The sequence below is a fragment of the Pararhizobium sp. DWP1-1-3 genome (genome assembly GCF_049896125.1).
Taxonomy (GTDB): domain Bacteria; phylum Pseudomonadota; class Alphaproteobacteria; order Rhizobiales; family Rhizobiaceae; genus Pararhizobium.
Map to the genome: position 1 here is coordinate 173,015 of NZ_JAFCTR010000008.1, position 57,671 is coordinate 230,685.

46 protein-coding genes and 7 pseudogenes (2 of these 53 running past the window's edge) are annotated in these 57,671 nt (G+C 57.9%); 30 read left to right on the plus strand and 23 right to left on the minus strand.

The window, feature by feature from the left end; genetic code table 11:
• The 9 genes from ACP7BS_RS17770 to ACP7BS_RS17810 all read right to left on the minus strand — a co-directional run.
• Positions 1-4,745: the 5' portion of an MG2 domain-containing protein gene (locus tag ACP7BS_RS17770; protein WP_426239167.1), read on the minus strand. It extends 706 nt beyond the left edge of the window; 4,745 of the gene's 5,451 nt are visible here — the first part of the coding sequence; its start codon is at positions 4,743-4,745; the stop codon falls past the left edge of the window.
• A gap of 177 nt (positions 4,746-4,922) precedes the next feature.
• Positions 4,923-6,092, minus strand: a complete 1,170-nt coding sequence (gene ssuD, locus ACP7BS_RS17775; protein ID WP_426239168.1) for an FMNH2-dependent alkanesulfonate monooxygenase — start codon at positions 6,090-6,092, stop codon at positions 4,923-4,925.
• 250 nt (positions 6,093-6,342) lie between these two features.
• Positions 6,343-7,740: an FAD/NAD(P)-binding protein gene (locus ACP7BS_RS17780; protein ID WP_426239169.1), complete on the minus strand. Its 1,398-nt coding sequence runs from the start codon at positions 7,738-7,740 to the stop codon at positions 6,343-6,345.
• 239 nt (positions 7,741-7,979) lie between these two features.
• Positions 7,980-8,372 (minus strand): hypothetical protein, encoded by a 393-nt coding sequence (locus ACP7BS_RS17785; RefSeq protein ID WP_426239170.1) that lies wholly within the window; start codon positions 8,370-8,372, stop codon positions 7,980-7,982.
• Positions 8,373-8,516: 144 nt separating this feature from the next.
• Positions 8,517-9,233 (minus strand): ABC transporter ATP-binding protein, encoded by a 717-nt coding sequence (locus tag ACP7BS_RS17790; RefSeq protein WP_426239171.1) that lies wholly within the window; start codon positions 9,231-9,233, stop codon positions 8,517-8,519.
• Positions 9,214-9,978 carry an ABC transporter ATP-binding protein gene (locus tag ACP7BS_RS17795; RefSeq protein WP_426239172.1) on the minus strand — a complete coding sequence of 255 codons (765 nt, stop codon included), beginning with the start codon at positions 9,976-9,978 and terminating at the stop codon, positions 9,214-9,216. Before ACP7BS_RS17795 ends, ACP7BS_RS17790 begins: the two co-directional genes overlap by 20 nt.
• The gene (locus ACP7BS_RS17800; RefSeq protein ID WP_426239173.1) at positions 9,975-10,982 is read right to left on the minus strand and encodes a branched-chain amino acid ABC transporter permease; all 1,008 of its coding nucleotides are present in this window, start codon (positions 10,980-10,982) and stop codon (positions 9,975-9,977) included. The genes ACP7BS_RS17795 and ACP7BS_RS17800 overlap by 4 nt, the downstream gene beginning before the upstream one ends.
• A gap of 1 nt (position 10,983) precedes the next feature.
• A complete protein-coding gene (locus ACP7BS_RS17805) occupies positions 10,984-11,847 on the minus strand; it encodes a branched-chain amino acid ABC transporter permease (protein ID WP_426231542.1) in 864 nt (287 codons plus the stop codon).
• A 129-nt stretch (positions 11,848-11,976) separates the two neighbouring features.
• Positions 11,977-13,149 (minus strand): ABC transporter substrate-binding protein, encoded by a 1,173-nt coding sequence (locus ACP7BS_RS17810; protein WP_426231541.1) that lies wholly within the window; start codon positions 13,147-13,149, stop codon positions 11,977-11,979.
• A gap of 568 nt (positions 13,150-13,717) precedes the next feature.
• On the opposite strand from ACP7BS_RS17810, the gene repA reads away from it, so the two are divergent.
• The 6 genes from repA to ACP7BS_RS17840 all read left to right on the plus strand — a co-directional run bounded on the left by repA (position 13,718) and on the right by ACP7BS_RS17840 (position 22,580).
• The gene (gene repA, locus ACP7BS_RS17815) at positions 13,718-14,944 is read left to right on the plus strand and encodes a plasmid partitioning protein RepA (RefSeq protein ID WP_426231540.1); all 1,227 of its coding nucleotides are present in this window, start codon (positions 13,718-13,720) and stop codon (positions 14,942-14,944) included.
• Between the two features lie 166 nt (positions 14,945-15,110).
• Positions 15,111-16,115: a plasmid partitioning protein RepB gene (repB, locus tag ACP7BS_RS17820; RefSeq protein WP_426239174.1), complete on the plus strand. Its 1,005-nt coding sequence runs from the start codon at positions 15,111-15,113 to the stop codon at positions 16,113-16,115.
• 232 nt (positions 16,116-16,347) lie between these two features.
• Positions 16,348-17,658, plus strand: a complete 1,311-nt coding sequence (repC, locus tag ACP7BS_RS17825; protein ID WP_426239215.1) for a plasmid replication protein RepC — start codon at positions 16,348-16,350, stop codon at positions 17,656-17,658.
• A gap of 77 nt (positions 17,659-17,735) precedes the next feature.
• Positions 17,736-20,249 carry a DNA translocase FtsK gene (locus ACP7BS_RS17830; RefSeq protein ID WP_426239175.1) on the plus strand — a complete coding sequence of 838 codons (2,514 nt, stop codon included), beginning with the start codon at positions 17,736-17,738 and terminating at the stop codon, positions 20,247-20,249.
• A 438-nt stretch (positions 20,250-20,687) separates the two neighbouring features.
• Positions 20,688-21,605: a DUF6929 family protein gene (locus tag ACP7BS_RS17835; RefSeq protein WP_426239176.1), complete on the plus strand. Its 918-nt coding sequence runs from the start codon at positions 20,688-20,690 to the stop codon at positions 21,603-21,605.
• A 351-nt stretch (positions 21,606-21,956) separates the two neighbouring features.
• Positions 21,957-22,580 (plus strand): response regulator transcription factor, encoded by a 624-nt coding sequence (locus ACP7BS_RS17840; RefSeq protein ID WP_426239177.1) that lies wholly within the window; start codon positions 21,957-21,959, stop codon positions 22,578-22,580.
• Between the two features lie 117 nt (positions 22,581-22,697).
• Here ACP7BS_RS17840 and ACP7BS_RS17845 read toward each other — a convergent pair whose 3' ends face one another.
• On the minus strand, positions 22,698-23,045 hold the full coding sequence (locus ACP7BS_RS17845) for an SDR family NAD(P)-dependent oxidoreductase (protein ID WP_426239216.1): 348 nt from the start codon (positions 23,043-23,045) through the stop codon (positions 22,698-22,700).
• Between the two features lie 91 nt (positions 23,046-23,136).
• Here ACP7BS_RS17845 and ACP7BS_RS17850 point away from each other — a divergent pair, with 91 nt between their 5' ends.
• The 5 genes from ACP7BS_RS17850 to ACP7BS_RS17870 all read left to right on the plus strand — a co-directional run bounded on the left by ACP7BS_RS17850 (position 23,137) and on the right by ACP7BS_RS17870 (position 29,431).
• Positions 23,137-25,554 carry a PAS domain-containing protein gene (locus ACP7BS_RS17850; protein WP_426239178.1) on the plus strand — a complete coding sequence of 806 codons (2,418 nt, stop codon included), beginning with the start codon at positions 23,137-23,139 and terminating at the stop codon, positions 25,552-25,554.
• Entirely contained in the window at positions 25,551-25,922 is a 372-nt protein-coding gene (locus ACP7BS_RS17855) for a response regulator transcription factor (protein WP_426239179.1), read from the plus strand. The genes ACP7BS_RS17850 and ACP7BS_RS17855 overlap by 4 nt, the downstream gene beginning before the upstream one ends.
• 216 nt (positions 25,923-26,138) lie before the next feature.
• Complete coding sequence (locus ACP7BS_RS17860; protein WP_426239180.1) at positions 26,139-27,455, plus strand: epoxide hydrolase family protein; 1,317 nt, start codon at positions 26,139-26,141, stop codon at positions 27,453-27,455.
• A gap of 131 nt (positions 27,456-27,586) precedes the next feature.
• Positions 27,587-28,324, plus strand: a complete 738-nt coding sequence (locus ACP7BS_RS17865; protein WP_426239181.1) for a hypothetical protein — start codon at positions 27,587-27,589, stop codon at positions 28,322-28,324.
• Positions 28,325-28,378: 54 nt separating this feature from the next.
• Entirely contained in the window at positions 28,379-29,431 is a 1,053-nt protein-coding gene (locus ACP7BS_RS17870) for an alpha/beta fold hydrolase (RefSeq protein ID WP_426239182.1), read from the plus strand.
• 102 nt (positions 29,432-29,533) lie between these two features.
• On the opposite strand, the gene ACP7BS_RS17875 is transcribed toward ACP7BS_RS17870, so the two are convergent.
• The gene (locus ACP7BS_RS17875; RefSeq protein ID WP_426239183.1) at positions 29,534-30,088 is read right to left on the minus strand and encodes a TetR/AcrR family transcriptional regulator; all 555 of its coding nucleotides are present in this window, start codon (positions 30,086-30,088) and stop codon (positions 29,534-29,536) included.
• 132 nt (positions 30,089-30,220) lie between these two features.
• On the opposite strand from ACP7BS_RS17875, the gene ACP7BS_RS17880 reads away from it, so the two are divergent.
• From ACP7BS_RS17880 to ACP7BS_RS17890, 3 genes and pseudogenes are all read left to right on the plus strand, one after another.
• Positions 30,221-31,258, plus strand: a complete 1,038-nt coding sequence (locus ACP7BS_RS17880; RefSeq protein ID WP_426239217.1) for an aldo/keto reductase — start codon at positions 30,221-30,223, stop codon at positions 31,256-31,258.
• 503 nt (positions 31,259-31,761) lie between these two features.
• Positions 31,762-33,636 carry an adenylate/guanylate cyclase domain-containing protein gene (locus ACP7BS_RS17885; RefSeq protein ID WP_426239184.1) on the plus strand — a complete coding sequence of 625 codons (1,875 nt, stop codon included), beginning with the start codon at positions 31,762-31,764 and terminating at the stop codon, positions 33,634-33,636.
• A gap of 258 nt (positions 33,637-33,894) precedes the next feature.
• A pseudogene (locus ACP7BS_RS17890) lies at positions 33,895-34,129 on the plus strand (IS21 family transposase); the annotation flags it as partial.
• A 214-nt stretch (positions 34,130-34,343) separates the two neighbouring features.
• Here ACP7BS_RS17890 and ACP7BS_RS17895 read toward each other — a convergent pair.
• From ACP7BS_RS17895 to ACP7BS_RS17910, 4 genes and pseudogenes are all read right to left on the minus strand, one after another.
• Positions 34,344-34,559: a hypothetical protein gene (locus ACP7BS_RS17895; protein WP_426239185.1), complete on the minus strand. Its 216-nt coding sequence runs from the start codon at positions 34,557-34,559 to the stop codon at positions 34,344-34,346.
• Between the two features lie 219 nt (positions 34,560-34,778).
• Positions 34,779-34,904 (minus strand): annotated as a pseudogene (locus tag ACP7BS_RS17900) (tautomerase family protein); the annotation flags it as partial.
• Between the two features lie 257 nt (positions 34,905-35,161).
• Entirely contained in the window at positions 35,162-35,743 is a 582-nt protein-coding gene (locus ACP7BS_RS17905) for a hypothetical protein (RefSeq protein WP_426239186.1), read from the minus strand.
• 122 nt (positions 35,744-35,865) lie between these two features.
• Positions 35,866-36,288, minus strand: a complete 423-nt coding sequence (locus tag ACP7BS_RS17910; RefSeq protein WP_426232401.1) for a hypothetical protein — start codon at positions 36,286-36,288, stop codon at positions 35,866-35,868.
• A gap of 414 nt (positions 36,289-36,702) precedes the next feature.
• Here ACP7BS_RS17910 and ACP7BS_RS17915 point away from each other — a divergent pair.
• Positions 36,703-36,927, plus strand: a pseudogene (locus ACP7BS_RS17915) (tyrosine-type recombinase/integrase); the annotation flags it as partial.
• Between the two features lie 7 nt (positions 36,928-36,934).
• Positions 36,935-37,063, plus strand: a pseudogene (locus ACP7BS_RS17920) (IS110 family transposase); the annotation flags it as partial.
• Between the two features lie 185 nt (positions 37,064-37,248).
• On the opposite strand, the gene ACP7BS_RS17925 reads toward ACP7BS_RS17920, so the two are convergent.
• Both ACP7BS_RS17925 and ACP7BS_RS17930 read right to left on the minus strand, forming a co-directional pair.
• Positions 37,249-37,581, minus strand: a complete 333-nt coding sequence (locus ACP7BS_RS17925) for a hypothetical protein (protein WP_426232373.1) — start codon at positions 37,579-37,581, stop codon at positions 37,249-37,251.
• 288 nt (positions 37,582-37,869) lie between these two features.
• A pseudogene (locus ACP7BS_RS17930) lies at positions 37,870-38,168 on the minus strand (catalase HPII); the annotation flags it as partial.
• A 569-nt stretch (positions 38,169-38,737) separates the two neighbouring features.
• Here ACP7BS_RS17930 and ACP7BS_RS17935 point away from each other — a divergent pair.
• Entirely contained in the window at positions 38,738-39,190 is a 453-nt protein-coding gene (locus ACP7BS_RS17935) for a helix-turn-helix domain-containing protein (RefSeq protein WP_426239218.1), read from the plus strand.
• A gap of 691 nt (positions 39,191-39,881) precedes the next feature.
• On the opposite strand, the gene ACP7BS_RS17940 is transcribed toward ACP7BS_RS17935, so the two are convergent.
• The 6 genes and pseudogenes from ACP7BS_RS17940 to treY all read right to left on the minus strand — a co-directional run bounded on the left by ACP7BS_RS17940 (position 39,882) and on the right by treY (position 45,320).
• On the minus strand, positions 39,882-40,130 hold the full coding sequence (locus ACP7BS_RS17940; protein WP_426232374.1) for a DUF982 domain-containing protein: 249 nt from the start codon (positions 40,128-40,130) through the stop codon (positions 39,882-39,884).
• A gap of 42 nt (positions 40,131-40,172) precedes the next feature.
• Entirely contained in the window at positions 40,173-40,409 is a 237-nt protein-coding gene (locus tag ACP7BS_RS17945) for a DUF982 domain-containing protein (protein WP_426232375.1), read from the minus strand.
• 101 nt (positions 40,410-40,510) lie between these two features.
• A pseudogene (locus ACP7BS_RS17950) lies at positions 40,511-40,870 on the minus strand (glycogen/starch synthase); the annotation flags it as partial.
• A gap of 86 nt (positions 40,871-40,956) precedes the next feature.
• Positions 40,957-41,490, minus strand: coding sequence for a glycogen/starch synthase (locus ACP7BS_RS17955; protein WP_426232376.1), 534 nt, complete (start codon positions 41,488-41,490; stop codon positions 40,957-40,959).
• Positions 41,491-41,560: 70 nt separating this feature from the next.
• Entirely contained in the window at positions 41,561-42,424 is an 864-nt protein-coding gene (locus ACP7BS_RS17960; RefSeq protein WP_426232390.1) for an SDR family oxidoreductase, read from the minus strand.
• A 364-nt stretch (positions 42,425-42,788) separates the two neighbouring features.
• Positions 42,789-45,320 carry a malto-oligosyltrehalose synthase gene (gene treY, locus ACP7BS_RS17965; protein WP_426239187.1) on the minus strand — a complete coding sequence of 844 codons (2,532 nt, stop codon included), beginning with the start codon at positions 45,318-45,320 and terminating at the stop codon, positions 42,789-42,791.
• A gap of 306 nt (positions 45,321-45,626) precedes the next feature.
• On the opposite strand from treY, the gene ACP7BS_RS17970 reads away from it, so the two are divergent.
• From ACP7BS_RS17970 to ACP7BS_RS18030, 13 genes and pseudogenes are all read left to right on the plus strand, one after another.
• Positions 45,627-46,403 carry an SDR family oxidoreductase gene (locus ACP7BS_RS17970; protein ID WP_426239188.1) on the plus strand — a complete coding sequence of 259 codons (777 nt, stop codon included), beginning with the start codon at positions 45,627-45,629 and terminating at the stop codon, positions 46,401-46,403.
• Positions 46,404-46,435: 32 nt separating this feature from the next.
• Positions 46,436-48,217 (plus strand): malto-oligosyltrehalose trehalohydrolase, encoded by a 1,782-nt coding sequence (gene treZ, locus ACP7BS_RS17975; RefSeq protein WP_426239189.1) that lies wholly within the window; start codon positions 46,436-46,438, stop codon positions 48,215-48,217.
• 216 nt (positions 48,218-48,433) lie between these two features.
• Positions 48,434-49,630 (plus strand): annotated as a pseudogene (gene malQ / locus ACP7BS_RS17980) (4-alpha-glucanotransferase); the annotation flags it as partial.
• Positions 49,631-50,125: 495 nt separating this feature from the next.
• Positions 50,126-50,305, plus strand: coding sequence for a DUF3606 domain-containing protein (locus ACP7BS_RS17985; RefSeq protein ID WP_426232380.1), 180 nt, complete (start codon positions 50,126-50,128; stop codon positions 50,303-50,305).
• 235 nt (positions 50,306-50,540) lie between these two features.
• Positions 50,541-51,575 carry an ATP-dependent DNA ligase gene (locus tag ACP7BS_RS17990; protein WP_426239190.1) on the plus strand — a complete coding sequence of 345 codons (1,035 nt, stop codon included), beginning with the start codon at positions 50,541-50,543 and terminating at the stop codon, positions 51,573-51,575.
• Positions 51,576-52,664: 1,089 nt separating this feature from the next.
• Positions 52,665-52,925 (plus strand): DUF982 domain-containing protein, encoded by a 261-nt coding sequence (locus ACP7BS_RS17995; RefSeq protein ID WP_426232381.1) that lies wholly within the window; start codon positions 52,665-52,667, stop codon positions 52,923-52,925.
• On the plus strand, positions 52,922-53,404 hold the full coding sequence (locus ACP7BS_RS18000; RefSeq protein ID WP_426239191.1) for a DUF2243 domain-containing protein: 483 nt from the start codon (positions 52,922-52,924) through the stop codon (positions 53,402-53,404). Before ACP7BS_RS17995 ends, ACP7BS_RS18000 begins: the two co-directional genes overlap by 4 nt.
• Before the next feature lie 170 nt (positions 53,405-53,574).
• Entirely contained in the window at positions 53,575-53,982 is a 408-nt protein-coding gene (locus tag ACP7BS_RS18005) for a CheR family methyltransferase (protein WP_426239192.1), read from the plus strand.
• A gap of 307 nt (positions 53,983-54,289) precedes the next feature.
• The gene (locus tag ACP7BS_RS18010) at positions 54,290-55,180 is read left to right on the plus strand and encodes an HWE histidine kinase domain-containing protein (RefSeq protein WP_426239193.1); all 891 of its coding nucleotides are present in this window, start codon (positions 54,290-54,292) and stop codon (positions 55,178-55,180) included.
• Entirely contained in the window at positions 55,177-55,560 is a 384-nt protein-coding gene (locus ACP7BS_RS18015; protein WP_426239194.1) for a response regulator, read from the plus strand. Before ACP7BS_RS18010 ends, ACP7BS_RS18015 begins: the two co-directional genes overlap by 4 nt.
• A 29-nt stretch (positions 55,561-55,589) precedes the next feature.
• Positions 55,590-56,288, plus strand: a complete 699-nt coding sequence (locus ACP7BS_RS18020) for a chemotaxis protein CheB (RefSeq protein ID WP_426239195.1) — start codon at positions 55,590-55,592, stop codon at positions 56,286-56,288.
• Positions 56,289-56,340: 52 nt separating this feature from the next.
• Positions 56,341-56,706 carry a response regulator gene (locus ACP7BS_RS18025; protein ID WP_426233651.1) on the plus strand — a complete coding sequence of 122 codons (366 nt, stop codon included), beginning with the start codon at positions 56,341-56,343 and terminating at the stop codon, positions 56,704-56,706.
• Between the two features lie 253 nt (positions 56,707-56,959).
• Positions 56,960-57,671, plus strand: partial view of a PAS domain S-box protein gene (locus ACP7BS_RS18030; RefSeq protein WP_426239196.1) — the 5' portion only. It continues 398 nt past the right edge of the window; only the first 712 of its 1,110 coding nucleotides appear in the window; it begins with the start codon at positions 56,960-56,962; its stop codon lies beyond the right edge, outside the window.

Below are 57,671 nucleotides of genomic sequence, written 5' to 3' on the forward strand. Positions count from 1 at the left end.
ATCTTGGAGAGTTGCGGGATGATCGTCGGCACGGGCCGGGCTTCCGCAGCCAATGTCAGGACGGCCGCATCGTCACGCAAGGCGGAGCCGTAATCGGAGCGATCAAGGCTGGCATTGTTTGCCGTTACCGACATCTGCAGCGCATCTGCAAAAATGCTCTGCGACCGCTGCGCATCGCCATAAAGGGCGAGAGCGGCGGCCAGATGCCCCTTCGACAGCGGCGTCGGGAACTCCGAAAGCTTGGTGTCGGCGTAGTAACGCAGATCGCTGATCGCAGCCTTGCGGTTGCGGGCGAGCACGTAGAGAGAATAGGCAATCTCATTGCCCTGGCTCTTCATGTCGACATCGTAGCTCATTGCATTTTGCAGGTTATCGAGCGCCTGCACCATCGCCTGGTCCGGCACCTGGTACTTCTGTTCTCGGGCCCGCGTCAGGAAGTCGGTGACATAGGCGTCGAGCCAGAGATCGCCCGAGCCGGGGCTCCAGAGACCGAAGCTGCCGGTCGAGGATTGATAGGACAGCACCCGGTAGATCGCTTCCTGCACCCGCTTCTGAACATCGCCATCCTCCGGCAGCCCCGATTGCTTGGCGAGTTCGCTGAGGTAGAGCAGAGGCAGCGCCCGGCTGGTCGTCTGCTCGGCGCAGCCATAGGGGTAGCGGTCGAGCGATGTCAGAAGGGCCGGGATATCGAAGGCAGCGGAGCGGGTAACGCTGATGCTGACGGCCGATCCCTGCAGCATGCTTTCGGCCAACAGGTCGCCATCGACCTTGAGGCTGGCATTCGGCTCAATGGTCAGCGGATGCCGTGTCGTCAACGGCAGGGCGGCCGGCCGCACCGGAACGGAGACCGACTGTTGCAGCGACAGGCCATCGGCGCCGGTGACTTCAATCGAGATCGCACCATCGCCCGGATGAACGCCGGAGAACGGCAGCGTCAGGTCGAATTTTCCACCCGGTTTGACGCTGAACGTCTGCTGGGCCTGTGCCGCGTCGATCACCACGGAGGAGGTGCTTGTCACCTTGAGGTTCAGGTCGCCGGAAGGGCCATCGGTGTTGGCGATGTCGAGCCGCAGCTCGGCCTTGTCTCCGGGGGCCAGAAATTGCGGCAGGCTTGCCGTCACCACGACGGGATCGCGGATGACAACGTCGGTCGAAGCGTGGCCAACGCCGGCCTTCGACCAGGCGACAGCCATGACGCGGGCGGTGCCGTTGAACTGCGGGATATCAAAGCTGACGATCGCCTTGCCGTCCGCATCGAGCTGGACCGGGCCGGAGAAGAAAGCCACCAGCTTTTCGGTCGGCGGCTTGCCCTGAAGCGCCATCTGTCCACCATCGCCACCGGTGCGCAGTCGCCCGGTTGCACCGAGCGAGCCATCGATCAGCCGTCCATAGAGGTCGCGGATTTCAAGGCCGAGCTGGCGCTGACCGAAATACCAGCCATCCGGATTGGGCACTTCATAACGCGTCAGGTTGAGAATGCCGACATCGACGGCGGCAACCGTGACATAGGCTTCGTCGCCCACCCCTGCCCCGGTCACTTCCACCGGAATGTTCAGTGTCTGGCGTGGCAGCGTCTTTTCAGGCAGATCGAGTTTAACCGATAGCTTGCGGTCTGCGGGATCGACGGCGAGCCACTTGATGCCGATGGAACGCATCGGCATACGGCTTTCCTGCGCGTCGCCCGGACGATAGAGCGTTGCGGTGACGTAGGCACCGGCGCCGAAATCCGCAGTGATCGGAATATCGACTTCACCACCTTCGGCGGCAATGCTCGCGGTTTGCGTGGCAATCAGCTTTTCCGAGCCGATCGTGACCAGAACCTCTCCGGCAAAGCGGGGCGACACGCGCAGCTTTGCGGTGTCGCCGATCGCGTAGTTCTGCTTGTCGAGGGCGACTTCCAGCCCGTCCGGTGTCTCCGTCGAGCTGGCCGTAACATACCAACCAGAATCGAACTCGACGCTCGATGTGGGGCCTTCGATATCGGCCGTCTCCACTTCAAGCCGGTAGCGGCCCCATCCGGCCGATATGGCAATCTCGCCGCCGTCCGTGGTGACGTCCAGCTTGCCGGTCGAAACCTGCTTGGTCGAGGTGACCGGTTCATATTTCCAGGCGGTGCCGTCGCGGTACCACTGATAGTCCTGCTCGACGCGCAGCAGCTTCCAGGAGAGGCCGGTCTTAGCCTGTTTGGCGCCGCTCTGGTCGATGGCGATGACGTGGAATTTTCCGACGGCGTTTTCCGCAAGGTCGCCGGAGAATTCCGGCTTGATGCCGATCATCGCACCGGCCGGCTTGACCGGCATTGTCAGGGAGCGCTCGACGGCACGGCCGCCAGCTTCCTGAACGCGGACGGTGATATTGGCGTTGAGTAGCTGCGTGGTGGAGGGAACGTCCGTCAGAGTGACGTCGAACGTCGCCTTGCCGTCCTCGTCGAGTGGCTCCAGCCCTTCGAGCGTGGTGCGGCTGTCTTCCGTGGCCTCCTCATCGGCGAGGCCGAAGAAATAGCCCTTGAAATCGGGGCTTTCGCGGGTCGGCTTCAGTCCGACTTCGCCTTCGAGTTCGAGCCCTGCTGCCGGGGCGCCATAAAGGAAGCGGCCGTCGATGGTGATCGGTGCCGGTGTATCGATCTCGATCTGTTTGACCGTGCTTGCCATGTCGAATTCGACGCGGTCGGGAACGAAGTCATCGACCTGGAACTGCTTCTCGCTAATCGCCGTGCCCTTGGGGTCGGTAAAGATCTGCACCGTCCAGGTACCGCGCATGGCATTTGGCTGCAACGGGAGATCAAGCGCATAGCCGCCTGCCAGACCACCGTCGCTGACAACGCGGCGATCTTCGACGCCATCCGGGCGCATGAAGATGAAGGTCAGCGGCAATTTCTCGATGGCGACCGAGGCGCTGTCGCGGGCGAGTGCTGAGACATGCACGGTTTCACCAGCACGGTAGATACCGCGCTCCGTCCAGGTCAGCACGTCGATGGCGCCGGGGGCTGCACGTCCTGTGACGCCACGATCAGACAGGTCAAAGCCGGCACGGGTCAGGTCGAGGAAAACGAAATCCTCCGCGCCGTTCTTGGCGGTGATGACGGCCGGGGTCATGGCGGCAGTGCCGCGCAGCAGGCCAGCGTCAAAGGTCGCGCGGCCGTCGTCGTCGGTGGTCGTTGTGCCGAGGATTTCATTGTTCTTGGCAAGCAGGGTCAGTTCGATACCGGCCAGTTGCTTGGCCGATGCAAGCGACCGGGCAAAAACGGAGAGCCCATCGGTGCCGGAATAGGTGGAGAGGCCGATATCCGAAATGACGAACCATTGCGTCGCCTGGCTGTCCCATTCGTTGGAGGCGCCTGTCTCGGAGACGGCGGTCAACACATAGACGCCCGGCTTGCGTTGCGGCAGCGCTTCATCAACCGGGAAGCTGGTGACGACCTCCTTGTTGAGATCGGTGGCAATGTCGATCGATCCCTGCCAGACCATTTCGCCGTTTTCGTCCTGGATCCGCTGGGCACTATAGCCATCGAGCTGCGTCAGGAATTGCGAGGCGGTCAGCAGCGAGGCAATGTTGCGGTCGCCGATGCGGTAGAGTTTCAGTTTGGCGCTGGCGGTGTTGACCGAAACGATCGGAATGCCGCGACGGGCCGTTCCGGGCAGCACGAAGCTGTCGCCGGTAAAGCGGACCATCGCTGCGCGGTCGGGGATATAGACGTCGAGATTGACGTTGGCTTCCAGCGGCTCATCGACCGAGGATGGCAGTCCCGAGCGGAAAGCCACCTTGTATCGCTGACCGTGGCTGAGGCCCTCGACGCAGATTTCGCTGCCCTTGGCTTCGACAGCCTTGGGTGTGGCGCCATCCAAAAGAACGAACGGCGTATAATCGACGCCGGCCTTGACCAACGGCTCGGAAAACTGGACGCAGACCCGCGGCGTGGCGCTGTCGGAATCGATCTTGTGTTCGGTGACGCGAAAACCCTGGCGCGAGCGCAGGTCGGTGTAATCGGCGCGAACGGATTTGGCTTCGACCAGTTCGAGACTGGCCTTGTAGGCGCTGAGCGCGCTCCGGAAATTCTCGGCGTTCTTCAATGCGGTGGCCAGAACCGCCAGTGCCTCTGCCCGTGCCTGGGTGGAGCGCGACAATTGATAGGCGTTGAGGGCTGCAAGCGAAGCCTGCGTGGCGAAATCGGAATTGCCGTAAACGCGGTTTGCTGCACGCGCGGCTTCGATCCACAATGCGCCGTCATCGGGCGTAATGGACAGCGCGCCCTGAAACGCCTTCAGCGCCGGGCCGACATTACCGGCTGTCAATTCGCGATAGGCGGCGGCCTTGCGGCCATTCAGCCCCAGCGCATCCTGGTCTGCCAGCACCGAGAGATTTTCCTTGGTGGCGCGCGCGTCGTTCAGGAGTTGTTCTGTGACGAACGGCAATGCTGGTGGCGCACCGATATCCGGTTCGGCGGCTGAAGCATCCACGACCTTGCCGGCAATGGCGCCGGCGAACGTGTTCAACGTGTTATAATCGGACTTGAGAAAACACCATTTCACCTTGGGGTTATAGGTGAAGGCGCGGCAGGAGGAATCCGCAACGCAGACCTTCTCGCAATCGGCAAGCGAGACGTTCTGTTCCGTTCGCAGGTCAAAGCCGAAATAATCGCCGTCCTGGGTGGTGACGATATGCCTGCCCGTTTCCGCCGCCTGGACAACAGGTGAAAACGCAAGGACACTGAGAATAATCGCTGAAAACCGGATAAACGCGCGCATAGACAAAAGTCCTCCCCAACGCTGCCGTTTTGACCGGTTTACTCTTTAGGCTCGCCTTGAGCTTGTCAACCGGACATGGACAGCGGCCGTTCTGTAGCCACTGCCCTGGTTAACGGTTGAACGTTACGATTTAATCGCGGCGTCACGAATAAAAACGCCGATCCAGGTTTTATCCTGTCAGGACTGCGACACCTTCAACGGCGGACGGTGATCGCCAGCGATCGTCTCGCCGAACGGACCGGTATTGGCGCTTGCCTTGTGGGTCTTGACCGGGTGGTTGAGCGGCAGGTTCGGCAGCACCAGCTCGCCGAACCTGTAGGCCTCTTCCAGATGCGGGTAGCCCGAGAAGATGAACGTATCGATGCCGATCTGGCGGTATTCGTCTATGCGCGCCTTGACCTGATCGGGATCGCCAACCAGCGCGGTCCCTGCCCCGCCGCGCACGAGACCAACACCGGCCCACAGGTTCGGGCTGATCTCCAGCTTGTCCTTGCTGCCGCCATGCAGCTTGCTCATCCGGCTCTGACCGACGGAATCCATCCGTTGGAAAACCTTCTGGGCTGCGGCAATCGTATCCTCATCGACATATTTGATCAGCTCGTCGGCAGCGGTCCATGCTTCCTTGGCCGTCTCGCGGACGATGACGTGAAGGCGGATACCAAAAGTCACCTCGCGGCCTTCGGCTTCTGCGAGCGCCCGCACTTCCGCAACCTTCTTCTCGACATCCTCGGGCGGTTCGCCCCAGGTCAGGTATTTGTCGATGGTGCGAGCCGCAACCTGCTGGCCGACGCCGGAAGAGCCGCCGAAATAAAGCGGCGGATGTGGCTCCTGAACCGGCTTGAACAGGAGTTTGGCATCCTCGATGTCGAAATGCTTGGTCTTCGTGGTCACATCTTCGCCGCGCAGCACGGCCTTGTAGATGTTGATGAACTCTTCGGTCACCTCGTAGCGTTCCTCATGGGAATAGTGGATGCCGTCGCCCTTGTTTTCGATCGGATCGCCGCCGGTGACGACATTGATTAACAGACGGCCGTTTGAAATACGGTCAAGTGTGGCAGTCATGCGGGCGGCAAGTGTCGGGCTGAGCAGGCCGGGCCGTACGGCGACGAGATAGCGCAGTCTCTCGGTCAAAGGTGCGAGCGCAGAGGCAACGATCCAGCTGTCTTCGCAACTGCGGCCGGTCGGGATCAGTACGCCGAAATAGCCAAGCGTATCGGCAGCCTGAGCGACTTGTTTCAGGTAATTGAGATCGACATTGCGGCCGCCGATCGATGTGCCGAGATAACGGCTATCGCCATGGGTCGGCAGAAACCAGAGAACGTCGATCTTTTCGGGAACGGTGCTCATAAGCGATTGTCTCCAGCATGTACGGATAGGAAATAGGTCATCGCCTAGTTTTTCCGGGATCGGCTTGGATCGCAAAATTATAATATCTATAAAGTTTGTCGTGTATGGAAAATCCGTTCGCGTTTGCAGCCTTCCTGAGGCGTTACGCCCAGCAGGCGAACAGCGCCCCAGTTAATGACAGGAAATGGCGAGGCGCAGGCCGGGAAATACCGCGCGGGGTGTCGGCTTGCCGGCGAGCAATTGCCCGATGTCAGCTCGCCTGCAGTTGCGGTAGCGATCGTGCGCCGATCAGCGTGGCCGCCGCATAGGTTTGCGTGACGATCTCCGGAACGAGATCGATATCGGGCAGTGAGCCGAGGCCAAGAGGTCCGACGGCAAAGAGGCCGGCTGGCCGGCCCTTCGGCGTCAACAATTCCCCGGCTGGATTGACTGCGAGTCCGAGGTCGAGCTCGTCGGTCGCCGCAAGGCCCGCCTCGAGGAGGTCGGCCACAACAGGATCCTTGAGGTCCGGCGACAGGCAGCGGCAGTCGATCACTTCGTCGGCGGCGAAATGGCTTTCCGCTGACTGGCCGGCCCAGCGGACCAGAAGGCCATCCGAATTGCGTTTGAGGGTTGTTCCGCGCCTGAGCTCGGTCAGGCCGCTGGCAAACTCTCGTTCCAGTCTTGCATGCACATCGGCGGGGAGCCGGTTTCTATGGCTGTCGTAGATGGCGCGCAGGTGCCGATTGAACTGCCGTTTTTCGCTCGGTGGCAGCGATGCCCACAGGGTGCGGGCGCGTTTGCGCAGGCCGTTCATCGCTGCCTGCCAACTCCAGCCATTTTCTTCGGCCTCGGCGCAGGCGTCGCGCACGAAACGGACGATGTTGCGCAGCTGCGACGGCATCGGCTGTGTCGGAAAGACCGCATCGGCCGGCATGCGCGTGTGCGGCTGCGGCAGGAAACCGCGGCGCGACAGGATGGTGATATGGCCGGTAAAGCCGCCATCACGCAATTGCAGAACCTGATCGACGGCGCGCAGTCCATTGCCCATGACGATCACATGCCGGCGCATCTCGGGGCGGTCAAGCAGAAGGGAGTCCATATCCTGCTCGGCCGTCTCCAACGGCGGCTTCAAACCGTAGCCGGTAGCAAGAACAACCGTGTCATAAATCCCCTTGCCGCCATCGGCCAGACTAAGCGTAAACTGGCCATTCTCGTTACGGCGGACATGGGTGATGCCCTCGTTGGACATTTGCACGGTCACGTCCGTCCGCTGCGCCAGCGCTTCGGAAAAACGCTGATAGACATAATCGCTGAACGTCGCCTTGGGCACGAAGATTTGACCAAATCCCGGAATTGCCGCCGAAACGGCTTCACGAAATGGGGCGTTCGCCTGCAGCCAGCGGGTAAAGTCCTTCGGCTCACCGGTCGAAACAGAGAGGTCCCGGGCGCGGCTATTGAGAATTTCGGTGGAGCGCGCCGTGGCCAGAGCCTGGCCGCCACTGATGATCGGGCGGGGATCGAACATGCGCAACCGGAATGGCTGGTTGACCGACTTCAACAGCGCTATGGCCATCATCAGGCCGGAAAAGCCGCGGCCGACGATGGCGATCTGCAACGGTTGATCGCTCCGCGGGCTGAAAGGCGACGAAAGACCATGAACCGTCATATCATTTCCTCTCCGCGTCATGCGGCTGGATGGTTGAACCTCGGCACCCCTACTCAAACGCCAGTTCATCAATATGCGGCATATTCTATGTATTTCATCATTTTAAACACGGAGACCCTATCGTTACAAGCCGTTTTCACGACCTATAAAAACGCAATATATTTCCGTTACTTAGTTACCAGACGTTGGAAGCGCGCTTCTTTCGCGAGAACTCGAAACAGCGTCGTAGGCGAGAAACGTCAGGGATCGGCGCGGCCTGCACGAAGCTTCTCAAACCGGCGCAGGAAGACGCCGATATCACTGCCGCTGCGTTGCAGCTGTCTCTTGCGGATGACCACACACATCACCCGGGCCGCCGTCGAAAACGTCATCTCGTCTAGCGCGCTATTGCTGCTCATGGGCTTGGTCAGCCGTTCGGTAATGGCGCTGACCATGTTGTTCGGCAGGATATCTGTGCAACCTCGCATATGATCGAATACCAGCCCGATCGGTACTGGCATGCCGAGATGGAAAACAAGGGGAACATCTGTCTCATCCCCCCAGTCGTCATAGGCTTCCAGTGCATCGCGAAAGAGCAGATGCAGCGTGATTGGGGCATGGCCTTCATGCAGTTCAGGTAAAAGGTTGCTCATCTGCACATCCTCATCGTCTTGAACGGTGGTTGGTGCCGACAGAAATCGACCTGACGTAAAAATGCAAGAGAAGACGGATTGTTCCCTCGTCCTTAAAACAATTTGCAGATTTTTGAAAAAAGGCCTTTCTCACTGGCGTCTGCATCAATGCAGTCCGCCGACACCAAGCAGCCGGTCTACCGCATCATGATCGGCGGCCAGTGCCTGTGGCGTGCCGCTCCAGGCCACTCTGCCCCGTTCGAGAACGATGACCTGATCGGCAAAATCAAGCGCGCTCTGGATGCGCTGCTCGACAAGCACGATAGTCATGTTGCCGGTGCTTGCCAGTTCGGAAAACGCCGTCATCAGTTCTTCGCAGATCACCGGCGCCAGCCCCTCCAGCGGTTCATCGAGCAACAGGACCGTGGGGCGGCCAAGGATGGTTCGCGCTGTCGATAGCATCTGTTGCTCGCCGCCGGAAAGCTGCGAGCCAAGGTTCCCCTTGCGCTCGAAAAGACGGGGGAACATCGCGTAGGCATCCTGAAGGTCACCTTTCGGCCGGTCCTTGAGGCCAACGAACAGGTTTTCCTCGACCGTCAATGTCGGAAATATGCACCGCGTCTGCGGGACATATCCGAGCCCGGTGCGGGCGCGCAGTGCACTTGAGATTGCGGTGACGTCGGTTGCGCCGATGCGGATGCGTCCGTCATAGCGTTTTGTCTGCCCGGCCAGGGTTGCCAGCAGCGTCGTCTTGCCCATGCCGTTGCGCCCCAGCACCGCCAGGCGCTGTCCGGCGGAAACCGAGAAGGAGACGTTTTCCAGAACCCGTGTCGGACCATAACCGGCAGACAGGTTTTCGACGTCAAGCGGCGTGGCTGGCATTGGCATAGCTCCCCAGATAGGCTTCCCGCACGGCGGCGTCCTTGGTGACGTCGGCGGGCGAACCGTCGAAGATGATGGTGCCGGCAGCCAGCACGATGACCCGCTTGGCAAAGCGGAAAACCAGATCCATGTCATGCTCGATCATCAGAACCGCAAGATCGGCGGGCAGATCGGCAAGTGCCTGTTCGATGCGGCCAGTTTCGCTCTGGGGCACACCGGCGGCCGGTTCGTCGAGCAACAGAACTTTCGGCTTGAGGGCCAGCGCCATGGCGATTTCGAGCAGGCGCTGCTGTCCATAGGCGATCTCGCTCACCTTGCGGTGCATCAGATCGGCCAAGCCGAGCTTTGCCAGCAGCACGCATGCTTCGTCCATGACGTCCGGCATCGACAGGAAGTTGCCGAACATCTTTCCAGCGCGTCCGTCCCGCTGCAGGATGGCCAGGGCGACATGTTCGGCCGGTGTCATCTGCTGAAACAGCCGTGTCACCTGAAAAGAGCGGACCAGCCCGCGGCGGACGCGGCCGATCGCGTCGATTTTGGTGACGGTTTCACCGTTGAGACGAACCTCGCCGGAATCTGGCCGAAGATTGCCGGTGACGAGATTGACGAAGGTGGTTTTCCCGGCGCCGTTCGGGCCGATCAGCGCCACCCGGTCGCCAGGCACCATCGACAGGGAGACGTCATTGGTGACCGTCAGGCCGCTGAAGGCTTTTTTCAGATTACGAACGTCGAAGACCGCGCTCATGCGCGTTTCTCCAGGCGGCGGGCAATGATGTCGGCCGCAGTGCCATAAAGCCCTTTCGGTGCGAACAGGACGACCGCGATCAAAAGAGCGCCGACCATTGTCAGCCAGTGGAAGGGATTGGCCGCAGAAACATAATCCTCAAACAACATGAAGACGACCGTACCTATCAGCGCGCCAAACAGCGATCCGGTGCCACCGAGAACCAGCATGACCAGCGCCTCGGCCGATTGGGTGAAGGACAGGCTGTCGAGACCGACGACCTGCGTAGAGATCGCATTCAGGGCGCCGCCGACGCCGGCGACGGCGCCGGAAATTACGTACATTTTCATCAGCATGGCCTTGGGCGAGGCGCCCAAGGCCATGATGCGCAGCGGATCTTCCTTGATACCACGGCAGAGCATGCCAAATGGCGAGCGCACCAGAAAACGCAACAGAACGAAAACTGCAAGCAGCAGAAAGACGCCGAAGATATAGGCTGTCTGGCCCCAGAGATCGAACTCGAAGCTGCCGAATAGCGGGTCGGGTGAAATTCCGGACAAGCCATCGCTTCCGCCCGTCCAGGACGAGGCCTTGTTGGCAAACTCATGGAAGAGATAGATCAACGAAATCGACAGGACGAGTTGCGGCAATCCGTGTGCCCGCAGGATGATGACGCCGCAGACCAGTCCGGCGATCGCGCCGCCAAGAGTGCCGGCAAGCGTCATCAGCAAAGGGTTTGTAACGCCGTAATGGGCGGCGGCGATCCCGGCAGCATAGGCGCCGGAGCCGAACAGGGCGGCGTGACCAAGCGTCGCGACGCCGCAATAGCCGGTGACCAGATCGAGCGACAGAACCAGCAGCGCGATGGCGATGATCCGTGTCAAAAGCGCCAGATTATCGGGAAACAGGAGATAGCCGACCGCAGATGCAGCGATGATCGCACCGATGCCGATCAGGTCTCGGCCGATGCCGCGACTTTGGGCGCGCGTCTTCGTGGCAGGTTGATGATTCATGATCAGTGTCATCCTAGCGTGCCCGTCCGGCAAGGCCACGCGGAAAAATGCAGATGATGGCGATGACCGCAAGGTAGAAGAAAAATTCGCCGAATTCCGGCATGAGGTAGCGGCCTGTCGTATCGATGCCGCCGAGCACGAGACACGCGAGAAGAGCTCCGGGGATGGAGCCGGCGCCGCCGACGGAAACGACGACCAGAAAGGTTACCATGTAGCGCAGGGCATAATATGGCTCGACCGGGAGCAACTCGGCACCCAGCACGCCGCCGAAGGCCGCGAGACCAACCGCAACAGCGAAACTGATCGCATAGATGATTTCCGTACGCACACCAAGGGCGGCAGCCATGGAGGCATTGTCGACGGAGGCGCGCAGCTTGACGCCGAACGCCGTTTTTTCGATCGCGTACCAAAGTCCGCCGGCGACGGCCAGACCACAGACAATGGCAAAAAGGCGGTGGACGGCGATAGAACGGAAGCCGAGGTCGGCTGAACCCTGCAGAGCGGGCGGCAACGGGATCGTCTTCAACGTCGGGCCGAAGACATAGTTGGCGATGCCGATAATGCAGAAGGTGATGCCGATGGTCATCAGCACCTGCGTCAGCTCAGGCGCACCATAAATTCGCCGGTAGAGCAGCCGTTCTATCGGGATTGAAATAATCACCGTGCCGACGACAGCAAGCAGCACGGCTGCGGCGTAACCGAGCCCAAGGTCTTGCGCTGCGTAGGAGGCAATGTAGCCGCCGATCATGGCAAAGGCGCCATGGGCCAAATTAACGACGCGCATGAGACCCATGGTGACCGAAAGGCCGATCGAAATGACGAAGAGCACCATTCCATAGGCAAATGCGTCGATGGCTATGCTGAAGACTGTCTGCATCGCGCGAATTCCATTTGGTTATTTGCGCGAGACGAGAGCCCTCCCCTCCCCCGCAATCGTAAAATCAGGGCGAGGTATCGGCATCACGGTCTGTTCCGCTATATGCCGATACGCTTTGCCGCCGGACGTTTACTTGACGGCCGCGAGCCCGGGATCGCCCTGCTTTTCGAACGTCTGGATTTCCTTGTTGTAATAGGAACCGTCATCCGCCTTCGTCACTTCGCGCAGGTAGATGTTCTGCGTAATATGACGTGATTCCGGATCGATCGAAACCGGGCCGCGCGGACTGATCCAGGACAGGCCCTTTACGGCATCGACGGCTTTCTGCGCATCCTGTTCTCCGCCCGTCGCTTCGATCATCTTATAGATGACGTTCATGCCATCAAAGGCTCCGACCGAAGGAAAGGAAAGCTCAGCAGGATTGCCGATCGCCTTGGAGGCGGCTTCGACGAATGCCTTGTTTTCAGGAGAATCGTGGGAAACCGCATAGTGGAACGTCGTCTGGATGCCCAGGGCAGCATCGCCAAGAGCCGGCAGATCAGATTCCTGTGTCAGGTCCCCCGGTGCGAAGAACTTGATGCCCGCAGCTTTGAGACCGTTTTCGTTGTAAGCCTTGACGAAACCGAGTGTCGTCGGACCGGATGGCAGGAAGGCGAAAACGCCCTGTGCGCCGGAATCCTTGATGCGCTGCATGATCGGGCTGAAGTCATTGGTGGAAAGCGGCATGCGGATCGCCTCGACGACCGCCCCGCCCTCTTTCTCGAAGCCGGCCTTGAAGGCGTTCTCGGCGTCGATGCCCGGGCCGTAGTCGCTGACTATGGAGATCACCTTGGCAACGCCGGCGTCGTGCGCGACCTTTGCGATAGGTGTAGAGGTTTGCCATGTAGTGAACGAAGTGCGCACGACAAGCGGGCTCTTGGTGACGATTGCCGATGTTGCGGCATTCATGACGATCAGGGGAACGTTGGCTTGCTTAAGGATCGGTGTGACAGCCATCGCATCGGGGGTGAAATAGAACCCGGCGAGATATTGCACCTTTTCCTTGACCACCAATTCCTGCGCCAGCGCCTTGGATTGGGCCGGATCAGCTGCCGGCAGATCACGGTAGATGATCTCGACAGTGTCGTCGCCGATCGTCGCGCCGTGCATCGCGATATAGGCGTCGATACCGGCCTTGAAGTTTTTGCCTTGCAGCGCGAATGGTCCGGAGAATGGACCGACGACACCGATCTTGATCGTGTCGGCATAGGCACCGCTACCCATGATGATGGCCGCAAACGCGGCGATGATGGCCCGTTTCATGATTCTCCTCCCTGAATGGCCGGCATGCTCCCAAAGAACCGGCACAAAATGACTGACAAAGCAGCTGCTTTCAGTTTGTCATGCCGAATGGTAATGTAAAATGAAATATCAAAGGGGATTCCATATGCATTTGATTATGGATCGGGGGCTTTGACCGCAGTGACCTGGACCTTAGCCGTTTACCGTTGCCTTCATTTTCTGAAGCAGGTTTGGGATAGTGAAGGGGTTAAAAATACGCGACAAAACGGTCGTTGTGACGGAGACTGAGAGGTGGACAGCAGTGAGTCGCCTTTGGCTCCCCTCCCGCTCATCGGTCAGGACGTCGCCGAAATCAAAATTACACACATGAATCATTTCCCTGCGTGTTTTTCACTCTGGCACATTTGCAAGAACAGGAACGCTTTGGATTCATAGGCGAAACGTGTCGGCAAGCGCTGCAGATTCAGTTTCTGACCTGCCCGGTGTAAGCAACTGTTAACCAATAACTTCTTGCACGAATCGTTGCGTTGCGTATCGTCACGGTTAAATCTCCCATCGGGCCATTTTACCGTGACGAAAGTTTTTCAACGTGAGCAATGCCATTCGAGCCACCAAGATTGAGCGGAAGACCGTCGATGAGACGATCGGAGATCATGCGGCAATCATCAGCTCGCAGCTCCAGGCGATCAGCGAAGCGCTTTTTCCGCCAACAGCAAACAAAACCTTGCGTAGGTTCACCTCCGGGGAGGCGGCGAAGCTGATGGGCGTTTCGGATTCGACGCTGCGCAAGATGACGCTCGCCGGCGAAGGGCCGCAACCCGATCTGACCAGCAACGGCCGCCGTCTCTACACCTTGCGCCAGATTAATGAATTACGCGAAAAGATGGCGCAAACGGCCCGTGGCAGGGAAGCTTATAATTTTGTGCCGCGCCGTGGTCACGATGATCATCTGCAGGTGATTGCCGTTACCAATTTCAAGGGCGGCTCCGGGAAGACGACCACCTCTGTTCATCTCGCCCAGTATCTTGCGCTGCAAGGCTATCGCGTCCTGGCTGTCGATCTCGATCCGCAGGCGAGCCTTTCGGCCCTGCTTGGCGTATTGCCGGAAACGGACGTGAAGTCCAACGAAACGCTCTACGCAGCAATCCGTTACGACGAAGAGAAGCGTCCCTTGGCCGACGTCATCCGCAATACGTATTTTGATGGGCTTGATCTGGTTCCGGGCAATCTTGAACTGATGGAGTTCGAGCACACGACGCCCCGCGCCCTGACGACAGGCGCCCGGGATGCTGATGGAATTTTCTTCACGCGCGTTGCGCGCGCCCTCGATGAAGTTGCCGACAATTACGATGTCGTCGTGATCGATTGCCCGCCACAATTGGGTTACCTCACGCTTAGCGGGCTTTGTGCCGCAACGTCGATGGTCGTAACTATTCATCCGCAGATGCTAGACGTTGCGTCAATGAGCCAGTTTCTTCTGATGACGCACGATCTGCTTGCGGTCGTTCGTGAAGCCGGCGGCGAGCTGAAGTACGATTTCATCCGTTATCTGCTCACCCGCTACGAGCCGCAGGATGCGCCGCAGACGAAAGTCGCCGCCCTCCTCCGCAATCTGTTCGATGACCACGTCATGACCAATCCGATGGTGAAGTCGGCTGCTGTCTCCGACGCCGGACTGACGAAGCAGACGCTCTACGAAATCGGCCGCGAAAATCTGACGCGCTCGACATACGACCGGGCCATGGAAGCGCTCGATTCCGTCAATGGCGAGATTGAATCGTTGATTCGCCAAGCATGGGGGCGTTCGCCAAAATGAGCTTGCTTCAAACATTGCGGGCGATGTGTTGGGAACTCCCAACGACAGGCTCTTATCATGCCAAGGCCTGTGATTGCGTGATGCCAAAGACGTTGCCTGCCGCCCAAACATCATCGTTGGGAACTCCCAACGGGCGCTCGTTACAATACAATGAAGGTGGCCCGCTGTGAGCCGAAAAGATACCGTCAACACGCTGTTCATGCGAAAGCCCGAAGGATCTGCGCCCGTTGCTGGCGTTGAAAAGAACACCGATCGCGTTCGTAGCGGTGCCATATCGGCAATGGGTGCATCGCTGCAGGAAATGACGGAAGGCGCACGTAGCGCTGCAAGATTGCAGGAGCAACTGGCGTCTGGTTCGTCGGTAGTCGACCTCGACCCCGCGCTGATCGACCACTCGTCGGTCAGCGATCGCATTTCCATCACCGTTGACCCGGGTTTCGAGTCTCTGGTCGACAGCATGCGCGAAAACGGCCAGCAGGTTCCCATCCTGGTGCGGCCGCAGCCGGCATCGCCCGGCCGTTTCCAGGTGGCATACGGCCGCAGGCGGCTTCGTGCAGCGGCCCTGCTTGGCCGCACGGTGCGCGCGATCGTCCAAACCTTGACCGATAACGAGCTTGTCATCGCGCAAGGAAAGGAGAACCTCGACCGGCAGGACCTTTCCTATATCGAGAAGGCCCAATTTGCCCGCCGTCTAGAAGATGGTGGTTACGATCGCGCCACGATCATGGCCGCACTTTCGACCGACAAGGCAGACCTCAGCCGCTACATCAGCATTGCCAGAAGCATCCCCGAATACCTTGTCCAGGCGATCGGACCGGCGCCAAAAGCCGGGCGCGCGCGCTGGGCGGCATTGGTGGATCGCGCCGAGCGCAAGCAGCATATGCTTGAAGCGCTGATCACCGGGCCGGATTTTCTTGCAGGCGATAGCGATGCACGCTTTAGCAGAGTTTTTGAAATGCTTGGAGCCGAGCCTGCAAAACGGAAGCCGAAGGCGCAGGAATGGAAAAGCCCGCAGGGGCGCAAGGCAGCACGCATAGAGCGCGACGATGTCCAGACGCGAATCGTGTTCGATGAACGTCAGGTGCCCGAGTTCGGCGGATATCTCGCCGATCGACTGGACGAACTTTATGCAGAATTTACGGCAAGCCTGAAACAGGGCGGCCGGCAATAGTTTATGCCGGGTCCCTGCAGGGCAGGGACCTTTAGATCAACCGCTATCGAAGGATAGTCACAAGGGAAAATTAGGCAAAGAAAAAGGCCCCCGAAATCTATTCCGGAAGCCCTTCTCGACTGTTTGGCGACTGAGAGAATCACACTTCCTGGAATCGTAGTCAAGTCTCTTCATCGAGATAGACGTCATTTCGACGTGCCGGATAGCTTTGTCCTTGCGAAAGGCAGAGGCGATGGAAAGTGGAAGTGTGACGACGCCCTTTGGGCGGCGGCCGATGACGCTTGGCATGTTGGCAAGCCAACTTGTGTCTCGGGATATTGAAGACGGTAAAAGCATCGATAAGTGGAAACTCTATCGGGCGCTATGCGAAGCCAGGCCGCTGATTGGCGTAACCGATCGCGCATTGGCGGTGATGAGTGCATTGCTCAGTTTCTACCCGAAAGACGAACTGTCCGAGACCAATGGTCTGGTCGTGTTCCCATCAAACGCGCAGTTATCTCTGCGATCCCACGGCATGACCGAACAGACGATCAGGCGTCACCTGGCGATTTTGGTCCAGGCCGGATTGATCGTCCGAAAAGACAGTCCGAATGGCAAGCGCTACGTGCGCCGGGGCAGTACGGGCGCTATCGACGATGCCTTCGGGTTTTCTCTTGCGCCATTGCTTGCGCGTGCCGACGAACTGGAGGAGTTGGCGGCCCAGGTGGTCGCCGAGCGGCTGCAGCTGCGGCGGTTGCGTGAACGGCTGACATTGTGCCGCCGCGATGTCACCAAGTTGATCGAGGCTGCGCTTGAGGAAGGCGCTAGCGGCAACTGGGAGATGGTCACGACCCATTTCCGGGCTCTAGTAACGGCAATTCCCCGCACACCGACGGTACTCGAAGTGACGACGGCGCTGGGTGAAATTGAAATGTTGCGCCAAGAGATCGTCAACCAATTGGAAATGCAGCTTAAAAGCAAAGATATAAGCGGCAATCCCTTCCAAAATGATCGGCACATACAGAATTCAAAACCAGAATCTATCTCTGAATTTGAACCTGCCAACGAACAACGGCAGGGCGAAAATTCAGAACCCGGACAACTGGTGCCAAAAACGGCGATGACGCGGCAAAAGCGTGATGGCTACGGCAAACCAAATAGCGGAGCTACAACGACCGGCGAGGGCGGACAAAATTCTTCGTCGGCAACTGGTAAGATGAAGGCCTTCCCGCTGGCCTTGGTACTCCAGGCTTGCCCGGAAATCATCCCCTACGGCTCCGGAGGAGCGATTTCAAACTGGCGAGACCTGATGGCGGCCGCAGTTGTCGTTCGGTCGATGCTTGGGGTGAGCCCGGATGCCTATCAGCAGGCTTGCGAAATACTCGGGGCGGAAAATGCAGCGACCGTGATTGCCTGCATTCTGGAGCGGGCAGGGCATATCAATTCGGCCGGCGGCTACCTGCGGGACCTGACAAGACGGGCGGAAAAGGGCGAATTCGCCATCGGCCCGATGATTATGTCGCTGGCGAGGGCGAATGGAAATTCTGTGAGAAGGGCCGGCTAGAAAGGGGTGATTAACCTTTATTTTCTATTGAAAAGGGGTGTGCCCATTGCGCGTGAATTATGAGTGAGCAGGTCCCTATGCGTCTTTCCCGAACCAACTTTTCGAACGGCTTCGATATCACTGGGGATCAGCCCGCAGATCCGGACAATCATTTGGGAAAAGCGGAGCCGCAACGCCGTATCTACGGTGCTCCTGCCGATGTGAAAAGCGCCGAAGGTCCCTTTGAGGCGGACACCGATGCGATGGCAGAAATCGAGGGGCGAGGGGAGGCACCCGTTTGGCAAAGCGCTTTTGTGCTTGGCCCGAACGTACGGTTCACCCGAACCCCGGAGAGTGTCTATTCGAAGCGGCCGGCCGGCGAGGCTGGGAAGGAAGCGGAAAAGATTGGCCCGGCTGAGCAACCGGTTACCGAAGTCGCGGAAACTGTCGCCGTAATCGAAGACCATTTGCCTGTTATCGAGCCTGTTCTTGACGAAACGCCGGTTGTTTCCGTAATTCAACTGCTTTCGCTGCGGCTCAGGCAGGAACTCGAAACATCGCTGAATGAAGCTCCTGCGGTGGAATATGCAGGTCTTGCGGGTATCGATCTGGCTTGTTTTCCGGCCGGAGAAGAGCCTGTGGTCGGAGATCTGTCAGAAACGACGGTCAAACGGGGCGGATCCTTCCTGTACGTGTCCGACGAAGTGTTCTGGGACACCCTGGACTTGGAAGCCGATATCAACGCTCTGGCGCCGGTCATGCATTGGCAGCCTCCACAGGTTGTTTCCCTCGCAGGTTCGGTAACGGAACTCTACCGCGAAATCGGTGTTAAGGCGGTCGACCGTCACGTTGCTGCAACGGTCAGCAGCAGGCCTGCATCCATCGACACGCCTTTACCGATTGTCGAAGTAGAAATCCGGCCGGTTGTTGCCGAGGTCGCGAGCCCTGTCGAACCCGTGCGTATCGTTAAGCCGCCGGTGGCGATTTCCAGACCGATCCGGGCAGTTCGGCCAGATACCTTTGTGGCCATACCGGAAATGACGACGGAGCCTGGTGCAGCCGAATATGTCTTTCCCCCGGTAGACCTCCTGCAGGAGCCGTCGGTTCAGGAAACTGCGGTAATCACCCAGGAAGCCCTGGAACAGAGTGCCGGCCTGCTCGAAAGCGTGCTCGAGGATTTTGGCGTCCGCGGCGAGATCATCGACGTCCGCCCAGGCCCCGTCGTTACGCTTTACGAATTCGAACCGGCGCCCGGTGTGAAATCCTCGCGTGTCATCGGTCTTTCTGACGATATCGCCCGCTCGATGTCGGCTCTGTCGGCGCGTGTTGCCGTTGTCCCAGGCCGCAATGTCATCGGTATCGAGTTGCCGAACCCGGTGCGTGAAACGGTGTATTTCCGCGAACTGATCGAGTCGGAGAACTACCAGGAGACGCGTTTCAAGCTCGCGCTTTGCCTTGGCAAGACCATCGGCGGTGAACCGGTCATCGCCGAACTTGCAAAAATGCCGCATCTTCTCGTCGCCGGCACGACGGGCTCCGGTAAATCCGTCGCCATCAACACGATGATCCTGTCCTTGCTCTACCGGCTGAAGCCGGAGGAATGCCGGCTGATCATGGTTGACCCGAAAATGCTGGAATTGTCTGTCTATGACGGCATCCCGCATCTCCTGACGCCTGTCGTGACAGACCCGAAAAAGGCGGTGATGGCGTTGAAATGGGCCGTGCGGGAAATGGAAGACCGCTATCGCAAGATGTCGCGGCTCGGTGTGCGCAATATCGATGGCTATAACACGCGCGCCGCTTTGGCGCGCTCAAAGGGCGAAACGATCCTGTGCAGCGTCCAGACGGGCTTTGATCGCTCGACCGGCGAACCAATCTTCGAACAAGAGGAAATGGATCTCGCGCCGATGCCCTATATCGTCGTCATCGTCGATGAGATGGCCGATCTGATGATGGTTGCCGGCAAGGAGATCGAAGGCGCCATCCAGCGTCTGGCCCAGATGGCGCGAGCTGCCGGTATCCACCTGATCATGGCAACCCAACGCCCCTCGGTCGATGTCATCACCGGCACGATCAAGGCCAATTTCCCGACCCGGATTTCGTTCCAGGTCACGTCGAAGATCGACAGCCGTACCATTTTGGGCGAGCAGGGGGCCGAGCATCTGCTGGGGCAGGGGGACATGCTGCACATGGTGGGTGGCGGCCGGATCGCCCGTGTGCACGGGCCGTTCGTCTCCGACGAGGAGGTCGAAAAGGTTGTCGCACATCTGAAGACGCAGGGGCGACCGGAATATCTCGGTACGGTGACAGAGGATGCCGAGGAAATCGATGGGCCGGCGGACGAAGACGCTGCGGTTTTCGACAAGGGCGCAATGGCGGAGGAAGACGGCAACGACCTCTACGACAAAGCCGTAAAGGTCGTACTGCGCGACAAGAAATGCTCGACATCCTATATCCAGCGGCGCCTTCAGATCGGTTACAACAGAGCCGCGTCGCTGGTAGAACGGATGGAGCGGGAGGGGCTGGTCGGATCGGCAAACCATGTTGGCAAGCGTTCGATCCTGTCAGCCGGCCGCGAAGTCGCAGAAATGCCCACTGGTGACGAGGAATAGATCGAGACGGGCCCGTGAGATGACGGCGGGGGAGGGGCATCGTGAATCCCGGTTCCGGACCGGTCTGCAGGATACGTTTTGTTCATTGGGATTAAATTGCCGGTGGACAGGTGGTACTTTCATTAGGAATGAGGAAAGATAGAGTTTCATCCGGCTATGCCATGGTGGAGTTGATTCCTAAAGCGATGAAGGCAATTGCCCCCAGCGACTGCACAGAGGTTTAACAACTGATAATGCAACATTATCGGTCATTATGGGGCGGAGACATAGGGTGCGGTTCTATCGCCCCTGTTGGTCGTAAAGCGCTCAACGCAACTTTGGTTTGATTACGGTTTCGCCAAGCCGACAGCCGGTCGCGCATCCGGGATGTTGATGAGTGCACGGTCTTTCGGGGCAGGGGAGGTGGAGCTGCACGATTCAGCCTGCTAAGACACGCCGATGATCAGCCTGACCAAAATGCGCGAACTCACTATCAAGGCGCCCTCCGCCAGGAGGCGGCCCTTGCATGTCAGCGCGGCAAGCGGGCTCGTGTCTGTCGGTTCGACCCTCTACGTCATCGCCGACGACGAGCTTCACCTGGGTGTGTTTTCGACAACCGAGCCTGAACCCGGTGATCTGATCCGCCTCTTTGAGGGCGCTCTGCCGGACACTAAGGCCGAGCGGAAGCGCCGAAAGCCTGACCTGGAGGCGCTTGTCCTCATTCCGGCCTTCCGGAATTTTCCGCATGGCGCCATCCTGGCCATGGGCTCGGGTTCGAGGCCAAACCGTCGTCGCGGCGCTCTGCTCGGGCTCGACGTCAACGGCGCAGTCTGTGGTGCGCCTCGTGAACTGGATCTGTCTCCCATTCTCGGTCCACTCAAAGATGCGTTCCCTGAACTCAACATCGAGGGCGCCGTTGTTTTTGGCGATGAGTTGCGCCTGTTCCAGCGCGGCAACAAGCAGCAGGCCGACAACGCCATCATCCGCTATCCGCTTTCGCGCGTTCTCGCTGCTTTGCAAAGATTAGGCGCCGATACCATCGTACCTTCGGCGATCCATCGGCTGGACCTCGGTTCGATCGGGGGCGTTCCCTTCAGCTTTACCGACGCAGCCGCTCTGCCCAACGGGGACATGGTGTTCTGCGCTGTCGCGGAAGATACCGAAGATGCCTATCGCGATGGACCCTGCATCGCAGCTGGCATCGGCATTGCCGACAACAATGGGCACATTGTCTCCTTCCAGCACCTTGACCGGCCGTACAAGGTAGAGGGCATTAACGCCCGGCAGGACGGCGATCGACTGAATCTACTGCTTGTCACCGATGCCGACGACCCCGGAATGCCGGCGGCATTGTTTTCCACTTCTATCCCGAAGTAGCTGCGGTCCCTTGAACTGCGCCAGCGGTTTCGCCGAGACCAATGCGGGGCTGGCTTACTCCGAAGCCGCGCCGGCTACACCTGCTAGGGTTAAACGGCCAGCGGCGACTGTCTGACAGGTTAATGTCCTATGGGCTGGAGCGGAAATCATTTCCGCTTCGCGCCTTCATTTCGGTCACAGACACCATGATCGCGTCTGCCCAAAGGCGTACATTTTCTTGGCGCCGCTTCGCATTTTAGTAGTTCAGACCTTCGGTCAGTACTTGGTGCCGCCGACTACATTAGCAGTTTGTCGCCCAGCCAGCACAGTGCTAACGTAGTTCTGTTCGTCTCAGCGAAATGAGAAATCGCCATGCCTGAGAATTCGGCAGTCCCCCCAGACGCACTGGTTTTTATCGTTGACGACGATATCTCGGTCCGCGAGTCGGTAGAAGAGTTGATCCAATTTCAGGGTTGGCACGCATTGACGTGCGCTTCAGCAGAGGAATTTCTCTCCCAAGCGATACCTGACGTTCCTAGTTGCTTAGTCCTCGATATCTCCCTCCCTGATCTCACCGGTCTTGATCTTCAAGACCGCATTTCGGCGGACCGGTCAGAGATGCCGATCATCTTCATCACCGGATATGGTGACGTGCCAACCTCGGTTAGGGCGATGAAGGCTGGAGCGGTGGAATTTTTGACGAAGCCGTTTTCGGATGATGTATTAATAAGCGCTGTTCGCCAGGCGATCGGCCATAGTGCCGCTGCCCTTGCAGATCGTGCCTCACTTCAGGATATCAAGGATTGTTTTAACTCCTTGAGCCGGCGTGAGCGGGAAGTCATGGCTCTCGTCGTTGTCGGCTTCTTGAACAAGCAGATTGGTTTCAAGCTGGGTATTAGCGAAATCACCGTTAAGGCTCATCGCGGCCAGGTGATGCGGAAGATGAAGGCAAAATCGTTGCCGGATCTTGTCAACATGAGCGGACGCTTGCGATAAACTCAAGCGCGCCTTAGGGCGCTAACTAACGGTACCGCGGGGCGACCTCCTTTCGCGATAAATAGGGAGCCATGGCCAAACGGGCTTCATTGCACGTGAGCCAAAGCCGTTCTTCCGCTAGAGGTGGGATAGTCGCCACCTCACGCTTGTCAAATCCAACAAGGGCAGCATCGACCAGATCGCCCGTATCCATGACTGCCTCTGGACGATGGCGTCGACGTCTTTGCCTGAGCGCTCCCAGATTTCGGTGCGGGTTGCTCCTGGCAGGACGACCTGGATTTGAACATTTCCTGATGTCATCTTCCGCGCCATCGACAGGCTGAGATTGAGCAGATAGGCCTTCGATCCGCTATAGACGCCGTCCAGAAACTCCGGGGCGAATGCCAGCACTGAAGCTATGTTAATGATAGCGCCGGCCTTAGGTTCACAAAAGCTCTGCCTGCGGCGGCGCTGCGATCTGCGGATGGTTCAATGGATCTATACCGATACCTTAGGACAATGGACTTTTGCACGCACTGGCTGCATGGTGTTCGTTAGAAGTCCTGAAAGGACTGCCATGAACAACCCGCTTAGCCATGTCGTTGACGCGCTCCCCGGACTGGTTTGGACTGCTCATGCCAATGGTCAAGCCGACTTTTTGAACAAACGCTGGCTTGAATACACCGGCCTGGTGCGTGAGGAGGCACTAGGCACCGGTTGGCATTCGTGTGTCCATCCCGAGGATCTGGCTGAATTCCTGGCAAGCTGGGAGCGTATGGTCGTATCAGGCGAAGCGGGAGAATTCGAAGCGCGTATGCGGCGCTTCGACGGCGTGTATCGGTGGTTCAACATTCGCGCCAATCCACTCCTCGACCCGAACGACAAGATAATACAATGGTGTGGAATAAACTCGGATATCGACAACCGAAAACGGACCGAGACGATCGGACGCGAACTCCAGGACCGCTATCGCTCGATCGTCGACGGGTTGCCGTCAATAGTCACCCTTTTATCCCCCGACGGTCACGTCGAACATGCCAATAGGCACATGCTTGAATATCTCGGCACCACCAGCGAGGAGATGCGCGGGCGTGCGGTTGGCCAGGCTTTTCACCCCGAAGATCGACCCGAGGTATTAAAGCGGTGGGAACGCTCTGCGGCATCAGGACAGCCATATGATTTCGAGGCTCGTCTCCGGCGCGCAGACGGAGCTTATCGGTGGTTTCACACGCAAGGATGCCCGTTGCGAAACTCAGATGGCGAGATCTCCGTTTGGTACTTTCTGCAGACCGATATCGAGGACCGCAAACGCGCGGAAGCACTGCTGTTCGGCGAGAAGCAACTGCTCGAAATGGTCGCAAGAGGTGACTCTTCACCCGCTGTGCTAGATGCGCTTTGCCGACTGGTCGAAAGCACTGCTGATGGCTGCTACTGTAGCGTTATCCTAGCGGACCAGAGCGGACAGCGCGTTGAACAGGGTGCAGCTCCCAGTATCCCTGCCGCATTTATTGATGCCCTAATCGGCAGACCGATCAACGCCGAGTCTGGACCTTGCGGGATGGCGACGTTTTTGAAAGAGCAAGTCACTTCGGAGGATATCAGCACCGAAACGCGCTGGCCGACCTGGTGCCCTGTCGCTATGGAACACGGCCTTATGGCCTGTTGGTCAACCCCGATTTCATCATCGACCGGCAGGGCGTTAGGCGCCTTCGCAATCTATCACAGGGAGCCAAGCACGCCCACCTCAGTCCTTCGAGAACTGATTGAGCAGTTTGCTCATATTGCCAGCATTGCGGTCGAAGGCTTGCAGAGCGGAGCTGCCCTCAAGCGAAGCGAGGCATGGTTGCGCGAAGCGCAACACTTGAGCTCGACCGGAAGCTGGTACTGGCGAGTAGCGACAGACACGTTGGAATTTTCCGAGCAGACCTGCGTCATCTATGAACTTGATCCGCTTCAGACCATTACGCTCGACGTCATCGCATCGCGCATACACCCCGAGGATCTTCCCATTCTTCAGGAGATGATCGATATCGCGCGAGGCCCGGCCGATGACCTGGACTACCTTTACCGCGCGCAGATGCCGGATCTCTCCGTAAAACACCTTCATCTCGTTGCTCACGGCTCATATGATAAAAACGGTCAGCTTGAGTATATCGGCGCCATTCAGGATGTGACGCAGCGCCATTTGGCTGAGGAAGCTCTTGGACGAGCCCGGTCCGAGTTGGCTCATGTCGCCCGCGTTACGACACTTGGCGTTTTGACTGCATCGATTGCCCATGAGGTCAATCAGCCCCTGCTGGGGATCGTTACCAACGCGAGCACTTGCCTTCGCATGCTGGCTGCAGACCCACCGAACATCGAGGGTGCGCGCAGGACTGCCGAACGGTCCATCCGCGACGGCCATCGTGCAGCCGATGTTATAACTCGATTGCGCTCGCTTTTTGGCACTAAGGAAACGACGACAGAACCCGTCGACCTCAACGAAGCGGCAAGGGAAGTCATAGCGCTCACTTCGAGTGAACTGCAGCGCGCTCGCGTGAACTTGCAAGCCGATCTCGCGGGCAAGCTGCCACTCGTTTCTGGGGATCGTGTGCAGTTGCAGCAGGTCATCCTCAATCTATTACTCAACGCTTGCGACGCAATGAGCGAGGTTCATGACCGACCTAGAAAACTCATAATTCAGACCCAGCATCAAGCAGACGACAGGGTTAACCTCTCCGTTCAGGATGTCGGAATTGGCCTGGAATGGCAGGATCTTGAAAAGCTGTTCGAGGCGTTCTACACCACCAAAGAGACAGGAATGGGCATGGGGTTGTCCGTTAGCCGTTCAATCATCGAAAGTCACTCCGGGGTTTTGTCTGCGGTGCCAAATAACGGCCCTGGAGCGACTTTCTCGTTCTCGCTACCAGTCTCGGAGAACAATGCATCCGTCGGTAAGACCTTCGTTCGTGTCCCGCCATTAAAATTCGTAGACGTTTCAAGGCATCCGCAATGAATGAATATCCGCTTGTTTCCATTGTCGATGACGATGAGTCTGTCAGGGATTCCCTGCCTGACTTGGTTATTGAGCTTGGCTTTGCAGCGCGAGCTTTCTCGTCCGCAGAAGAGTTTCTCGGCTCAGAGGATCAGGGTAGGACTGGTTGCCTCGTGCTTGATATCGCAATGCCGGGAATGTCGGGTCCGGAGCTCCAGGAAGAGTTGAAGCGAAACAAGATTGACATTCCGATTATATTTATCACCGCTCATGGCGACGACAACGTTCGGCCTTTGATGATGGCGCGCGGGGCGGTAGAATGCCTATTCAAGCCGTTCACCGACCTCGCCCTGCTTGACGCCCTCAACGCGGCATTTCATAGATCCTAATTGTTCCTTGCTGGGACGAACGCTCTGCACGACACGCCCAATGTCACGCAAATCCGCCCGGTCGTCGCAAGCTAGACGTCCTTCAAACAATGGTAAAAGCAATGCTTTAGTATCGCCGACACCATCGTTCAATATATCTTGCTCCGTCGCCATGATCTGAATAGCTCAGCGTTTGCATGATGCAAACAGCATTCACATAAGGTGAGGAGCATCGGCATGACTGCGACAACATTTCCACAAACAAGACGGGATTTTCTTTCGGCCTCGGCAGCCACGTCTGTCGCACTCTTGGCGAGCACAACTGCATTCAGCATGTTGTCGCCGCAAGTAGCCATCGCTGCAACGAGTGGCGCGATACGTCCGTTTCATATCGACGTTCCGGAAGCTTCGCTCGCCGACTTGCGCCGTCGCGTCCAGGCCACACGATGGCCGGACCGTGAAACAGTTAACGATCGATCACAAGGCGTGCAACTGGCGAAGCTCAAGCCGCTGGTCGAATATTGGGGAACTGGCTACGACTGGCGAAAAGTTGAGGCGAAGCTCAACGCTCTGCCGCAGTTCATCACGGAGATCGACGGGCTGGATATCCAGTTCGCACATATCCGCTCGCCGCACGAACAGGCTATGCCGATGCTCATGACGCACGGTTGGCCGGGCTCAATCATCGAACTGCTGAAGGTCATCGAGCCGCTGACCAACCCAACCGCTCACGGCGGCCGCGCCGAGGACGCCTTCCATCTCATTCTTCCTACGATGCCGGGATACGGCTTTTCCGGCAATCCGACGACCACGGGATGGAGCCCGGCCCGGATGGCAACCGCTTTCCACGAACTCATGCTGCGACTTGGCTATCCGAAGTATGTTTCTCAAGGTGGCGACTGGGGTGCAATTATCTCGGAAATTCTTGCGGTCCAGGCTCCCGAAGGGCTGCTCGGCATCCACATCAACATGCCAGGTACCTTGCCGCCGGACGTGCTGCGACACCTGCTTAACTTCGACCCAGCGCCGACGGAACTCTCTGATCGGGAGAAGATCGCTTATGACCGACTGCTGCATTTCTACCGCGACGGCTTCGGATACGCCGCGATGATGAACCAGAGCCCGCAAACAATTGGTTATGCCTTGGCTGACTCGCCAGTGGCGATGGCGGCATACTACTACGACAAGTTCGCTGAGTGGACCGACACGGGCGGCGAACCTGAAAAGGTCCTCACCAATGACGAGATGCTCGACGCGATCTCCCTTTATTGGCTGACGAACACGGGGACATCCTCATCACGGTCATATTGGGAGGGCGCCCAAGCCGGCGGTGGTCCATTCAATGCGTTTGACATCCCAACGTTGCCAGTCGCGGTCACAGTTTTCCCTGCGGAAATATACCGTGCGCCAAAAAGCTGGGGCGAAAAAAGCTTCGGCAATATCATCCACTGGAACGAAGTCGAGAAGGGCGGCCATTTCGCCGCATGGGAACAGCCACAACTTTTCTCAGCCGAGCTGAGGACCGCCTTCAAGTCCCTCCGCTCATCGATCTGAGCACCTGACGGCGCCGACCTTGGTGGGCGCCGTCGAACAAATAAGGGTCGCCGCTCCGTCGCCGCGAGCATTTCAACGCAGATCTGGCGCGTCGACGAGCATGGATCATATGAGATTCCAGAGGAAGTAAAATGGACAGGTTGTTGACGAGTGTGCTTGACGCGCATGGCGGATTGCAGAATTGGGCGAAGGTCACAAAGCTAACTGCTGACATGACGCTCGGGGGTCCTTTTTGGGGAGCCCGCGGATGGCAAGGCATTTTCGACAGGCAAACAGTCATCGCAGATCCACATCGCGAGCACATTACCTTTTCGCCGTTCACTGCGGAGAGGTACACGTCCGTGCTGGACGTGGCGCCTGAGCGTGTTGCACTGACGACCTCGGATGGCCGCACGATTCAGGAGCGCCTCAATCCGCGCGAATCCTTTCCAACGGCCTTCGACCCTTTCACCACGCCGTGGGACGCGATCCAGGTCGCCTACTTCGCCAGTGCGGCGGTATGGAATTACCTCACAGCGCCGTTTGTGTTTGTGCAGTCTGGTGTCATAGCCACAGAGATCGATCCTTGGACCGAGGACGGCCAGATCTGGCGACGACTGGCTGTCAGTTTCCCGACGTCTATCGCCAATCATAATGCCGATCAGACATTCTATTATGACCAGTCCTATCTTCTTCGGCGGATGGACTATTCACCGGATGTGACCGGCAAGCCGCCTGTGGCGCACTACGCCTTCGATCACAAAACGTTCGACGGCTTCGTTTTTCCAACCCGTCGACGAGTGTTCCTTCACGATGCGGATGGAATAGCCGACAAGGGATTCGCGCCGATCACGATTGACCTCGCTTACGTCAAAGTCGAGCGGCGGTAGCGCGCAGCGACCGTCGCCACGAAACGTCAATCGCAGAGAGTTGGAGAAGTTTCGATGTTCACCGGTTTCAATGCCCAACGCCGTCAATTTCTCGCAATCGCAACTGGGGCGTTCGCTCTAGCACCAGCCGTGACGATCAGTCCTGCGCGCGCCAATTCCAAGGAGGTGAATTTGACTGCTGATACCGCGTCTACATTGCGAATTAATGCCACGTTTGCCGCGCTCAAGCAGATCGAAGCTGGCGTCCTCGATATTGGATATGCCGAAGCTGGTCCCGTCGATGGTCCCGTAGCCATTCTGTTGCATGGGTGGCCCTACGATATTCACACCTATGTCGACGTTGCTCCTTTGCTGGCATCGAAAGGTTTTCGAGTGATCGTCCCCTATCTGCGTGGCTACGGTACAACGACATTCTTGTCGGCGGATACGCTGCGCAACGGTCAGCAGGCAGCGCTTGCAATCGACATCATTGCATTGATGGACGCCCTCCAAGTTGACCGGGCCATTATTGCTGGATGCGACTGGGGCGCAAGGACCGCATGTATCCTTGCCGCGCTATGGCCGGAACGCGTTAAAGCATTGGTGTCGGTGAGCGGGTATCTGATCGGCAGCCGAGAAGCAAACAAGATGCCTCTGCCCCCTAACGCCGAACAGAAGTGGTGGTATCAGTTCTATTTCGCGACCGAGCGCGGGCGTGCTGGATATTCTTTGAACCGGCAGGACTTTGCCAGACTTATCTGGCAGACCGCATCGCCAAGCTGGAAGTTCGATGATGCAACGTTCGAGCGGACCGGCCGATCACTCAACAATCCAGATCACGTGGACATCGTGGTGCATAATTATCGCTGGCGCCTGGGGTTGGCAGACGGGGAATCGAAATACGATGACCTGGAAAAGCGGCTCGCACAAAGCCCGGCTATTACCGTCCCGACGATTAGTCTTGAGGGGGATAACAATGGTGCCCCACATCCGCTTGCGACTGTCTATGCAAAGAAATTCTCAGGTAGATATGAGCATCGGGTTATCAGTGGCGGCGTAGGGCACAATCTGCCACAGGAAGCGCCGCAGGCTTTCGCTCAGGCAGTCACCGATGTTGGGGCTTTCTGAATGTGGTATAGGGCGCACTCCAGGACGGAAAGTTCTCGGTCCGCGGCGAAGGGCTGCAACGATGGACGTTCAGCTCTTGTAAGGTCTGAAATAGGGTTGATCCTAGGCCTTTCCAGTCACCCGGTTGCGCACGCTCTCCAGAATCTCGTCGGACAGGGCGAGATCGTTCACCGCCCGGGACATGACGAGAGCGCCGATGAAGCTTGCGACATCGGTGATCGCCTGACCGCGGTCAGGATTGGAACCATTCTCCGTCTTCAGGTTCTCCATATAGGAAATCAATCCCTGGATATGATCTGTCACCGGGCCTCGCTCCGTCTCCGGCAATCTTGCGAGTTCGGGCCCAAGAGCGGCCACTGTGCATCCTGCTCCGGCGGCGGCACGATGCTCTGGTGAAAGATAGGATTTTGCGAAGTCGTCCAACGAACCACTGAGGGCATCGGCCCCTAGCATGTTCTGCATTGCATGTGCCAGCGCTTGCTCTGCAAGAACGCTCTTGGATTTGAAGTGGCCGTAGAAACCACCATGGGTGAGGCCAGCCCCTTTCATGACAGCATCGACACCGACAGCATGGATGCCATTCTCGCGAAACAGCTTTGCCGCCGTATCGAGAATGCGCTGCCGGTTATTGTTTGCCTGTTCCTTGGTCGGACGCATCCGCAGTTCCTTTCTGAAAAATGCCCTTGACAAAACATATGACGATCGTAATTTAAATTCAAGACATGACGATCGTCATTCAAATCAAACAAACCGGGCGGAGACGCCCTTAGAAGGATGAAGCACATGAGCATGCGTTATAGAGTTTTCGGCCGCACCGGCCTTCGCGTTTCGTCGTTTGCGCTGGGCACCGGCAATTTCGGAACCGGCTGGGGCTACGGTGCAGACCGAGAGACTGCAAAGCAGATCTTCGACGTTTATCGCACCGCCGGCGGTAACTTCATCGATACGGCCGACCAGTATCAGTTCGGCCAGTCGGAAACGTTGACCGGTGAGTTCATCGCCAGCGACCGTGACGATATCGTGCTTGCCACCAAGTTCTCCTTGGGCAGCGCGCCGAACAGCGGCCTACAGCACACCGGTAACAGCCGTAAGGCGATGATCCAATCTGTCGAAGCCAGTTTGAAGCGCCTGAACACCGATCGCATCGACCTGCTCTGGGTGCATATGCCGGATGCTGTCACCCCAATCGATGAGATCGTCCGAGGCCTCGACGATCTCGCTCGTTCCGGCAAAATACTCTATTCCGGTCTTTCGGACTTCCCAGCCTGGCGCGTCGCAACCGCGGCCACGCTCGCAGACTTGCGGGGCTGGTCGCCTATCTCTGCGTTGCAGATTGAGTACAGCCTCGTGGAACGCACGGTCGAGCGTGAGCTGCTCCCCATGGCCAACGCCTTCGGTCTCGGCACCGTTAGCTGGTCGCCGCTTGGCGGTGGCCTGCTCACCGGAAAATATCGCAAGGGCGAGACGGGCAGGGCGCAAGGGCTCGGCGCGGTCATCCATGGCGAAAGCGACGATCGCAAGACGGCGACCGTTGACGCGGTCCTGGCGATTGCCGAGGAAACCGGACTTCCTGCTGGTCAGATCGCCATCGCCTGGGTACTTGCCAAAGGCACGACGCTTCCGATCATCGGTCCGCGCACCAAGGAGCAGCTCGATGACAATCTGTCAGCACTTAATGTTCGCCTGACCGATGAGCAAATCGCCCGCCTCGAGACCGCCAGTGCCATCCCGCTCGGCTTCCCTTACGACATTGTTACGGGCAGCCGCGATCGTCTGGCGGGCGGCAAGGCGGATGTGATGGACTGGCCCGCCGCAGCGGTGAAGTGAGTTCGTCAGAAGGCCGAGTTTGCCTTCCCTCAGGCTCGGCCTTGAGCGCAGTGCGGGACGCTGTCGTGGCAGCTCCGCGGACGCGGTAGACAAGCAGTAAGAGCCGGCTGGTCGTGCCCCGGATAAACGATCAGAATTGCCATTTTAAAGCTAAACCAGGCTCGCAGATGACTACTTAAAATCCTTGTCTTCCGATCGATGCGTGGCGACGAGCGAGGCGGTGTGCACTGCCTTAGGAGTTTTTGCGAGCGCCGCTGAAGCTGGGCCTGTAGTGAAAACCTCATTCAGCCGGCTTGACACCTTCAGCTGCGCTATGCGTTCGCCGAGGAGCTACAGGGCGGGACCTCACCTGGCGGTCGGCGCAGAACGGTACGGGGGCCGCCTGCAGCTGATTGTCAGCCCAGCCCGCGGGAGTTAAGCATGTCGCGCTGCTGGTCTGCTTGTTGCACCGACGGGTGTGCCCACGTCGACGTTTCGTAAATGGAGAGGGAGTAACCGAATTCGTGCGTATAAATGCCAAGGTCTTCCCACGCGTGAAAATACCGCATGCGTTCATCGTACTATTGCTGCTCACCATTCTGTCTACCGCAGCCCTTGTCCATTTGATTTGGTATCGGACCGCTAGCCGGAATGTCGAGAAAGTGGTGGCGATGCTTGACGTCCAAAGCAGTGCCACAGTCCGCAACGAGCTTGTCTCCAACCTAACCGTGGTTTCGAGCACCGCCGAAATCGTGAGATCAATTTTTGCACTGAGCGCGTTCCGGCCCGACGAGCCTATGAAGTTCGATTCACTATTCCTGTCGCTGATGAAGGAGCAACCGGTAATCGCATGGATCGGCATCGCCTTTCCCGACGGCCATTTCTACGGGTCCCATGTGACACCCGAAGGAAAAATCGAAAGGGTGGAAATCGGCGGCGCAACTCTGGGCAAAACTCGTTCGCTCCGCCGCAAGGTTTACTATTCGATGAGCGGCAATCTCGTCGACGAACATCCTCCGGAGACGGCAAGCAACTACATCGCCGAAACCTCTCAATGGTACCGGCACGGCGAACGGAACGAACAGTTTGCTTGGAGTGTCGTCAACACGCTGCCGCTGGGGTTCGAGCCGGCTATCGTCGTATCAGGCAAGGTCCGCATATCAGAACATGTGAATGGCGTTGTCATGGTCGCTGTCAGTCTTCAACGGCTTTCAGCTACGCTCAGATCACTGATGATCCCAAAGGACAGCAAAATCTTCATGCTCACCCGAGGCAGCATGGTCCTGGCAACTTCCGGCGCTTTGGACGGTGTTATGATTGGGGACCTCAACAATTTTCCAACGTCAGACACCTTGGCCGCATCAGTCGTATCCGCACAAACGCAGGAGAAGAATGACAGCTTTCGCACTCTGATTGGCAGCAAGGATCTCGGACCGGTCTTCGTCTCCTCTAACAAGCTTCCATTTGAAGACTGGCGACTGGTCGCCGCTATCCCGCGTGCGACCCTCGCCGGCGACAACGATGCCAACAGCCAGCGCGTGATCTTTGTGGTCCTCGGCATCGCCATACTTGCGGCAGTCATGGCGATCGCTTTCGCCAGGATTTTGTTTGCCCGGCCCCTATCGCGTCTTGCAGAGCAGTTGCATCTGATCGGAAGATTCGAACTCGACGCAGTCCGGTATCGCCCGACCATGTTGGCAGAGCTCGATGATTTTTCGCTCGTGCTGAAGCGGATGTCGAATGGTCTTTCAGCCTTCGCGCGATACCTTCCGATCGACGTGGTGCGTCCTCTTATCGATGGCAACATCGAGCCCAAGCCCGGTGGCGAGCTGCGGGAAATAACGGTCCTGTTCGCCGACCTGCCGGGCTTCACGGAACTGACAGAGGAGCTTGGTGCCGGAGTTGAGCCAAGTCTCACCGGCTTTTTGACGTTGTCCACCGCAGCCATCCATGCCGAGGGCGGCACGGTGGACAAGTTCATCGGCGATGCCGTCATGGCGATCTGGAATGCACCAGGTGACGAGACCAATCACGCTCTGCGAGCGTGCCGCGCTGCGGCTGCCATCCGCGCCTCTATGCATGCTTTGCCTCCGATGTCACCTAAACATGACGCAGTCCGTGTGCGGATCGGCATCAACACGGGTGTGGCGTTGGTTGGGAATATAGGCTCGACAGAACGCCTGAGCTACACAGCGATCGGCGATGTGGTCAACCTCGCAAGCCGGCTCGTTGGCGTAGCAAAAGACAGCGGGGTGGAGATTGTGCTGACAGATGAGACGCTTGGTAGAACTCATGGTCTTTTCCCTGTGAGGGCTTTGGGGCCAATTAGGATACGCGGAAAGCTTGAGCCAGTGAGCGTCTACACGATTGACTGTCATCCTAAAGCCATGCCGGATTAGTAATTCACAGCGTCGGCGTTTTGTGGAGATTTAGCGAATTGACGGTTTTCCGCCTCGAAGAGTCGCGGATGACCGCTTTCGGCGCTATGCCTGCAAATTCGGAGGCAAGCCGCCCCGTCGTTCGAAAAGATGCTGCCCCCCTGTTCCGAGGCGATGCCGCGCTCCTGATTGGGCTGTTTGTCCGGGTGTCGGTTGGTGAGACGTTCGACCTTTCAGTTGCGCTGAGAGGAAGGGACGCGATGCCCGCAGAGACTAAAGATGCGGCGCGTCCGCGAGATTCTGAGATACAGATTTGCAAAAGGGCTCGGTCACAAGTCGATTGCGCCGTGTCGAGATTGCTGGTCTTTCGTGGCCACTGGGCGACGATGGCAGCGATGCGGTGATGGGAGCGGCGCTCTACAAGTCCACCGGTGCGAAGACGGGGAACCGTCGCTGCGCCGAGCCTGTCGAGGTCAGTATCCGGCAGCGACCTGTTCACATAACCGTACCGCTCGGCAATCTCGCCATTGATGTCGCTACCGCTCAATAGCACTTCGAGCGCTCGACCCCGGCCGGCGAGTCGGAGATGGACAAGGTTGGGCAATTCAAATCTGAGAAGAGAAAGCCCATTGCAGACAGCGAGTTTGCCAACAATCTCAATTCTCCTGGAAAAACAGAACAAAAAGTCTATGGGAAGTGTGCTTCCTGCATCGGACTTTTCGGCCGCCTTACCAGTTCCCAGGGTCTGCGGTGTGGTCGGCAACTGCAAATTCACGCGCATCTGCCTGGTCCAGGGTTATGTCGGTTGTGCGGGCCGTTTGGTCCGTGACTGCATAGGTCAATGGCGGTGGCCCCTTAAATAGCTTCTGATAAAGAAGTAAGGCTGCCTCTTCGGCGCTGTCAGCATCGATCGCCTCCGTGATAGTTACTGAGAATTTCTGCATAGGGTCGACCTCCTCCTGGGCTGGGTTCAAACTTAACACCCAGCAGCTTGAATGCGAAGCAGCTGCGACTTCCCTATCGCAACGCAAAGGTTGTTTCGGGGAATTGTGCTCAAGCAATTTTTGGGAAGGGGACCGGGATACGTCTTTGCGAAATTCGATCCCGGCCCGCTGTATATACCCGCCTCGCCTTTAAGAAAAAGGACGGGTTGCAATGCAAGTTTAGGACTTAGCGGCCTCGGCGCGCTGTCGCCGATACTGGACCGTGGGGAGGCCACCCCAACCCCAATTGTCCAGGTCCACTTCTTCGATCCCGACATAGGTGGACTCAAGAGGCTTATTGAGCAGAGAGGCTGGTCAAAAGCTACGGCGGCCGGCGCACCAGGCGTTTCGTTGGACGTGGACTCACCACCCAAAATGCGCAAGTCGCCCGGGACGGAGCTTGTAATCCAGCGGTTCATCAAAAACGGAGCACGTCAGAGAGGGCTTTCTTTTCAGCGGGTACCCAAGGAAACGGCCCACACCTATTTTTATTCAGGCGCGTCGGTCCGCGTCGGCGGGAAACGCGCCCGTAGAAGATCGCCACTGCACCGGCGGGCTCGGGCTCACTTGTCACCGTAGCGCTCAATCATACGACGTAGCTGGGTGTTCTGCTCAAGCAGTTTCGCAGATAGCTCCAATCTAAGATTTTTGATTTCGAGGTCCAGCTCAGCAGCTTCGTCAACGGCCGTCGTCTTCGTCGCTACTGGCTGTTCCACGGCTGTCTTGACAATCGTCCGCTTGCCGAGGTTTCCTCGCGCGTGGGGCGCCTTCGCCCGTCGCTCGTTTGATCCGGTGGCAAGGGTGCCTGAACCCCCTTTCCCGTCGAGAGGCACCACCGGTGCGAGTCGGTCACGTCCCACGTTTCCTGCCACCTGCAAGGGCAAGGGATCGGTTTGCACCGCTGGTAAGGGTTGCTGGGCGTCTGCATCGATAGAAGGCAGATGCCGGTCAGTTTCGTTCCCGCCGGCGGTCGATTGAGTGTTAGTACCTGGTTGCGCTTCCAGTTCCCTTTGCGGCGCATTGCGCTGCTCGAACACCTCAACCTGCGGGTCAGATGTCGCCACGGCCTCATCAGCCGTTGCACCGCCTTCCTCGGACTTGCTGCGCGATACAAGCCCCTTGATTAGTTGCCATGGTGATCTCATCGACCGTCTCCGACTCGTTTCCTGGCTCCATAGTACCGAGCGGGAGACCGGGCTTGCAATGCGAGCCGGCCTTAAGTCGTGAAGCGGCACTACAATCAGCCGCTGTCGGCGATCGTCTACGATCAAGCCGTTCCGAGCTTTTTGCGGAGATCAGCGTTTTCGGCGCGGAGTTTGTCGAAAAGCTCCTTACGAAGCTTCTGGTTTTCTTCTTCGAGCTTCAGAAGATCGGCAAAACCGTCCGTATCAACCGGCGCGGCCTCGATTTTCTGCGCGCGCTTGGCGGGCAGAGCCTTCGCAACTGTGCCCTTCTTTGCGGGAGCCGATGCCTTAGCGGCCGGCTCGGCTGCAACAGGCGCGATGGTAGCCGCTGCTTTCTTTGCCGGACCGCGGGTCTTCTTCACCGGAGCGCTTACCGAAGTTTCAGCAACAGCGTCCGCAGCGGCCTTCGGCTTGCGCGGTGCGCGCGTCTTCTTTTCTTTTGTCTTCGAGGACGCCTCAGCGGACGCAGTCTCGACTGCAGGAGTTAAGTTCGTATCATCAGCCATTGGTAGATCCTTGCGTAGTGAAAATCGTTCACGACCGTTCTAAGTCGCTGTCAATATGCACAGAATATTATTTCGAGTTTATTGACGACGAATTTCAGCGTTTTTCGCCCTACACGGTGATCTCTTGGTAACCGCCTACCGCTACCTGCCAGACGCCTCTCCTCCGTTATGAAGAATAGGCGTCTAACCAGTTTTTGCGAAATGGGAAGGGACACTACCTACATGGCGTTCTCATCGATCTCCTGAGGCTAAACTCACCGGGTCCAACGATATATTCATGATCGGACTGGCTGTCGTAGAATACTTCGCCGAAGAACTCGTGCTCGCGGTTGAGTGCATCGGTGTCGGCATTGAGGAAAAATCCGCCCATCCTTGAGCCTGAAGCCAGCTTGTCTTTTCACGACGGCCGCGCCTGTGACGAAATCCGGAAATAGCCGGTCAGTCCCTCTTACGTCGCGTGCTGTCGCAGCGGTTGCCCGCCAAGCAGGACGGAACGGACCTTTCGTTACCATCAATCAGCAACAATTCCGCGCGGTGTGGAACCAGGCCAAGCAAGAGGTGGGGCTATCGACCGATAGCGACGTCGTTCCCCACGTGCTCCCTCATACGTGTGCTTCAAGGCTTGTAAGAGGTGGCATCGGATCGCCTGGAAGCAGGCCCATTGTCTCAATGGTTGTATGAAGGTCTGACGAAAGCTGGCTTTGATGTTGTTCTGCCGGAAACCCGTCACGTGAAGACCGTGCTGTCGGCGATGATTATCAAGACCGACATGAAGATGCGCGTGGCAGCATTCGAAGTCTCCCGGCTCGCAGGATGTTCGTGCGTGTAATCGATAGCGTGCTACAGTCCCATAGATCGCCTTACGCTTCAAAATCCAAATTTCACAGCAGCTTAGGACACCGGTAGAATAGGAAGAATGCGAGGGTCGCCGGTTCGATTCGGTTCAAGGCGCCCATGTATTCATTTAAGCTTGAACAATTTCGAAGGCTGCGATTTTGAATCTGAGATAGCACCAATTATGCGGGTGCTTTTCATTCTGATCCCAGCGCTGTTCGCCAGTCGCCCATGCTGATGCAGCACAAGTGCCACGGCACCGAGCACGGTATCTTCGTTGCCAAGGAACTTACCCACAACGAAACGGGGTCTTGGCATGTCGGCAACCTGGTCGGGTGGGGGCAACGTGTGACGCGCGAAACTGCGCTTGAGGGGATTTGTGAATGCCTCACCGATCGTCGCCAGCTTGCCGACGATGATGAAGAGCGGTGGATTGAGGATTGTGGCTGTGACACCCATGCCCCAACCCGCCTTTTCCGCAGCATCCTCGATCAGCCGCCGGTATCCTAACCGTCCTTCGCGGGCGCGCTCGATAAACTGATCGATTGTAACCGGCTGGCCCGCAAATTCTTCCGCATGCCGTATGAGATGGTAGCCACCAACGACCTCTGTGAAATCGAAGCATTGGTTCGCTGAGTGACGCTTGGTCTATTCCCCGATGTCGTTTCTATAACCGGCAATCGATTGAGCGCGGCCCGCCGTGCCCATCCGTTTTCGCAAATATCGCGTGCTGCCGACCCAATAGTTTTAAATGAGTGGGGGCGCGAGAACCGCGCCCCGATCGGCGGGGACCTTGCCAAGCTTCACCGACGGCTCGCGGCCCCAAACACGTAGCTTGCCGAGTTCCGCGACGAAGGCTGACAAGCCTTCTTCCCGGGGCAAGCCCGGACACCTTCGTCGAGATCATTGGAGATTCCGGCTTTTTCGAGCAATGGCAGCGCCGACTGGTCGTAACCGATGAACTTGCAATGCTGGAAAGCGTCGGCGACAAAGTCCCGGGCCGTTGCCTCATTCACCAGATCGTCGATCGCCGCAGTCGAAGTGAGACCACGTCAAAGACAGCGAAGACAAGTTGGCGCCGCGGCCAGTGGTGATAGCCTAGGTCCCATGACGCGACTTGAAGTGGACACTGAGATCGAACATGGTCCTTTCCAACCACGTGTCGTTGGTCGTCCAACTCATGGCGACTTTTGACTGAAAAATCTTGCGGCCCCAAAGTCACCACCTGGTAACCCGCGTCTCGGTCCCGCTCGATCTTATGTGCGTCATGCCCTCGACACTAGCTGCCGCTAGAAGTCCGGGGTCTAAGGCCTCCAGAACCGCCGTTACGAGTTCTCCGCGATTGGGAATGACTGAAAGACCGGGTTAAAGACTGTTCGTTGGTGTTGCGCTAGCAGTAGGTTCTTTCGTGTGTTTGCCCTTGAAAATGGTCGTGGGTGTCAGCATCTATTGGGTACGATTGCGGAGCTTTGGCTTCCTGCGGCTGGATCGTAAACAATCCGAACACGTGACAGGGCTGCTTTGCTCCAGAAGACGTGTGTCGTCGTTATCAACTCTGCGAAATGCCTTCTGCTCTTGGCTGCGGCTCCAAGGAGAGATGGTGTGTGTTGGGATCATGACTCTTCAATTTTCTAAATCTACCCCGTTTCAAGCCGAACTCCAGAAGGCTCACAAGCTCCGCCAGACCAAGTATGCGTCGGCCGCACGAGCACGCGCGGAAAAAGCCAGGCTCATTGAGATAAAGGGGAGACCGCCGCTTTGGAAAACCTCTAGCATCAGGTTCGATGCACATGTTCAGGCATATCAATTCCACCTGGCCAACAGGCTCGTTCGTCCTGAGGTCACTTATATCAAGCGGCGGTGTGCTGAACTGGGGATCCAATATCGGGACGTAGTTGGGCCCTCAATTTTCAAGCGAGTGGCCCTGTCTCGCCGCCTGCTCATGTGGGAGGTCCGACAAAAATTCAACTTAACTTACGCTGATATCGGCCGAGCATTCGGCGGGCGGGATCAATCCTCTGCTGTTAGCGCAATAAGGTCCTTCGATAGCGGTTCTCCGCTCCATTGAGATTAACCTTCGAACAAGCAATGCGTTTTGGCCCGCCGAGCGCGTATTCGCGGGCCGCCACGGTGAGGTTCATGGAATGTCCACTTAGCCGCCTTGTAAGGAAGGCCATCGCGTTGGGCGAGAGGTTTTGAAATCCTTGGCCAGCCTGCGGCATCGCCCAGCCACGCGAATGTTTGTTCGACCACCCAGCGTTTTGGGGGCGAACTTACAAAAGTTGTTCCGGAGTTGGTGGACGGTTAAGTTGGTGACCGGCATGTGTTCTGGAACTGCTCGCCCATCTTTTCATTTCTGCGAAGACCTGGCCGAAGGACAAAAAGGAGGACAGTCACAACAATCGCAACCATCCTTGCCGCTGTCCGCTGTATCGGATGAAGGACGGTTGAATGGCCGATGATCATCCTGACACGCGGCCCGCTACCTCAGCCGCAATCTCCTCATCGTTTACCCGATTGGACATGAACTTGCGTGGCGCTCGGCGACCTCAAGCAACGCCGCCGCCGTTTCTTCTCTTGTCCAACCCGCACGAAACGCTTCTTCAAACAGTTGCTGAACCTTACCATCCAAAGCTGCTATACAGTCAGAGTGGCGCGCTGCGTACTGGCCATCACGATCTGGGGGTTTAACTGGTTGCATTTTCCGGTCCTACGCGATTTGGGATACGTCACAAATTCCGCTTCATGAGGTACGGAACCTAATCGGTTCCTGACGAAGAAATCCCCACCTCCGCCGCGGCGGATTGAAAAATCGTACATGCCTCTTCCACAGGCCTAACCCCTTCTATTGCCTCCATGCAGGCCGCCTTGCACTTCAAGTAGAGCTCGCCCTCTTCGGTTGGCCAGATGGCCAATAAATAATCCAGAGCGTCCTGCGGCCCTCTCACGGATACCTTGCCGCTATCGGCGAACTGCAGCTCAACGGGTTTCTTCCAGGAAATATTCATCGACTCTCCACCACTGCTATGATTACACGCGATCGCTGCGCTTCAATGCAAGAGGTTTGCTTCCTTCGCTGCCACAACGAAAATCTCGCGGGCCTCCTCGGCGTCCTTGCGCCCGGCGATCGCGGCCCGGCAGAGACTGCGCGCTCTGACATAACCCGCTCCACGCAGGTTTGGCCACTCGTCCATCAGTACGACCAGTGCTTCGGAGGGGCCGCCCACCCGGACATCGCCGCTTATGGGTGCATTGATCTTTACTGGTTCCCGCCATTTTGTCGGCATGTTCATCTCCCTGGATTCTGCAATTGCTGATGGGGGATACAACTGAGGCATTCAACTTTTGTTCCGGCGCTTTTTCGTACTCTGGTATGTTGTGGATACAATTAATCTTGCCATTGGGCACTGCAGCCTGAGTTGCAGCTTGCCTGCAGGCTTCTGACGTTCCCGCCGAATTGGCCTTTCTGCCAAGTCAGGCGACTGACCACTGACATGATCGGCCCGCTTCCCTCTTCCACCCCGAAGCGCTCTTCCAGTTTGGTACGATTGGCGGCGCGGCGGCCGATGGTCCGGTTATCGTAGTTGGCCGGAATGTGTGGGTCGGTTGCCGGGTTCCAGACTGCCATATCAATCCCATTGACTATGCCTGTCAGATTGTCGCGCCGCGTCGACAAGACACCCTGGAGGCCCATTCCCAAATCCTCTGTGAGGATTTCCCGCGCGTAGGTGGGGCTTACGGTCGTGACGGCGTCTGCAAGGCGATGCCAGCTTTAAAAAAACTGATGCCCCCATAGTATTCGAGTTTTTCCGTCGAGAAGAACTCACTCGGCAGCTAAAGCTCGCCAAAGATTTCTGGCGAGAACTGACCTTGGAATGCGAGGTTGTGGATTGAAAGCACGACGGGTACCGGTGCGCCGATCGCCTTCAAGTACGCAGCAGCAAGCCCGCTTTGCCAATCATGCAGATGAACGATGTCCGGCCGCCAACTACCAATGCCATTTGCGGCTATGTGCGCCGTCGCAGACGACAGGGCGGCAAACCGTCTCCAGTTGTCACTGTAGTCCTCTCCTTCGCGATCCAAATACGGGCCGCCATCGCGATGGAAGAGGACAGGGCACTCAACGATGATGACATCGATCCCATCATGGCGACCGGAGTAGAACTTTGCGGTCTCGCCGAGCAGCTCCACGTCAGCCTCGTGTCGCACGTCGACCATTTTTTCCAGGGTGCCGGCATAACCGGGCATGATCGTCCGGGTCTCGATCCCATACGGGGTTAACGCTTTGGGAAGCGCACCCGTCACGTCCGCCAGTCCGCCAGTTTTGATGAGCGGATAAACTTCTGATGCGGCGGACAATACTTGCATACGTTGCACTCCAGGATACTAGCGGCATCCGGCCGGTGACAGGCGTTTTTTGGTATACTGTTGGCCAGATCTAAATCATGATCTCGCCCCCGGTCACGGGGATGACGGAGCCCGTCATGTAGCTACCCAGGTCAGATGCGAGGAGAACGTAAGCCCCTGCGAGTTCTGCGGGCTGGCCGGCACGGCCGATCAATGTCTGCTTGCCGAACGATTCAGACTTTTCCGGCGGCATCGTTGAGGGGATGAGAGGCGTCCATATCGGGCCAGGGGCAACCGCATTAACGCGTATTCCGTTGTCGGCAACCATCTCCGCTAGGCCGGCAGTGAAATTTGAAACGGCCCCTTTCGTTGAAGCATAGGCAAGCAAGGATGATGAAGGCTGGCGTGACTGGATTGATGTCGTGTTGATAATCGAGCTGCCAGCCTTCATGTGGCGTACCGCGGCCCTAGAGAGATAGAAGGGGGCGTAGATATTTGTCCGGAAGGTCTCATCCCATTCTTCGGCAGAAATGTCCTCGATGGAATTATAGGTTCGCTGAAAGGCGGCATTGTTAACGAGGATGTCGATGCCTCCCAGTTCCTCGACAGCCCTTTCTACCAAGGCGTTGCAGAAGGCCTCGCTCTTAATGTCCCCAGGTGCGACCAGCGCTTGTCGACCAGCCTTGCGAATCCAGGCTGCCGTGTCTTCAGCATCCTCGTGCTCGCTCAGATACGAAATCAGGATATCGGCACCCTCGCGGGCGAATGCTATGGCCACCGCTCGGCCGATGCCCGAATCTCCGCCCGTGATGAGGGCCACTTTCCCTTCGAGCCGCCCCGACCCCTTGTATGACTCCTCGCCATGATCAGGGACAGGTTGTAAAAGCTTAGTCTCTCCTGGAGGGGCCTGCTCTTGTTTTGGCTGCAGCGGCTTTGGGTGGCTGTCGTGAGGCATGGCGAGCTCCTGAATAATTGGCAACGGAGAACTACCCAGGTCGCAGAGTGTTCCCACGACCAGGGCCACAATCTTGATTATCGCGCTAGCTGCCATGTTTCTTGGGGGCTCGCTGTTCATTATTCATCCAAACCCCTACACAGGTAAGTCCCCGATTGAGGAAAATGCTGTGACTGATCAGGCCCCGTAGTTTGGAGGCCGGCATGTCAACAAGCGCCAAGATCGCGATTGCGGTGGAGGGCGAAGTTGACGCCCTCTCTGTCAGCGTTAGCACCCAGGCGGGCTGCATCTCCGGACAAGATATCGAACCTAGATGCTTTGGACATGTGTCACCTTTAAGTGGAAGCAATGAGCGGAGCAGACTTCATGCACTCCCCAAGACAAGAAATGGTCGGCCAGAGGCAGCAAGCTCTAAATCGAGATCGCCATCGAGATCGACGGTTTGTTTAGTGAGAAGATCTACGAAATGTTGCCTTCGCACGGGGTCTGGCAGCCGGATTTTCCGCCCGTGCCATCGTGCTTCGAAAGACGCCGTATTGCTCCTTAGACTAAGCCTTTGGGCGATAACAATAACCGCATCCGCTTCTTTTACGCGCGCGTAGGCAATGAGAGGTTCTGGTCGTTCACCATCGGCTATGATCGGGATATAAGTGCCTTTTGCAAATAGGGACCACTTTTGCTTGCGGAAGTTTAGCAGGGTTGCGATGAGATTCTGCTTCACCCGTCCGCTTAGCCATTCCTCTTCCCCTTCGAAGAGGCGTTCAGCTTCTACTGAAAGGCGTCTCTGCAGGAGATTGAAATCAGGCTCGCGACGGTTGTCGGGATCGACGAGGCTGAGGTCTAGACCTTCGCTGCCCTGATAGATATCCGGCACACCGGGCGCCGTGAGCTTGATAATCGTCTGAGTGACGCTGTTGACTAGACCGGCGCGGATAAAGGGTCGTAGTGTGTTGGAGAAGTCCGCAACGAAATCTCGGTTATCCGGCGCAAGAAGGCGGCGGGCGTAGCCGAGCACGGCTCGTTCGTAGGCCATGCTAGGATCGCCCCAGTTTGTGCGGAGCTTGGCCTCACGTATTGCCTTCTCCGCATAGGCGAGGAAGCGCTCTTCCAGCGTCTTCAGGCCTTCCGTATCCTCCGGATACAGACCCGTCGGCCAGACGCCGGCGAGCGCCTGATACAGCATCCATTCGACGGCTGGTTCCGGGGCAGGGCCATCTTCAAGGGACTGCACGGCCGGACGGTTCATCTCCCCCCAGCGCTCGACGGCTTCTGCCCAAAGCTTCGGGGCCTCAGTGATGGTATAGAGCCGGGCCCTCGCATCCTCGCCACGTTTCGTATCATGGGTGGAGGTGGCGGACAGCGCATCGGGCTGTCGTCGAAGCCGGGTCTGCATTTCCCGGTGGAAGCGATCGACGGAGAAGGCGCGCGGCATGGGCTGGGCGCCGACTTCGTTCAGGGCGAGCGCCATGTGCTGGCGGAAGAACAGCGTATCCTCCACCGACTTTGCCATCAGCGGCCCGGTCAGTTGCTGGAAGCGGGTGCGAAAGACCGAGGCCTGGCCCCCCGCCTGCTGCTCGACATCGCCGGAGAGAACGCGTTCGAGGAATGCGAGCGCCTGCGGCTCCGGCCCATGAGGGCTTTGGCGGACCTCATCGATGACACCGGCTATCATCTCGCGGCCTTCAGGCGGCAGGCCGTCGCGGGTACCGTAGGTGCGGTAGACCGGGAAAGCGATCAGCAGTTCGCGGATCGCCGGCTTGATCGACGCTTCCGACAAGATACTTTCCTTGTCTTCCGCCTGGCCGATCTGCAGCGCAAGCTGCACAAGAGCGGCAAATTCGCCGGCGAAGTTATTGTCCACCATCAGCAATTTGGCGGCGCGCAGCTCATCACGCATATCGATACGCTGGCCGGCAACTTTTTGAAAGGCCTCCTGCAGTTCATCGAGTTTCTCGCTATCGACCAATGCGTCACTAAGAGCGGCGATGAATTCGTAACCTGTGCTGCCGGATATCGGCCAATCGGCAGGTATATGCTCGCCCCCTCCAAGAATCTTCTCGACGGTGATGTAGCAGTTTTCTCCCGCCTCCTGCCGCAGACGCTTTAGATAGGCTTTCGGATCTGCAAGGCCATCGACGTGATCCACCCGCAGGCCATCCACCGCGCCGGTGCGGACCAGTTCAAGGATAAGCCGATGCGTGTCATCGAAGACCGAGCCGTCTTCCACCCGCACGGCGGCAAGGCCGGTGATCTCAAAGAATCGGCGATAGGAAAGCTGGCGCCGCGCCTCCCGCCAGGACATCAGCCGATAGCGCTGCTGGTCGTGGAGCTCTGCGATGGCCGCCTTGTCGGTCCCCTTCGGTAGCTCCGCCTCCCCGCTGGCGTAGGTAGCTGGGTTCAGCGGATAGAAGCTATTGTAGTAGGCCAACGCTGGCTTGCCCGTCCTCGGGTCAGGCTTCACGGAAATATCGCCCTTTTCCAGCACCTTCTCGAACGTGTCGCCGAGGAAGGGCAGGGTCAGCCTCCGCGTCCAATCGATATCGAAGTGACGGGCGTAGCGGCTCTCCTCGCCGTTCTCCACCACGTCGCGCCACCACGGATTTTCCAGCGAGGCGGCCATGTGGTTCGGCACAATGTCGAGGATGAGGCCAAGACCTTCCATCTTGAGCGCCTTAACCAAGCGGTCAAAGCCTTCGCGGCCACCAATTGTAGTATCGATCTCGTTGGCGTCAGTGACATCGTATCCGTGTGTCGAACCGGACGCTGCGGTGAAGACCGGAGACGCATAAACGTGGCTGATACCAAGGCGTTTCAAATAGGGCACCAACGCCGCAACGCGGTCGAAGGTCATGCCGTTGCGGAACTGGATGCGGTAAGTGGCCGTCGGAATGTTCATGAGCTTTTTCCAGTGGCTTTAGGCGTAAGGCCGTGTGGATGACGATCGTCTATCAAGGCTGTCGCGGAAACATGGGAGAACCCGCTAACAACCATGTTGATCGCTCGTTGTTCCAGACCATGTTTACACTCACGTGCGCGACGTCTCTTAGGGGGGAGTTGCCAATTCTAGCCGCATGGCAGGGACAGGGCGCGATGGCCCTCACACGCTTGCTTGTCGTCCTGCACCGTACAAACACATTGTCGATCGGGAACTTCAGGCGGGTCCAAGGGTTTGACCGCCGCTCAGATCGACTAGGAGTTCCTCATGAAGCCAGCCGTAGCACTTGTCACTGGAGCCGGGTCCGGCATTGGGAAGGCGGCCGCGATGGCTCTTGCGAGAGACGGGTACAAGATTGGGGCGCTTGGACCTACGCAAGAAGAGATCTCATCGACGGTCGCTGAGATCTTAAAAACCGGAGGCGAGGCCGTCTTCCTTTCGGCAGACATATCTAATGAGAGCCAAATGGCTGCAGCCGTGGAGCAGCTGACCCAGCAGTATGGTCGGCTCGACGTTGTCGTCGCCAATGCCGGCATCAATGGCGTCTGGGCTCCAATCGATGATCTAAAACTGGCTGAATGGAACGAGACGATCTCAATCAACCTGACTGGTACGTTCTTGACCATCCGCGCGACCGTGCCGGAACTGAAGCGTTCGGGCGGCGGTTCGATCATTGTCGTCTCTTCGATTAACGGCACCCGAACGTTCACGACCCCAGGCGCAACGGCCTATACCGCAACAAAAGCCGCCCAGGTAGCAATGGTGCAGCAGCTTGCCTTGGAGCTTGCCCGTCATCGCATTCGCATCAACGCTGTGTGCCCTGGTGAGATCGAGACGAATATCGAGGCAAACACCAAGCTGCGAAAAGAAGACGAGACGGCAATACCCGTCGTATGGCCGGAAGGTCAGGTCCCCATTACCGGAGGGCGTCCGGGCCGAAGTGAAGATGTCGCCGACGTTATAGCCTTCCTGGCTTCCGATAAGTCGCGACACATTACTGGTTCTCCAATCTGGGTCGATGGCGGCCAAGGTCTCCTACGCTAGCCAGTTCCTTTCGAGATGGAAAAGGTGATGTTTTGGTCGAATACGCGTTTGGTCCGCTTGTTTTGGAAGACGGCGTCGAGTTTAGGCTCTGGGCTCCCCTGGCAGAAGACGTTTCTCTCGTGATCGAGGGGAGCAGTCCGCGGGAGATGGAACGCTCAGACGACGGATGGCATCGTTGTCACATTCCCGGCATCGGGCCAGGCAGCCGTTATAAGTTTGGTTTGCCGGACGGGTCCGAGGTGCCTGACCCCGCATCACGCCACCAGCCTGAAGACGTCCATGGCGCGAGTGAAGTTATCGATCTTCGGTACTTCGAATGGAAGGCTAGTGACTGGTTGGGACGTCCATGGGAAGAAAGCGTCATCTACGAGCTGCATATCGGCTCGTTTACGCAGCAAGGCACGTTCCGGGCGGCAATTGAACGACTGGACCACTTGGCAGAGCTTGGCGTCACCTCCATTCAGATCATGCCAGTCGGCGATTTTCCTGGCCGCTACAACTGGGGCTATGACAGCGTCCTGCCCTATGCACCGGACAGCAGTTATGGCCGTCCCGAGGATTTGATGGCACTGGTAGACGCAGCCCATGTACGCGGCATCAACGTGTTTCTCGATGTCGTCTACAATCATTTCGGTCCAGATGGAAATTACCTTGCAACCTACGCGCCGCTGTTTACCGAACACCACAAGACCCCATGGGGCAACGGCGTCAATTATGACGGTGAAGGATCGAAGGCCGTTCGGGAGTTTATCATTCAAAACGCAATCTACTGGATCACAGAGTTCAGGCTCGACGGTTTGCGCCTGGATGCGGTGCATGCCATTAACGATGACGCCGAAGAACATCTTCTTCACGAGTTAGCCCGTCGGGCTCGCGAAGCCGCAGGAACCCGGCGGCATGTTCACCTGATCGTCGAGAATGAGAACAACGACAGCGATTTGCTGCGTCGTGACGAGGACGGGAGGGCCACCAGCTTCACCGCCCAGTGGAACGACGATGTGCATCATGTTTTGCACATTGCCGCGACGGGTGAGACGTTCGGGTATTACCAGGATTACGCCGACGACGACGGCAAGGTCGGCCGTGCGCTTGCCGAAGGTTTTGTGTTTCAAGGGGAACACATGCCCTATCGTGGCGACAGCCGCGGAAAGCCTACGACCGGCCTACCCCCCACCGCGTTCATCTCCTTCATCCAGAATCATGACCAGATTGGCAACCGGGCGCTGGGCGATCGGATGATCACCTACCGTCCGCCGGAGCCTATAAAGGCGGTCATAGCCGTCTATCTGCTGTCGCCGCAGATTCCGATGCTGTTCATGGGCGAGGAGTGGGGAGCGCGTGAGCCTTTTCCGTACTTCTGCGGCTTCGATGATGAACTGAACGTGAAGGTCAGGAAAGGACGGCGAGAGGAATTGTCACGGCTTCCAGGCTTTGATGCCGACGACCTCCTTGATCCGACAGCACGGTCCACATTTGAGATGGCTAAGCTCGATTGGTCTCAGTTGGTTGGCACTGGTGCTTCGGACATGCTCGCCTTCTATAGGTCCTTGCTTACCCTGCGAAAGGACCGGATTGTTCCGTTGCTGCAAGGGGCCAGTGGTAGCGGCTCGTTCCGTCATGAGGGACGCCTGACGATAGTCGACTGGACGCTTGCGGGCGGCTCCATGCTTTACTTGCTCGCCAACTTTTCGGACGAACCGGTGACGATCCCGTCTCCGTTCGTGGGCGAACGCATCTTCCTGCATGGCTCGAACAGCGAGGGAACGCTAGCTCCCTGGTCCGTGCTCTCAAGCATTGATCTGGCGAAGACTTGAAGTCCGCACATCTGATCTAGAAAGTGAGACCATGGAATCGCATCTCGACCGCTTGGCCAAAGATCATGGCATCAGCCTTATGCGACCGTCTCCTGACAATGTGGAGGTGCCGATTACCGACGAGACGAAGCGCACGATCCTTGCTGCACTAGGCGTCGATGAAAAATCTGCTCGTGGACCTAAAAAAGTGCAGCAATCGAAGGCCATTCCCAAGTCGTTCGCCGGCACGCGCTGTTCGAAACTCTCTCGGCGTCGATGGGCAAAAGCGGTCATGGTACGGGCTGGAAAACTTGGCCGCCTGAATACCGACGACGTGACAGCGATGAGGTGGTCGAACTTGCGGATGCGCAGGCTGACACGATCCGCTTCCACATGTGGCTGCAATGGCTGGCCCACCAACAATTGACGCAAGCCGCCGCGGTCACACGCCGAGCCGGCCTCCGTATAGGGCTGTATCTTGATCTGGCCGTCGGTGAGGCCATCGATGGGTCAGCCACTTGGAGTGAGATTGAGGCTTATATTTCCGATGCCACGGTTGGAAGTCCTCCCGATCCGTTTGCCACCGATGGCCAGGACTGGCATCTGGCGGCGTTACATCCGATGGCGATAGCGTCCAGGACGGATTCCCCGTTTCGCCGGATGGTGAGCGCTGCCATGCGGTACGCCGGTGCCATCAGGATCGATCACGCCGCAGCACTGCGGCGCCTGTTTCTTGTGCCGCTCGACAGCGCGCCTGATAGCGGCGCCTATGTGAACTATCCGCAGGATAAACTGTTGCAAATTCTGTCGGACGCGTCCGCGGAATTCCAGTGCCTCGTCATCGGTGAGGATCTGGGGATGTTGCCGGAGGGGCTGCAGGAAGATCTGGCCGAAGCCCAAATCCTGTCCTACCGCATCCTCTCTTATGAACGGGAAGACGACGGGTTCAGGCCCGCGGGCGCCTACCCCTCCTTGTCGCTTGCCTGCATTTCGACGCACGATCACCAGACTTTGGCCGGTTGGTGGTGTGCCGCCGATATCAAAGCGCGCAAAGACCATGGAATTGTTCCTCCTGATGTGAGCAGAATGCATTTTGAAGAACGGCAGCATGAGCGCGCGGACCTGAAGCTTGCCCTCGATGAAGCGGGGACGCAGCCGCCGGCTCGTCTGCCACCTGTAAATGCGAACGACGATAAGCTGAAAGACCTGGTGGTCAGTGCCCATCGTTTCATTGCCAAGACGCCCTCTGTTTTAGTGGCAGTCCGGTTGGCAGATATGACAGACGAAAAGTGTCCGACCAACATCCCCGGCACAAGCGAAAGCTATCCGAACTGGAAGCCGAAACTCTCGGCAACGACAGAGGAGCTGGCCGGTCTGCCGCTTCTCAACGAGATCGCCGCGGCCATGCGAGAGGAGCGAGCGCATGCGGGGTAAACGGCACGCTCAAACCCTTGGCTGTCGAACTACTCGGAAAACCGTTCGAGCGAAGGAGAGTCCAGACTCCACAGATCGCTGAATTTAACAGTCTGTTGGCGGGTACTGAACCTCTACCTAACTCCCCCAACTGAACGCAATCGCCCTCCCAAGCAGATGAGAGCGAGGTGTCGCCTTTGAAGGCGACCCCTTATCACCATCTCCATCCAATCCTCGAACCTGAGGCCTTGAGATGGAAAATCCTTTCGGGCGAGTCGAGATCTGAGACCCGGACGACCTTCTAAGTTGTGATAAGGTTTGCCTCTTTGTGGCCAATAGCTACCGTCCTCGACGAGGACGGTAGCTACATTTGCGACAAGTGCCTCGCATCGTAGGTGGCAAACTTCTAAATCGACCTCTGTTTCCGATGACCGGAGACCAAATTGAAGGAGACTGCACCGGCGTGGAACTTCCGGATTCAAACATAGTTTACGTCGATCATCATGGAGACGGAAAATGTCAAGCACCAAAAGAGGCAGAGCGCAAGATCGGGCACGCGTCGCGGGCGGCCGGGTCCACGAGGTTCGCTACGAGGCCAAAAAAGAGGGGGTTACGAAAGACGCCGTCAAGAGCGCAGTCAAGGATGTCGGCAACAGCCGTAAAAAAGTCGAGGCCAATCTGGAGAACAAGCGATGAGCCATCGTGAGGTTGCTGTGCGCGACGGCGCTAGTCCCGCGGGTTTCCTAAATCAACGCCAGCACGCAAAGGTTTCGTTAGCGTTTTCCGAGACGGCCGGTTTGAAGGCGAATGCTAAAATCACCAATGACGGATTGTTATCGATAGCGGCTGTGGTCTCCACCATCCTTCTGTCGACGGCGGTTCTGGTAGAGGTTGCCACACGGGGCGCCCACTCCAAGAGGTTTTGGTAGCAATGGCCATACGCGACGCGGGTGATCAACCGGCCGCAGGAATATATGGCCTGTCCATCGAGACGGAGCCGATGGAAGCCAAATTGGCAAAGGCCCTTCCGTCCGGGGAAGGCTGGCAGTACGAGCCGAAATGGGATGGCTTCAGATGTATCGCTTTCAGGAGCGATTCGTCCGTCGATCTTCGGGCAAAATCCGGAAAACCGCTTGGCCGCTACTTCCCGGAAGTGGTGGCGTTGCTCGCCGATCTTCCGACACCTAACTTCGTTATTGACGGGGAATTGGTGATAGAAGTGGAGGGGAAGCTATCTTTCGACGCTTTGCAGATGCGCTTGCATCCAGCCGAAAGTCGCGTCCGCAAACTTTCGAGAGAAACCCCAAGCAGGTTCATCGCATTCGACATGCTCGTGGATACGGACGGTATGCCAATCCTGGACAAAGAACTCGCCTATCGCCGCGCTCGCCTTGAAGACTTCCGTGAAAGGATTGAGGCCGATCCGGCGTACCTCACCGTATCGCCGGCGACAAAGAACTTGCGCGAGGCGGACGCTTGGCTATCCCGATCGGGTGGAGATACCGATGGTGTGGTGTGCAAGCGGATCGATGAACCTTATAGACCCGGAGAGCGCGCGATGATGAAGGTCAAGCGCCTGCGGACCGCGGACTGTGTCGTCGGTGGGTTTCGGTATGAGAGAGACAGTGAGCTGGTGGGTTCGCTGTTGCTCGGCCTTTACAATGATGATGGACTACTCGACCACGTCGGTTTTACGTCTGCGATTGCCGACATCGAAAAGCCGGAGCTTACGGCGAGACTTGAATCACTGAAGGGTGGCCCGGGGTTCACCGGGAAGGCGCCTGGCGGACCGAGCCGTTGGACGACAGACCGATCTTCCGACTGGAAACCGCTCAGACCCGAACTGGTGGTGGAAGTCAAATTCGATCAGATCACCGGCTGCCGCTTCAGGCACGGAACCAAGCTTCTTCGCTGGCGCCCGGACAAGAAGCCGTCTCAGTGCGACTTCAGGCAGATCGGGCTGTGAAACACGGGGTGACCTTACCTCTCCCTTACATTTTTCAGAACGCTACGGTTGCTTCCATTATGAGCGCAACCGGCGTGACACGGGAAAACGTCCCGCGCCATGAACTCGAGGAACCCCTCCTGAACGAGCAAGACATTATCAATATAGATCTCGTCGAACCCGGAAGCGTCAGATCTACGAGAGCCAGCAGCTCATTGGCGTGGACAACGAGCGCCTTAGACCAAGCGTACGTTTGCGCACGGATCAATGCCTTACGGGAACTCTCACGAGCCGTCGTGTTAGCCGGCCTTCAATGAGGACGCCCCCAGATGTCTAAGAATGACGATGAAAAAACTTTCCGACGCCAGCAGTCGCAACGCGTAAACCGAAATCCAAGTCGCTAGATCTTGAGGACGTGGACATGAGTAAGGGTGGTGTCCAGGGGGACGTGTTCGTGTCCAAAGGAAGCGCTACCACAGTCGTTTCCCTCGTCTGGGAGGACAAAGGTCGGGATGAATGAGCGCCCATTCAAAGGACCGGCCCCCGGGGCTGTGCATCATTCTCAAACACCAAAGCTGGGACCACGACATGGCCTTTTCGCTTGGAAGATATCCGCACCGGACAGGCCTGACGCCGAGAAGATCGGCAGTCTTGCCGAATTAGAACATTATCTTGACAGGTCGGGCCTTGCTGGAGCCGCCCATCCATAGACATCATCGCGCGTACGCTGTTGATGCAGACTGACGGCCAAGGCTATTACAAATCCAGCGCTGATCCGGAGGATCGGTGGACAGATCGGCGGGGCCACCAGGGACGCTTGATGTGATGGACGACGTTTATTCGATAATTACGAGCCTCAAGCCGGTCGTTCTCCGGACGAATACTTTTCGCCCAACAGGACAGAACCTCTAAGGCGGCCCTCGAGCTGAACAGAGGTCGTTGTGGTCTGGGAGCACACTGACCCGGCCAGCTTGAGTGCCGCACGCCAGAATTTGGTGGCCGCATAGATGTTACAGTCAACCCCGGCGGCTCGTCGGCGCACAACGTAGAAGCGAGGGAACTCGTACGTCCGACGGAGGTTAGTGGCGAAGATTGAAATGGAGGCCACCCATGGATAAGGTCATCGACGTCGATTTTCACGTCATTTGGCAATCGCCCGTCTTTGTCAGGATTGGCAACGGCATGCGGGAACGCATCGACGGTCCTGATGCGGCGTTATCGGCGCTTCTCCATCGCTGGCCATCTAGCGGTCAGTCAGAACACGTCGTTGCAAGGCGCCGATGCGTCGATGCGATCGAGACGCAGGGCAGCCCGGAAACTGCTCGTAGCGCATTTCTAGATGCGGCGGCGGCCGCCAAGATACTCGCATGACGAACCTTAAGCAGCCCTCCGCTCGAAGTTTCCCTCTGTCCGCGGGGTTGATACTGGGCCTTGGACTTGGAGGCTTCTTCGACGGAATTGTTCTCCATCAAATGTTGCAATGGCACCATATGCTCAGTTCATGGTACCCAGTCACCACGATCGAGAACCTTGAGCTGAACACGTTCTGGGACGGTGCCTTCCATTCCGGCACATACGTCGCCCTGCTCATTGGGCTGTTCACCCTATGGCGGTCCGGCCGCCTCAGTCATTTCCGCTGGTCGACCCGCGATCTTGTTGCCACGATGCTCATCGGCTTTGGAATGTTCAACCTCGTCGAGGGCATCGTAGACCACCAGGTCCTTGGTCTACACCATGTTAATGAAACCGTTGCTCGGGAGCAGTGGCTCGCGTGGGACCTGGGTTTTCTGGCTTGGGGTGGGGCCATGGTCGCCGTCGGCATGGTGATCATGAGACGGCGCCATGCTTGAGATACTGCGTGAAATCAGAACCGCCGCGATCTGGACGGCCTTCGGCCTCGGTCTTGTCTTCGCAACGCGACCAGTGTGGTCGTTTCTTGTATTTGGACCCAGCCTTACGCTTGAGGACGTGCTTTCACTACGCTGCTTCGGCCTTGCGGGATGACGCGTCGGTAGGAAAGGTGGCACTCGAGAAGCGAACGAAAGGTCTGATGATGAACGTACATAATGACAGAGCTGATCTCGGTTCCGTAAACCGCTCTTCCCGCACGGGGATGTGTGTGTTCTCGGTCCACAACGTGACGAAAGACCCGCCGTTTTCGAGGCTTGACCTCATCTCGTGCCGCAACCTGATGATCTATATGGACAATGATCTGCAGGACCGCATCTTGCGGACATTCCACTACGCGCTCAACCCCGACGGCCTGCTGTTCCTCGGTCTTTCGGAAGGCGTAAGCCGCCATTCAAATCTCTTCGCGGTCGGGATAAGGCCGCCCACATCTTCCAACGGTCGGATGGGGATGCGGCATTCCCAGCCCTTCCGATGCCGCCGCAAACGCCTGCCGCCGGTCGCACCTCCGGAGAGCTGAGCAAGGGAGGCGGTGACCGCGTCGATCGGGCGGTGCGCGCTGCGTTGGCGAAGCATTCGCCGTCATTTATCGTCGTGGACCGCCAAAGCAACATTGTGCGCTATTCCGGCGGGGAGGTGGGCCGCTATCTCGAGCCGTCGGCCGGAGTGGCAAGCCTGGGCATCCACTCCAATCTCAGGAAGACGCTGCGGATCACCGTTGCACGGCACTGCAGTCGGTCTTAAAAACAGGAGAGGCCGTTGTCGCCGATAACGTCTCGGTCTTTCTTGAGGGCCAACAGCGCGCTCTGAGCGTCATCGTCGAGCCGGTGCAGGATACGGGCGGTGAAGGGCTGTATGTTGTCGCGTTTCAGGAGATGCGCGCCTTTGCGACGGAGCCGCTGATGTCGGCGGATGGAAGTCCCCGGAGTCCAGAGGCTGTGGCCGCGGAGCAAGAACTTCGTACCACTCGTGCGCAGTTGCAGGCAACGATCGGCGATCTTGAGACCGCAAACGAGGAGAATAGCGACGGGGCCGCCACCAGCATCATCTCGGTGACACTAGAGATCGAGGAACGTAAACGTGCCGAAGAACATGCGGCATTGCTCTTGGGTGAACTCGACCACCGCGTAAAGAACATTCTGGCAATCGTGTCCTCAATCGTCGGCCAGACCTTGCAGGCGAGTTCATCGCCGGAAGCGTTCGCGGAGACGATTACCGGCCGCATCACGGCAATCACGCGTGCTCATAGTCTCTTGACCAGTCGCCAGGGAGGCGGAAGCGGCACGTTGCGCGAGCTCGTAGAGACCGAACTTAAACCGTATGGGGATTGGGCGCTGCAGATCGAAGGCCCTGACGTCGCGCTGACTCCAAAGGCCGGATTGTCGCTGGCGATGGCCCTTCATGAGCTAGCCAGCAATGCAGCAAAGTATGGCTCGTTGTCCGTACCCAAAGGTCAGCTTTCGGTGTCCTGGGCAGTGACGGACGGTTCCGATCGCCGGCTGCGGTTGCACTGGGCGGAAACCCATGGTCCGGTTGTCAATGGGCCGCCCTCGCGACGCGGGTTCGGCACAACCGTGATCGATCGCTCCCTGAGTTATGAATTCGATGGCGAGGTAACACGCAGCTTCGCAGAGAGCGGCGTCGTTTGCATCATCGAACTTCCTTTCACCGCCGAAGTTGGAGAACTTCGTCCCGTGGCCTTAGGAGGACGCCAATGATTAGTCAGGACAGAGCAGAAGGCCGCCAGGTGCTGGTCGTCGAAGATGAAATGACGATCGTGCTGGTGATAGAAGACGCCCTGCTGGGCATGGGTGCGCAGGTGGTCGGACCTGCATCTCGCCTTGACGCAGCCATCCGGTTGGCGAAGGAGGCGCCGATCGATGCCGCGATCCTCGACGTCAACATCCGGGGCGGCAACTCGTACGAAGTTGCAGACATCCTCGCTAGCCGCGATATCCCGTTTCTCCTCTGCAGTGGCTACAGTGACTGGGCGATTGAAGAACGGCATCGCGATCGGCCGCGTCTGACGAAGCCCTACAGTTCGAACGAACTCAAAGCGCAGTTGCTGCAGTTATTGAATTCGTCGGCCACCGGCTAGAGCATTGAACCGCACGAGGTGAACGGGCCATGGGAAAAATCATTGCAATCGGCGGGTCAGCAGGATCGATCCAGGTGATCCGGCAGATATGCAAGGAGTTGCCACAGAGCCTGCAGGCGTCGGTCTTGATCGCAGTCCATGTCGACGGGGCTTCCGGGTTGGCGGACCTGAAACGTTGTGGCGGATTAACCGTTATTCAAAACCCCCTCGACGCCGTAGAGAGCGAGATGCCACAAACGGCGTTGCTGGCGAGTGACGTTGACTACCGTGCTCCCGCCAAGGATCTGGCTGCCCTTTTGATCCGCCTCGTGCTGGAAGGCGCGGGCCCGACCGTTGCGGCACCGTCCAGCGTTGCGCTTGAGGTGGCGATCGCTATGGGGCGGCCGTCTAACTCTCCAACGATCGCAGAAATCGCGGATCCCGTCCCTTTGAGTTGTCCCGGATGCGGGGGGACATTATCGCAGATCAGGCGCACGCCGCTGCGATTCCGCTGTCAGGTGGGACACGGATATACCGCCGAGGCACTCGCCCACGAACAGGAAGGTTCAGTTGACGAGGCAGTGCGCATCGCTCTTAGGGTGATGGGCGAGCGCATCGTTCTGATGGAAAAGATGATACGAGAGGCGTTGCAAGCCGGCAGAACCGCCGCCGCTGCGACGTTCGAGGAACGCGCACAAGAGTATAAGCGTTCCGCCGACGTCCTTATGGACGCGGCGCTCAAGGGCTAGCCGGGCATGCAGCGATAGCAGTGATAACACGCGGCGGGAGACAGTAACGAGTATGGGTGCTGTAAATCTATACGCAGGAAAGCACATTCTTGTCGTGGAGGACGATTACTTCATTGCCCAGCAGCTTGTAGACTGGCTTGAACAAATTGGTGCGGTCGTCGTCGGCCCGGCGCCAAGCGTAAACCGAGCTTTGACATTGGCCTCTGGTGAAACAATCATCGACGCCGCCGTACTCGACATCAACCTGAACGGTGACATGGCGTTTCCTGTGGCGGACCTGCTGCTCTCGCGAGGCGTTCCGTTCGTCTTCGCAACGGGCTATGACGACAAGGATATTCCAGCCCGTTACGATTCCGTGCCGCGCCTTTCGAAGCCTGTAGAAGCCGGGGATCTGCAGGACGCTTTGTTCCGGCGCTAAGCGGGTCGGAACATGGCTATGCCGACTGCCTGACAGAGTTCTTGCTTGTCCCGATTTTCGTATTCTCCAACCGGTCCGCGGAACTTGATTTGCTTCGATACGTTCAAGCGGAGCAAGAACCTTATTTCTTGTCCAGCCTCATGCTGCCGAGCTTTAGGGCTGACCCCACTTGCCGTTATGAGCTCCGGGCGCATTCTTAGCTATCGGCGGGCGGAAAATTTGCCAAGCCTCAGTTTGTCGAAGGAGGCCATCAATGACTGCCCTACAGAAGCAGACGCTTGACCAGGGTCAGCTCCTCAAGCGCCAGAAAATATTGGCCGATTTCGGGGAGTTCGCGCTGCGATCCGACGATCTTGATTCCGTTTTGACTGAGGCTTGCCGCTTAGTCGGCGAAGCTCTCGATACGAAGAGGTCAAAGGTCCTTGAGATCAAGCGCGGTGAGAAAAAGCTCTGGGTGCGTGCAGCTGTCGGCTGGACGCCGAATATCGTTGGCCTCCAACTCAACATGGATCAACATTCCTCTGAGACCTACGCGATCAAACTTGGCCAGCCAATGGTGACCAAGGACATCGCGAAAGAGGAACGCTTTGGTGTACCCGCTTTTATGAAGCGTGCGGGCGTCGTTGCGTTGGTTAATGTTCCGATCTTCGTGCCTGGCAGGAAGCCGTATGGTCTCCTTCAGGTCGACGACGTGGTGCCGAGACAATTTGAAGACTCCGACATCCAGTTTCTAAGAACCTACGCCACAATCCTTGGCCCGGTCATCGACCGGCTTCACCAAGTGGATGCGTTGAAAGTGAGCGAGGAGCGCTTCCGCCTAGTAGTCGAAAACGCCCGTGACTACGCCATTTTTGTCACTGACGCTGAAGACCGTATCGTCGATTGGCACGAAGGTGCCCAAGCCGTGTTCGGATGGACAGCGTCGGAAGCTGCAGGCATGTCAGCTAGCAAGCTATTCACCGAAG

Excerpts from the sequence above, each read along its gene's own strand:
- ssuD (WP_426239168.1), bottom strand. The coding sequence starts at position 6,092 with ATGAGCACCGTTCCCGAAAAGATCGACGTTCTCTGGTTTCTGCCGACC.
- ACP7BS_RS17780 (WP_426239169.1), bottom strand. The coding sequence starts at position 7,740 with ATGACGGTTCATGGTCTTTCGTCGCCTTTCAGCCCGCGGAGCGATCAA.
- ACP7BS_RS17785 (WP_426239170.1), bottom strand. The coding sequence starts at position 8,372 with ATGAGCAACCTTTTACCTGAACTGCATGAAGGCCATGCCCCAATCACG.
- ACP7BS_RS17790 (WP_426239171.1), bottom strand. The coding sequence starts at position 9,233 with ATGCCAGCCACGCCGCTTGACGTCGAAAACCTGTCTGCCGGTTATGGT.
- ACP7BS_RS17795 (WP_426239172.1), bottom strand. The coding sequence starts at position 9,978 with ATGAGCGCGGTCTTCGACGTTCGTAATCTGAAAAAAGCCTTCAGCGGC.
- ACP7BS_RS17800 (WP_426239173.1), bottom strand. The coding sequence starts at position 10,982 with ATGACACTGATCATGAATCATCAACCTGCCACGAAGACGCGCGCCCAA.
- ACP7BS_RS17805 (WP_426231542.1), bottom strand. The coding sequence starts at position 11,847 with ATGCAGACAGTCTTCAGCATAGCCATCGACGCATTTGCCTATGGAATG.
- ACP7BS_RS17810 (WP_426231541.1), bottom strand. The coding sequence starts at position 13,149 with ATGAAACGGGCCATCATCGCCGCGTTTGCGGCCATCATCATGGGTAGC.
- repC (WP_426239215.1), top strand. The coding sequence starts at position 16,348 with ATGGAAAGTGGAAGTGTGACGACGCCCTTTGGGCGGCGGCCGATGACG.
- ACP7BS_RS17830 (WP_426239175.1), top strand. The coding sequence starts at position 17,736 with ATGCGTCTTTCCCGAACCAACTTTTCGAACGGCTTCGATATCACTGGG.
- ACP7BS_RS17835 (WP_426239176.1), top strand. The coding sequence starts at position 20,688 with ATGATCAGCCTGACCAAAATGCGCGAACTCACTATCAAGGCGCCCTCC.
- ACP7BS_RS17840 (WP_426239177.1), top strand. The coding sequence starts at position 21,957 with ATGCCTGAGAATTCGGCAGTCCCCCCAGACGCACTGGTTTTTATCGTT.
- ACP7BS_RS17850 (WP_426239178.1), top strand. The coding sequence starts at position 23,137 with ATGAACAACCCGCTTAGCCATGTCGTTGACGCGCTCCCCGGACTGGTT.
- ACP7BS_RS17855 (WP_426239179.1), top strand. The coding sequence starts at position 25,551 with ATGAATGAATATCCGCTTGTTTCCATTGTCGATGACGATGAGTCTGTC.
- ACP7BS_RS17860 (WP_426239180.1), top strand. The coding sequence starts at position 26,139 with ATGACTGCGACAACATTTCCACAAACAAGACGGGATTTTCTTTCGGCC.
- ACP7BS_RS17865 (WP_426239181.1), top strand. The coding sequence starts at position 27,587 with ATGGACAGGTTGTTGACGAGTGTGCTTGACGCGCATGGCGGATTGCAG.
- ACP7BS_RS17870 (WP_426239182.1), top strand. The coding sequence starts at position 28,379 with ATGTTCACCGGTTTCAATGCCCAACGCCGTCAATTTCTCGCAATCGCA.
- ACP7BS_RS17875 (WP_426239183.1), bottom strand. The coding sequence starts at position 30,088 with ATGCGTCCGACCAAGGAACAGGCAAACAATAACCGGCAGCGCATTCTC.
- ACP7BS_RS17880 (WP_426239217.1), top strand. The coding sequence starts at position 30,221 with ATGCGTTATAGAGTTTTCGGCCGCACCGGCCTTCGCGTTTCGTCGTTT.
- ACP7BS_RS17895 (WP_426239185.1), bottom strand. The coding sequence starts at position 34,559 with ATGCAGAAATTCTCAGTAACTATCACGGAGGCGATCGATGCTGACAGC.
- ACP7BS_RS17905 (WP_426239186.1), bottom strand. The coding sequence starts at position 35,743 with ATGAGATCACCATGGCAACTAATCAAGGGGCTTGTATCGCGCAGCAAG.
- ACP7BS_RS17910 (WP_426232401.1), bottom strand. The coding sequence starts at position 36,288 with ATGGCTGATGATACGAACTTAACTCCTGCAGTCGAGACTGCGTCCGCT.
- ACP7BS_RS17925 (WP_426232373.1), bottom strand. The coding sequence starts at position 37,581 with ATGGGTGTCACAGCCACAATCCTCAATCCACCGCTCTTCATCATCGTC.
- ACP7BS_RS17935 (WP_426239218.1), top strand. The coding sequence starts at position 38,738 with ATGACTCTTCAATTTTCTAAATCTACCCCGTTTCAAGCCGAACTCCAG.
- ACP7BS_RS17940 (WP_426232374.1), bottom strand. The coding sequence starts at position 40,130 with ATGAATATTTCCTGGAAGAAACCCGTTGAGCTGCAGTTCGCCGATAGC.
- ACP7BS_RS17945 (WP_426232375.1), bottom strand. The coding sequence starts at position 40,409 with ATGCCGACAAAATGGCGGGAACCAGTAAAGATCAATGCACCCATAAGC.
- ACP7BS_RS17955 (WP_426232376.1), bottom strand. The coding sequence starts at position 41,490 with ATGCAAGTATTGTCCGCCGCATCAGAAGTTTATCCGCTCATCAAAACT.
- ACP7BS_RS17960 (WP_426232390.1), bottom strand. The coding sequence starts at position 42,424 with ATGCCTCACGACAGCCACCCAAAGCCGCTGCAGCCAAAACAAGAGCAG.
- treY (WP_426239187.1), bottom strand. The coding sequence starts at position 45,320 with ATGAACATTCCGACGGCCACTTACCGCATCCAGTTCCGCAACGGCATG.
- ACP7BS_RS17970 (WP_426239188.1), top strand. The coding sequence starts at position 45,627 with ATGAAGCCAGCCGTAGCACTTGTCACTGGAGCCGGGTCCGGCATTGGG.
- ACP7BS_RS17985 (WP_426232380.1), top strand. The coding sequence starts at position 50,126 with ATGTCAAGCACCAAAAGAGGCAGAGCGCAAGATCGGGCACGCGTCGCG.
- ACP7BS_RS17990 (WP_426239190.1), top strand. The coding sequence starts at position 50,541 with ATGGCCATACGCGACGCGGGTGATCAACCGGCCGCAGGAATATATGGC.
- ACP7BS_RS17995 (WP_426232381.1), top strand. The coding sequence starts at position 52,665 with ATGGATAAGGTCATCGACGTCGATTTTCACGTCATTTGGCAATCGCCC.
- ACP7BS_RS18000 (WP_426239191.1), top strand. The coding sequence starts at position 52,922 with ATGACGAACCTTAAGCAGCCCTCCGCTCGAAGTTTCCCTCTGTCCGCG.
- ACP7BS_RS18015 (WP_426239194.1), top strand. The coding sequence starts at position 55,177 with ATGATTAGTCAGGACAGAGCAGAAGGCCGCCAGGTGCTGGTCGTCGAA.
- ACP7BS_RS18020 (WP_426239195.1), top strand. The coding sequence starts at position 55,590 with ATGGGAAAAATCATTGCAATCGGCGGGTCAGCAGGATCGATCCAGGTG.
- ACP7BS_RS18025 (WP_426233651.1), top strand. The coding sequence starts at position 56,341 with ATGGGTGCTGTAAATCTATACGCAGGAAAGCACATTCTTGTCGTGGAG.